Here is a 48344-nt window from a genome sequence, read left to right on the forward strand (position 1 = left end):
AGTTAGTTTGTCTAGCATCTAAAATAAAAATTGACGTTTCACGTTGTTTGTTTCGTTCAGTTTTCAAAGAACTACTTTGTCGCTCAGAAGCGACTTTATCAATATAACATTTCGTTATATTTTCGTCAACAACTTTTTTTAATAAGTTGTTTTTCGTTTGTTTTGTTTGTTACCTTTCGTGGCAACGAATATAAATATACCAGTTTGATTATTAAAATGCAATAGTTTTTCTAATAAAATTTTTAACTTAGTAAAAAAGTATAAAAACAGCACATTTCTTCTATATAAATATAATTTCTCGCACTATCAAGATTTACTATACCCACGCAACTCATGCTCAAATAAAAAAAGCTTTGGAGAAATCTCCAAAGCTTAGTCTTGTTTATGGCGCATAGCAGGGAATAATAATACATCACGAATAGATGGTGCATTTGTTAATAACATAACTAGACGATCAATACCGATTCCTAATCCACCCGTAGGAGGCATACCGTACTCAAGAGCTTCAATATAATCGTCATCCATCATGTGAGCTTCGTCATTACCTTGTTCGCGCTCTTTTAATTGCGCTTCAAAACGTTCTTTTTGATCGATTGGATCATTTAACTCAGTGAATGCATTTGCATGTTCACGCGCAACGATAAATAATTCGAAACGATCTGTAAATCTTGGATCTTCATCATTCTTTTTCGCAAGCGGCGAGATTTCTACCGGATGACCGTAAATAAATGTTGGTTGGATTAATTTATCTTCTACTTTTTGTTCGAAGAATTCATTTATAATATGACCAACTTCCATTGTATCTTTAATTTCTACATTATGTTCTTTTGCAAGTTCACGCGCTTCTTCTATACTCATCGGATTCCAGAAATCAGCTCCAGAGTATTGCTTAATCGCATCTACCATATGAAGACGTGTCCATTCTGGTTCTAGATTAATTTCATAATCACCATACTGGATTGTTGTTGTACCCAGTACTTTTTTCGCGATATGAGCAACCATATCTTCTGTTAACTTCATAATATCTTTATAATCAGCGTATGCTTCATATAATTCAATCATCGTAAACTCAGGGTTATGACGAGTTGATACACCCTCATTACGGAATACACGGCCGATCTCATATACTTTTTCTAAACCACCCACAATAAGACGCTTTAAATGTAGCTCAATTGCGATACGCATATATAATTCCATATCTAACGCATTATGGTGTGTAGTGAAAGGACGCGCAGAAGCTCCACCTGCAATTGCATGCATCATAGGTGTTTCCACTTCAAGATAACCGTTGTCATCTAGGTATCTTCTCATCTCACGAATAATTTTACTACGAGTAACGAACGTTTCACGACTTTCCATACTTGTAATTAAGTCTAAGTAACGTTGACGGTAGCGTTGTTCAACATCTTTTAATCCATGGTATTTATCTGGTAATGGACGAAGAGATTTCGTTAATAGCGTAAAGCCTGTTGCTTTTACTGAAAGTTCTCCAACGTTTGTTTTGAACACTTTACCTTCAATACCTACTAAATCACCTAAATCTGCTGTTTTAAATAATTCGTACTCGTCATCTCCAACAGCATCTTTACGAACATAAATTTGAACTTGTCCATGTAAATCTTGAACATGTGCAAATCCAGCTTTCCCTTTTCCGCGTTTTGTCATAATACGACCAGCGATAGAAACAGCGATTTCCTTCTCCTCTAATTCCTCTTTAGAGAACTCTCCATATAGACTCACTAAGTCAGTTGTTGAATTTGTGCGTTCAAATCTTTTACCGAACGGGTCAATTCCTTGTTCACGTAAATTATGTAGCTTTTCACGACGAACAATCAATTGGTCGTTTAATTCTTCGTGGTTCATGTTATCCATGATATTGATATCACTCCAGCTCTATTTAATTTTACAATATATACAGTATAGCATTTTCTACTCAACTAGAAAAACTGCCAGCAACTAACTGGCAGCTCTTCTTTCTTTCACGTAATTATAGGAAGTGTATAGAAGAATGTCAATCTCCTATGTCCATTATTAACCAACGTAAATTGTTTGTTGTTTCGCTTCCACTTCTTCTACAAATGTACCTAACACATTCGCAAGGTCTTCCCGTGTGTTACAAGCATTAATACCATTACGTACACTCGCATTACCACGAACACCTTTTAAATACCAAGCTGCATGTTTTCTCATCTCTCTTACAGCGACACTTTCATTCTTTAAGTCGATAAGACGATCTAGATGCAACATACATACATCAATTTTCTCGCGCACTGTTGGTTCCGGCATTAATTCACCTGTCTCCAAATACTTTACCGTACGATAAATCATCCACGGATCTCCAAGAGCAGCACGACCAATCATAACACCATCTACACCAATTTCATCAAGCATACGCTTTGCATCTTGCGGCGTTGCGACATCACCATTTCCGATAACCGGGATATTTACAGATTGTTTTACTCGTTTAATAATATCCCAATCCGCTTTTCCTTCATACATTTGCACTCGTGTACGTCCGTGAACCGCCACAGCTTGGCCACCAGCACGCTCAACAGCCCTAGCATTTTCTATTGCGAAAATATGTTCTTCATCCCAACCGATACGCATTTTAACTGTAACCGGCTTTTCAACAGCATCCACAACCGCTGCTACCATTTCATATATTTTATTCGGGTCTAAAAGCCACCTTGCTCCAGCATCACATTTAACGATTTTCGGCACTGGACAACCCATATTAATATCAATTATGTCTGCTGTCGTATATTTATCTACATATTTCGCAGCATCTACAAGAGTTTCTTTCTCTCCACCAAAAATTTGTAAACTTAATGGCTTTTCTCTCTCGTCGATATATAACATATCTAATGTTCTTTTATTATTAAGTAATATTGCCTTATCACTTACCATTTCAGCACAAACTAATCCGGCACCAAATTCTTTTACTGTTAAACGGAATGCAGAGTTACACACTCCCGCCATCGGTGCTAGTACAACCGGATTTTTCATCTCGATATTTGCAATCTTTAACAATCAATCTACTCCTTCCCGTACAATCACTTTGGCATTAATTCCTCTATCGAAACATTTAATGCCTTAGCAACTTCTACTACAAAATCTTGAGAAGGCGATCTATTCCCTCTCTCAACCTCACCTAAAACAGATACAGATACCCCTAGTGCTTTAGCAAAACCTTCTTGTGTGTAACCTTTTAGCTTTCGAAAAGCACGAATGCGTCTTCCCCATTTTTCTGCTTCCATACCGTTACTCCCTCTCGCCTTTTCATTTCTTCTACTTGTGAACATGAAATGTTTTGTTTTATGTCTTGATTAATTTCTAACAACGGAACGATAACAAAAGCTCTTTCAAACATCCGCGGATGCGGAACAATAAGATTCTCTGCTTCAATATTCTCTTGATTATAAAGTAAAATGTCAAGGTCGATAGTCCTCGGCCCCCACCTAATTTCCCTTTTTCTTCCTAGGTCATTTTCTACTTTTTGTGTTACTTTCAATAATTCTTGTGGTGATAAATTGGTAGAAATTTTTATAACTAAATTTAAAAAGCAACTTTGGTCAGTATAGCCAACTGGCTCAGTTTCATATACAGATGAAATATCATCAACCTGAATATAAGGATTTTTATTTAAAAACTGAATCGCTTCGGTTAGATACGTATAACGCTCTCCAATATTTGACCCTAATGCAATGTAAGCTATATTGTTCATGGACGTTCTCTCGTAATTTCTACTGCTACAGCACGATAATGACCCGGTATCGGTGGATCTGGCTTAATTACCTTAATTGTACAGCGCGAAATACTTTCATATTGTTTTAATATATCTGCAGCAATATTTTCAGCGATACTCTCCACAAGCTTATACTTTCTATCCTCAACAACTTTTCTACATAATTCGAAAAGCTCGCCATAATTGACCGAATGCTCTAAGTCATCACTTTCCCCTGCACGCTTTAAATCCAACTCCACCGTTAAGTCAACTTTAAATCTCTGACCTAATTTATTCTCCTCTGGGAACACGCCATGATAACCATAAAACTCCATATCATGGATATAAATTTTATCCAATTACCTTACCCCCTTACCAATCATCGCATCCATCATTTTAGCCATACGCGCCATTTCTTTCACATCATGGACACGAACAAACTCACAGCCCTTTTCAATACCAAGACAAACAGTAGCTCCCGTTCCCTCAAGGCGTTCCTCTACTGGCAAATCTAATACGTGCCCAATAAAGGACTTTCTCGAAGTACCTAAGAGAACCGGATAACCTAGCACATTTAACTGTTCTAAATTACGCATCGCCTCTAAGTTCTGCTCAGGTGTTTTAGCAAAACCGATACCTGGATCTAAAATAATATTCTCATCTCGCACACCAGCATTTTTAGCAATTTTAATACTGTCATACAAATCAGCAATCATATCCGCCATTAAATTACGATAATTCATGTTATCGCGGTTATGCATTAAAATGATGGGTACATCGTAATGAGCTGCGACTTCAGCAATTTTCGGCTCCGCCTTCGCTCCCCAAATATCATTAATAATATGAGCACCAGCCTCAATTGCTTGCTTTGCAACTTCAGCTTTATATGTATCGATAGATATAGGCAATTTTACTTCTTTTGAAACTGCTTGAATCATCGGGACAACTCGCTTTATTTCTTCTTCTACTGATACTTTAGCAAAACCCGGGCGAGTAGATTCGCCACCAATATCAATAATATGAGCACCTTCACCTTGCATTTCTTTTGCGTGACGTACCGCAGCATCTACCTCGTTGTAACTCCCACCATCAGAAAACGAATCTGGTGTTACATTTAAAATCCCCATAATTAATGTCTTTTCATTTAAATTCAATGTATATTCGCCGCAGCGTAAATCATAATCCCACTTCAAACTACACATCTCCTCTTCGTAATTCATTTCTGCTCCATAATTTCTCTCTTTGCATTCCATAAAGGTACATTAAACTTTTTGTAACCACTCCTACTTTACCCGGGAAATCCTGCGCTTCTATACGATAAAGCGGAACAATTTCTTGAATGGAGTTTGTTACGAAGACTTCATCCGCTGAAAGTAGCTCATCTTTTGTAAAGAAACCTTCCTTTACTTCTATATTTAATTCTTCAGCACTCTTTATAATAAACGCACGAGTGATACCATTTAAAATCCCTGTCTCTAACGAAGGTGTATATAAAACATCACCTTTCACAAAAAATAGATTGGAAACAATACCCTCTGCAACATAACCTGCTTCAGTAAGAAAAATACCTTCCTTACTCACAACATTTCCAATTTCACGCTTCCCTAAAATATTATTTAAATAATGATGAGACTTCAGACGAAATGTTCCTTCCGGTGTATTTCGCACTTGTTTTAGAATAACACCTTCTTTTTCCACTACATCTCCTGGAGCTGTTAAAGGTTTTATAAAAACAATAACCGAAGGCTCTTCATACATTTCCGTTTGTAATCCTATTTCATCTATACCCGCTGATACATTAAAACGTACATATGCATGCTTCAATTCATTCTTAGCGAGTAAATCTTTCAAAATAAGCATCACGTCATTTTTTGTCATTGTCCATTTAATTTGCAATGTATCCAGCGCTTCTATTAAACGGTCATAATGATCATCCAATAAGAAAGGATGACCATTATAAATACGAAACGTTTCAAAAACTCCAAGACCATATAAATAACCATGATCATAAGGAGAAATTTTCGCTTCACTTGCTTCTACATACTGGCCATTTACGTAAATTAACATAACGTTGCACTTGGACTGTATTTACAAATGAAATTCTGTAACAACTCTTTCCCATGAGAAGTCATAATAGATTCCGGATGGAATTGCACACCCTCTATCGGCAATGTCTTATGACGAAGTGCCATAATTTCTCCTTCCTCTGTCCAAGATGTTACCTCTAAGCAATCGGGTAACGTCTCTTTCTTAACAATAAGGGAATGATAGCGCGTCGCAGTAAACGGATTAGGAATATCCGAAAAAATCGTCTTTCCATCATGATGCATAAGCGACGTTTTCCCATGCATTAATCGTTCTGCACGGACAACCTCTCCACCAAACACTTGTGCAATGGATTGATGCCCTAGACAAACTCCAAAAATCGGAATCTTTCCAGCAAAGTATTTAATAACTTCCATACTAATCCCCGCTTCATTAGGACTACATGGACCTGGAGAAATCATTAGAAAATCTGGTTTCATATTCTCAATATCTGAAATGGTCACTTCATCGTTACGTTTAACAACGAGCTCTTGTCCAAGTTCTCCAAGAAACTGCACTAAATTAAATGTAAAAGAATCATAATTATCAATCATTAATATCATTTCTCTCACCTAACCGTTTCTTCGCTACGTTCTTTTGCACGCCATAAAGCAATCGCCTTTTTTAACGACTCTTTATATTCATTTTCTGGATTTGAATCAATTACAATTCCCGCCCCTGCTTGTACATGAGCTTTTCCATCTTTAGCAAGAAGCGTTCTAATTACAATATTCAATTCTGTATCTCCAGAATAACCAATCCAACCGATTGAACCTGTATAAATCCCTCTTCGAACAGGTTCTAATTCCTCAATAATTTCCATCGTACGTATTTTCGGGGCACCAGTAATTGTTCCCCCAGGGAATACAGCCTTCACTAAATCAAAAGCATCTTTATCTTCTTCCACCTCACCACGCACATTAGAAACAATATGCATAACATGTGAGTATTTCTCAATTACCATAAATTCATCTACTTCTACAGTGCCATATTTACAAACACGTCCTAAATCATTTCTTTCTAAATCCACAAGCATTACATGCTCTGCTCTTTCTTTTTCGTTCTCAATTAATTCTCTTGCTAATTCTTCATCCTCTTGCTCATCCGCGCCTCTAGATCTCGTTCCAGCAATTGGTCTTGTACTTACTTCAGTTCCTTGTTTCTTAATTAACAACTCTGGCGATCCACTAACAATTTGAAAATCCCCAAGCTCCAGGTAACCCATATATGGAGATGGATTAATTTCACGAAGACTTGTATAAATTTCTAGTGGGTGTGTCTGTAACGTTCTTTCTTGTCTCGTCGACAAGTTTACTTGGAACACATCACCCGCCCCAATATATTCTTGAATACATTCAACTGCCTTCATAAAGCCGGCTTCAGTAAAAGCAACTGCTTCACTTTTCTTTTCAGGACTTTCAAAGGACACAGTCACTTCAGGCGCTTCTGTCATCCAAAGACTCTTCCACTCATTTAGCCGTTCTTTTGCCTCTTCATATTTATCTACATAATGCGTAATAACCCATAACACTTGTTCTTTTTGATCATAGACAAATACGTCATCAAATAATAAAAAGAAGATGTCAGGTATATTAATATCATCTTCCGCAAGAGAAGGCAGCTTTTCAATATAACGGATACAGTCATAACTGAAATAGCCAATTGCACCACCTTGAAAAGGCGGATACTCTGGGTTATAGTCCGTCTTCCATTGTTCCATATATTCTTGCATTAAATCTAACGGATTCCCTCGTTTTATTGTTTCCTTACCACTTTCACTTATATGTAACGTTTCATCCTTCCCTCGGATTACCGCTACTGGGTTCAGCCCTACAATGTTATAACGACCGCCACGGCCGCTTTCTAACAAAATATGTTGCGATTTACCCTGAGAAAGAAATTTATATTGCTTAAAGAAATCTAACTGATATGGAATAGAAAGCGCTAAAGATTTTCTTCGTTGCATATCAACACCCCGTCTTCTTTTATCCCACCCTCTTAGATTAACCAGCTCAAACTACATAAGTTATTTATATAGAGATTGATTATACTCGAAGGCTAGTGAAAATAATTTAATTATACTACCTCTTATTTTACATGAAGTTTTCTAGTCATTCACTCTTTTCCTATTTCCAATCCCAAAAGAAAAAGCACCCTTTTTCAAGGATGCTTTTTCAATCGCGTTTAATTATGATTCAAATTGATAAAGTGGTGTACTTAAATAACGTTCACCGTTACTTGGGATAATAACAAGTACCTTTTTCCCTTTACCTAACTTTTTCGCAACTTCTGTTGCTGCATAAATAACTGCGCCTGAAGAGATACCAACTAAAATACCTTCCTCTTTAGCCACTCTTCTCGCATATTCAAATGCTTGCTCTGTTTTCACTTGAATAATTTCATCATATACTTCTACATCCAACGTCTCCGGAACAAATCCCGCCCCAATTCCTTGGATTTTATGTGGACCTGGTTTCCCACCAGATAATACTGGTGAATCTGCAGGTTCTACTGCATAAATTTTAATATCTTTATACGCTTCCTTCAGTACTTCACCAGCACCAGTAATCGTTCCACCTGTACCAATACCTGCAATAAACGCATCTAATTGGTCACCCATTTGTTCAATAATTTCTGGACCTGTTGTTAAACGGTGAATTTCTGGATTCGATTGGTTTTTGAACTGTTGTGGTATAAAGTAGCCATGCTCTTTTGCTAATTCAGTCGCTTTACGAATTGCTCCACCCATTCCTTCAGGCCCTGGAGTCAATACTAATTCCGCACCGTAAGCACGTAATAAATTACGACGCTCAATACTCATTGTTTCTGGCATTACTAAGATTGCATTATATCCTTTAGCAGCCGCTACCATCGCTAAACCAATTCCTGTGTTACCACTTGTCGGCTCAATGATTGTATCGCCCTCTTTTAATAATCCATTTTTTTCAGCATCTTCAATCATAGCTAATGCGATACGATCTTTAACGCTACTCCCCGGATTCATAAATTCTAATTTTAAGTATATATCTGCGCTGTCTGATTCTACGATGCGGTTCAACTTAACGATCGGCGTTTTCCCGATTAATTCTGAAACTGATTGTGCCACTCGCATTCCTGTCACTCCTAACACCGAGTATTTTTATTGGTTTTATCTATATTTAGATTTTGTCAGAAAATTCCCTGTTTGTCAATTCATTTGGAGGATTGCTCCTCTTAATTCCCTTATTACAAATTCTCGATTAAATTTGTAATATCTTCTTTAGAGAACTTGTATCGTTCATTACAGAAATGACAGTGAACTTCTGTCTCTTCCTCTTCTTCACGAACTTGCTCTAACTCTGTTTTACCTAAACTAATTAATACACTCTCAATACGCTCGCGTGAGCATGTGCAATTAAATTGAACATCCATTGTTTCTAATACTTTTACTTTATCTTCTCCAAGAACTGCATATAGTAGCTCTTCCGGAGAAAGTCCTTGTTCAATCAACGTTGATACAGGTGGAATCTTTTGTAAACGGTCTTCAATAAATGAAATCGTTTCATCTTGCGCACCCGGCATAATTTGAAGGATGAATCCACCTGCCGCTAATATGCTATCATCTCCATTTACAAGAACACCAACACCTACAGAAGAAGGCGTTTGTTCAGAAACTGCAAAATAATACGTAAAGTCTTCTCCTAATTCTCCTGAAACGATTGGAGATTGACCAATAAACGGCTCACGCATTCCAATATCTTTAATTACAGTTACAAACCCCTCTGTACCTACCGCTTGATATACACGTAACTTCCCTTGTTCTGTTCCTTCAAAATCAACATGCGGATTCGTTACATAACCACGTACATCTCCATTTGCATGAGCATCTACTAAGATAGGACCAATCGGACCGTTACCTTCTACCTTAATCGTTAACTTTTGCTCACCTTTTAACATTGCGCCCATCATTGTACCCGCAGTTAAAGAACGCCCTAGTGCCGCTGAAGCTGTTCTCCATGTATCATGACGTCTTTGCGCCTCACTTACTGTATTTGTTGTACGTACACTATACGCACGCACTTCTCCATCAAACGCTAACGCTTTTACTAAATAATCTTTCATACGTATTTATTCACCTTTCTCATGCTGTAAATTTGCATTACGTTCATATAACATGTATAAACCTTTTAACGTTAAAAATGGATCTACAATATCAATTACATTCGATTCTTCGGAAATTAATTTTGCTAATCCACCTGTTGCAATAACTTTAGGTTCTTGTCTAGCTTCTTCTTTCATACGCTTAACAATACCTTCCACTTGTCCAACATAACCATAAAGAATACCCGATTGCATCGCACTTACTGTATTTTTCCCAACTACACTGCTTGGTTTTGTAATTTCGATACGAGGAAGTTTTGCTGCTCTGCTATATAAAGCCTCTGCTGAAATCATAATTCCTGGCGTAATAACTCCACCCATATAATGCTTTTCTTCGTTAATATAACAATATGTAGTAGCCGTACCAAAATCAACAATAATAAGCGGACTTCCATATAAGTGGATTCCTGCTACTGCATTTACAATTCGGTCTGCGCCTACTTCACGCGGATTTTCATATTTAATATTTAGCCCTGTTTTTATCCCAGGCCCTACTACAAGCGGTTTAATTTTAAAATATTTTTCACACATGCGCTCTAAAGCAAACATAATTGGTGGTACGACTGAAGACACAATAATACCTTTCACATCTTCAAACGAAAGACCTTCATGCTCAAGCAATTGCTTTACAAGCATTCCATATTCATCTTCTGTCTTATGACGATCTGTTTCCATGCGCCAATGCTGACGAAGTTCCCCCTCTTCAAACACACCTAGTACAGCATTTGTGTTCCCTACATCCAATACAAAAATCATATTCTCACCACTTATCTTATTTAATCTATATTTGTGCAGTATGTATAAAACTTATAAAAACATCATATCACACATACTTATATAATCAGCTTTCCTATCCTCATCATTTTACAAAAAGATTGCTCTCTATTTCAATTTTTAATACTAGTTTTACTTAAATTACTTTATCCACTAAGTTCTCAATAGTAATTAACAAAGGTTTTAACAAACAAAAAAGGAGTGACGATAGTCACTCCTTCGTTTCTTACTTATCTTCTTTATCTTCATCGTCTTTCTTCATGTTGATGTTTACTTTCACATCATCTGAAGATGTTGGACGTTCTGGCAATCTGCCGTAATCACATAAATGATTGATTTGCTCAGCATCTAACGTTTCTACTTCAAGTAACGTTTTTGCAATAAGATCTAGCTTATCACGATTTTCAGTAAGAATGTCTTTTGCACGAGCATAACATTCTTTCATAATCGTTTGCATTTCTACATCGATATCGTGTGCAATTGCATCACTGTAGTTTTGCTCTGAATGGAAGTCTCTTCCTAAGAACACTTGACCACCTTGCGAACTACCAAATTGCATTGGTCCAAGCTTATCACTCATACCGAATTCTGTAACCATGCGTCTTGCAATGCCCGTCGCACGTTGGAAGTCGTTGTGAGCACCTGTACTCACTTCACCAAATACAATCTCCTCAGCTACTCGACCACCAAGTAAACCAGTGATTTTATCAAGTAACTCTGGCTTTGTCATGAAGTAACGATCTTCTTTCGGAAGCATTACTGCATATCCACCAGCTTGACCACGAGGGACAATTGTTACTTTATGAACGACATCAGCTTCATCAAGAACAACACCAATTACAGTATGACCCGCTTCATGGAAAGCAACGATATTACGTTCTTTTTCAGAGATAACACGACTTTTCTTAGCCGGACCTGCAATAACGCGATCCGTTGCTTCATCAATGTCACTCATATCAATTTTCTTCTTATCTTGACGCGCAGCTACTAAAGCAGCTTCGTTTAATAAGTTTTCAAGATCAGCACCAGAGAATCCTGGCGTACGAGTTGCAATTGCTCTTAAGTTGATATTCTCATCAAGCGGTTTATTACGAGCATGCACCTTCAGTACAGCTTCACGGCCATTTACATCTGGACGATCTACTGTAATTTGACGGTCAAAACGACCTGGACGTAATAATGCTGGATCAAGAATATCAGGACGGTTTGTCGCAGCGATGATAATAATACCTTCGTTTGCACCGAATCCATCCATTTCAACAAGTAATTGGTTCAACGTTTGCTCACGCTCATCATGGCCACCACCAAGACCTGCGCCACGTTGACGCCCTACTGCATCAATTTCATCAATGAAAATGATACAAGGAGCATTTTTCTTTGCATTTTCAAATAAATCACGTACACGTGATGCACCGACACCCACAAACATCTCTACGAAGTCAGAACCACTGATAGAGAAGAATGGAACGCCAGCCTCACCTGCAACAGCACGTGCTAATAAAGTTTTACCTGTACCTGGAGGTCCAACTAATAGGACACCCTTTGGAATACGAGCACCAACTTCAGAGAACTTACGAGGGTCTTTCAAGAATTCAACTACCTCAACAAGTTCTTGTTTCTCTTCATCCGCACCAGCAACATCTCTGAAACGAACTTTTTTCTTTTCATCATTATATAACTTCGCCTTACTTTTCCCGAAGTTCATAACACGGCTACCGCCGCCTTGAGCTTGGTTTAATAAGAAGAAGAATAAAATGAAGATGATGACAAATGGAATGATTGAAGTAAAGAATGTTACCCAGGCACTTGTTTCTTCTGCTGGTTGATACTTAACTTCGGCACCTTTCGCTTTATCATTAATTTTCTTTTGTAATTCCTCAGTATTTGGTGCATAAGTAACAAATTGTTCTCCTTGGCTAGAGTTATTAAATTGTCCTTTTACCTCAAATACACCATTTTTCGGTTGAAGTTGCACATTACGCACTTCACCGCTTTCTAGTTTAGTAATGAATTTGTCGTAGCTAACTGATGTCGTTTTTTGTGTCGAACCATTAAAATAGCTCACGATTCCAATTACTACTAAGAATATCAGTAAATAAAAGATGGTATTACGGAAGATACGATTCATTCCTAACCTCCTCTCACGGCATAAACACTATAGTAAATCGTAACATAGAAAAACTTTCCTATACAATTGTGAAGCCTATATTTAATTAATTTGAGTAAACGCTTGGTTTTAATACGCCTACATAAGGAAGATTACGGTACTGCTCTTTATAATCTAATCCATATCCTACTACAAATTCATGTGGAACAGTAAATCCAACATAATCCGCTTTCAGATCAACCTTACGGCCTGTTGGCTTATCTAATAATGTAACAATTTTTACAGACTTCGCTTTACGATATTTGAATAAGTCTACTAAGTAGCTTAGTGTAAGACCACTATCAATAATATCTTCGACGATTAAAATATCGCGACCTTCTACAGAAGTATCAAGATCTTTTAAAATTTTCACTTCGCCTGTTGAAACTGTAGAGTGACCGTAACTAGATACAGCCATAAAATCCATTTCAAGATATGTATCTGTTCTCTTTAATAAATCTGCCATGAATGGCATTGCGCCTTTTAATACACCAATTGCAAGAGGTACTGTGTTTTTATAATCCTCTGCAACAATTGCACCTAGTTCGCGCACCTTTTCTTGTATTTGCTCTTCAGAAATTAATACTTTTTCGATATCTTGATTCATCATTTCATTATCCTCCCGGAAGACTCCTTGCTTTTGTAGTGAATAATCATATATTTATCCTTCTTTGCCATCTCTTTCGAAATTGCAAATGCAGATCGCTTCAACAAGGGTACCCAAATAATGGTCCCACTTGCATCACAAACGACCGGCCATTCTTCTCTTTTTTCTTTCGGTACTTTTGCTTCGATAAAAATAGCTTTTATCTTTTTCGTGCCATTCATACCTTGTATTGACATGCGATCTCCATTTTCCCTAGAACGAATACGAAGTGGATATGATATATCATTATACTTAGCAACAAATACTGTTTCATTCATGTTACTTGGTATATCTTCGCTCACCTCTGTTACAAATTCATCCCCGTTCAATAGCGTAATGGTCCCGGGTACTGATAAATCTTGTAAAAAAGGAGAAACAATTTCTTGTTTAAATCTAAAGCTACACTCCTCGTATGTACGAACAATTTTCAAATCACCTGGAAAATCAAGTGAACCTGAAGGTTGTGTCCGCTTAAAAAACTCAATCACCTTGTCAATATGTATGGAAGAAAGAGAAGATGGAATCTTATATTCATAAAGATAGTTTAATATTAGTTGAATCCCTCTTCTTTGTAAAGGCATAGACATGGATTCAAAGGCAGGAATTGATAAGCTAATTTGTTTATCACTTTTTTTTGTAATTACTTTATTCATTTTCTCAAAAGCTAATTCCTGCAAATAAGCCTCATCCTCTTGCATCTGCACGCTAAATTTTTGGAATTTCTCATGCACTTGTGGATTTTCTTCTTTCAAATGAGGAAGGACATATTTACGTAATCGATTCCTTGTATATACTTCCTTTTTATTACTCGGATCTATACGTGGCATTAAATTTAGCTTATTACAGTAATCAACAATTTCTTCCTTCGTTACCCCAAGTAACGGCCTAATTAAATACCCATTATGAAAAGGACGCTTCACTGGAATTCCTGCATATCCTTTCGGAGTACTCCCTCTTACAAGACGCATTAAAATTGTCTCGACTTGATCATCTCCATGATGTCCAAGAGCAACATATCTTGCATCATATTTCTTCATTATTCTTTCCAAAAATGCATATCTGCATTCTCTAGCAGCAACCTGTGCATTCATTCCGTATTGCTGTTGATATTGTGATACATTAATCCTTATCGTTTCACAAATAATTCCCAGTTCTTCACAAAGGCCCTGCACAAACCGTAAATCCTCATGAGATTCATCACCTCTAAACATATGATCCACATGAGCTACTACAATTTTCAACTGTTTTTCCGCTCTTTTTTCTAATAAATAATATAAAAGCGCTAACGAGTCAGGACCACCAGAAACTCCCACAACAATTGTTGAATCATTTTTTAATACATCATGCTGCTTTACAAAGTCATCTACTTTTTCAACAAATGTATCTTTCAACTTCGTAATCACCTTTCATTAAACAAGAACAGCAACGTTAGTTGCCTTGTCTACAATGGTACAACTTTTACAAACATTGTGCAAAAAAAAGATATACAAAAATTACATTTTTATCTTACATCCTCCGTGTATATTCACAAAATTAATAACATTACCTTTTTCCACAAAAAAACCTAGGTATTCACCTAGGTTTTTAAAATCAAATTATAGATAAACATTCCACTTACATTTTACTGCGCCTGCATTCCTACAATCGGAATCGTAGCCCACTTCGGCATATTTTTCTTCACTTTTGCCACTACAATAGTCATATCATCATTTATATAACCATCACAAGAGCGAATCACTTCTTCCATAATGATATCAGCAATTTCTTGCGGGTCTTCGGTTTGCAATTCTTTAATTTTTCGTTTCATCCACAATTCATGATTCTCCACATGCTGTGCTCCCTCAAAAATCCCATCGCTCATCATAATAAGAATATCGCCCGTTTTTAATTGTTCACCCACCACATCAACTTCAACATCTTCAATGATTCCCATCGGCAAATTACTTGCTTCAATTTTCAAAATATTATTTGCGCGTTTAACAAAACTCGGCGTCGATCCAATCTTTAAAAACCTTGCACTCGCATCCCGCAAATCTACCATAGCTAAATCTAACGTCGTAAACATCTCTTCTGTCGTTCTCAAAGAAAGAATTGAATTGATAGACTTAATTGCTATTTCTTCATCAATGCCCGATTGGAGTATTTTTTGTAATAATTTCACCGTTTCCTTACTTTCCATATGAGCCCTTTGCCCATTCCCCATACCATCACTAATTGCAAGTGCATATTTACCAACACTTAAATCCATCATCGCATAAGAGTCACCCGAAACAAATCCACCGCCTTTTGCAGCTGTAGCCAATCCTGTATCAAGAGAATACGTCTTCGCCGAACCAAATGATATTAAACTATGGCCATTTGGATAAGAAGACTTTTCTTCATGTTTAACGACAATATTTTCTTTAAGGATATCCGAAAGCATCGGTGCAACTAACTTTTCACATTCACCATGTTCATTAGATGCAACTGGAATTAACATTTCAATATCAATACTTCCTCTATCTAAACAATAAATATCAACATGCTCTACTTCGACACCAAAATCACGGAATGCTTGCATAATCTGTTCTTCCTGCACTTGATGATTTTCACGCTCTCGTTGTATCTCCTTAGCAAAATCCTCCATAACCTTTGATACACCTAATAGTTGCTCCGCTACTATTCTACGATTTTCCTTCATTTGTTTTCGTAATTTTTGTCCCTCATAGAAGTGATCCAATTCACCCGCTACTAAATCCGTCACTTTTTTCCCTCTCACACAATGCTTGTCCCACTCACGAACTAATTTACGATTATGTTGCAGGGTTCCTTCTTCCGTTTCATTCATTATTTGTTTCATATAATCGTACGTTTTATCAAAATTCACTACCCAGCATTGATCCTTTTTAAAGCATGTTTGACATGTTTTCGCAGTAATTGTACTCAAAAACAAATCTGCTTCTGTCTCTTTATCTTCTTCCTCTACATACCCATATACAGAAAAGCTATTAGATAAAGCAGCAAATACATTTGCAAATTGGTTGATTTTATTTGCTGTAACATCACGCATCCTTCTTAAATATTGTTGTTGGTCTTGCGAATGCTCTTGTGTACCTGGCATAAATTTAGCAATACGATCCAAAACAAGCTTCGGTGTTAATAAGAAGATAACAATCGCTACACCTGACTCAATTAAAGTTGTTACAATATTTGTCTGTTTGTCCACATATAATGTAATTAAGCTTGTCCCAATTAATAAACCTAAACTAACACCTAAACGCTTCCCTTCTTTTAACAATCCACCAAGCAATCCAGAGAAAGCAAGAAGGCTAAGCTGAGACAAGCTAGACACATTTGCTAAACTTAATATTAGTCCTGTTACAACCCCTACTGTGGATCCTGTGGCAGCACCTGCAATAAATGCAAATACTAGCACTAAATACCTTGTAAAAATATGTTGAATAGAAGCATCATATACAAACCAATCTGTTGTACCCGTTAAAACAGATGCTAGTAATATAATCAAACAAACAATTTCTTCCGTCTCTAATGCCTGTTGTTTTCCTTTCCTTTCCACTAAAAGCGGGACGCTTTGTAAAAATATCATAGTTAATACGAAACTAAGCCCAGCCTCAATGGTACTAACGAGTAAATCGTACATGGTGACAGTTTGTTGCGCAAAATATACAACAACTAAGTGTGCGGTTAATGCGGAGATAAATACTTGAAATGGAACAAGTCCAACAGTTTTACGTGTAAATCGACTAAAGAAGATATTATAAATGAAGAAGGTAAAGATAGATGCAAAGGTAAAAAACAAATTATCTATCGATACCGAAAGAGCTCCTCCCATTAGAGCTAAAAATGCTAGCGGCATCTTATCCCGCTTCATAACATAAACAGCAGCAAAAAATGGCAGTGCAAACGGTAAAATATTTGTTAATATATATGCTCGTCCCAAAAGAAAACCAATAACAACAATAATAAATCCCCATCTAAAGAAAACTTGCTCAAATTTCATTCGCAACTTACTCGTCCACTTTATTCCTCCAAGCTGACTCTCATTCATTGCCAATGCACTTGTATTCATAGTATTCCTTCCTGCTTTAGGCATATTTTTAACACCACCTGCATAGTTTAATTACTGTCATTATAAAAGATGATTGTTGGTTTTTTTGTCAAAACAACAGTTTTCACTTTTATAATCGTTCGACTTTTTATTCGAAATAACTCTACAGATATACACGGTATGTAAGTTATTTTTGATATTTTAATTAAATATTCAGAAAATATAGGGTGATTTTGTAGAAGTGTTGTATATCTTAATTTATTTAACAAAAAAAGATCATGCAAATTTGCATGATCTTTTTAGATGACCCGTACGGGATTCGAACCCGTGTTACCGCCGTGAAAGGGCGGTGTCTTAACCACTTGACCAACGGGCCGTTAAATTAAATATAGCGGCGGAGGGGATCGAACCCCCGACCTCACGGGTATGAACCGTACGCTCTAGCCAGCTGAGCTACACCGCCATGTCGTCTTATTTAACGGACAATTAGTATCTTACATCAGATACTAATTAAAGTCAACACATCTCAAAAACTTTTTTAAAAATATTTTTAACATATAAAAAAGCACCCTGAGCCATCACTCTGGGTACCTCTCTATATGTTAAAAACTAAACGTCCTTATTATCCGCGACGCGCGCCACGGCCACCACGTTTAGACTCTGTGTTACGCTTTAAAGAAGTTAAACGATCTTCGCTATCTTTTAAGAAGCGTGCCATCTTTTGCTCAAATGTTTCTTTCGGAGCTCGGTCGTTACCGCCACCGCGATTATCTCTGTTGAAAGAGCGATTATTACGTTGTGGACGTCCAGAACGTTGTTGATCACCACCGCGTTGGTATTCACCGCGTGGACGATCTCCTTCTGTTTTTTCACGTTCTTTCGCTTTTTTGATAGATAAACCAATCTTTCCATCTTTTTCAACATTAATAACTTTTACTTCTACTTGGTCGCCCACTTTTAAGTGATCGTTAATATCTTTTACATAGTTATCAGCAACTTCACTAATATGAACAAGACCCGTTAAGCCCTCTGGCAGCTCCACAAAAGCCCCAAAATTTGTAATACCTGTTACTTTACCCTGTAACTTGCTGCCTACCTCGATTGACATAAAAAAAATGCTCCTCCTTAGTGGTTAAAAAGTCAAATTTTACTTTATTATATATAATCCTAAAATATAGTGTCAATAAGACATACTCTACTTAGAAACAGGAAAAATTATCTCCCCTTTACCAGAGAAGAAATAATCCCTTCTAGCAATCTTTAATACGTACTCTTCATCATTTAACTTTTGAACTTCGTCTTTTAGACTTTTTTCTTTATTCGTTAATGAATCCAGTTCTTTTTTCATGTCCTTAACTTTTGCTTCTTTTGCTTTAATGGAACTGTTTTGTTGATAAAACGTTACACTAATACTCGCAATAATTGTAAAAGTAAAGACAAGAAAAACCGCTAAACGGCGATAAAGTCGCTTCCTGTTCTCATCCGTTTGTATTATATGCTCTTTAACAGGATTTGGACTCTGTTTTTCGATTGTTCTTTGTCTCAGTTCCCTCATTTCCGAGGTCCCCCTAACTTCTTTTTTATATGCTCCCATAGTTGGAAGATATGTCCCTTCAATTTTGCTATATATTGCAGGAACCCTATATGTTTCACTATAAAAAGTTTAACACGATTAGGGAGAAGTTTCCATATGAGCGAAGCAATAAATCGAACAGGCCAGAAAAAAACTTTCCATATGAAAAGTAATATCCAAATCACCATTTTCCATAACACATGTCCAATTGAAAGCAGTATACGAAATAAGAATAATATAAATGCAATAAATAGCTGCGCTATAATAATAACAGGTTTTATCATGAGTAGCTGTATAATTCGAACAAAAAAATATGTTGTTTGCATAAAAATATAGATGAGAAAATTTAACAGCTTCATGTATAGTGCCTTCAGTAAGCTTTGATATGCCGCAAAACCACATAATAATGCCAAAAACACATATATACGTAGCTCAGCTTCATTTACGAGAAGCAATACATAAAAGACGGATAATGCTTGGACAATCCAAAATAATATATCATGTATAAATACAAGCCAACGTTTACGTTCTTGGCGCTTTAAAAAACGTTGATATGTATCTAAAGACGCTCCAATCCAAGCACCCATTCCAATCATTGAAAGCATTGTATACAACTGAATTGTTAAGCTCATTTAAACAACTTACTAAAGAAACCTTTAGTTTTTTCCCCTTGATTTTCATCAATATACAGCATCTCATTAACTTTCCCTTTAATCGACACAATACCTTTTTCCACATCTAAATTTTTCATTTGTAAATTTTGACCACGAATTGTTAAAAAACCCATTACGGTCTCTAGTAAAAACTCTTCGCTATCAAAACTCTCTACCTGCTTCACACCGGTAATATCAATTATACGCCTGCCACGCATAATAATGTCATGCTCTACAGAAACATTTTGTTGATTAGAAGACGTAGGTGAGTAACCATTATTCACGTAAATCCCCCCATAGGTTTTTACTAGCTAATAGTAATGTATGAGGGGATAAATGATTTTAGAACAAGCCTTCTTCCGCTTTTACTTTTTCTTCACGAACTAAGCTATACATATTTGCTGCATCTTCTTTTTTAGTTGTTTCTTTTAATTCATTTATTTTCACAGTCACTATTTTTTGACCAAAACGAATTGTTAATTCGTCAGCTACTTTCACATCAGAACTTGCTTTTGCCACTTGACCATTAATAGATATTCTTCCTTGATCAGCTACTTCTTTCGCTAATGTTCTTCTTTTAATTAAACGTGATACTTTTAAAAACTTATCTAGACGCATATCAAATCCCCCTATTAACGCTCTGTCTGTTTCGCTTCTTCCCATAAAACATCTAACTGTTCTAATGATAAATCTTTCATCTCTTTATTCATTTCAGCTACTTTTGCCTCCATGTATAAAAAACGACCAGTAAATTTCTCATTAGTTGAACGTAACGCCTCTTCTGGATCTATTTTGTAATGACGAGCTATATTAACAAATGCAAATAGTAAATCACCAAACTCACCCAGCATCTTTTTCTCATCCATATTTGTAACCTCTTGTTGGAACTCTTGCCATTCTTCCAAAGCTTTCTCTATCATCGGTTGCACATCAACCCAATCAAATCCAACCTTACCAGCTTTCTTCTGAATTTCATAGGCGCGTAGTAACTGCGGCAAACTTTTGGGAACGCCATTTAAAACAGATTCTTTCACGAATCCTTTTTCTTGTTTTTTAATTTCTTCCCAATTTGCAATCACTTCATCAGCGCTGTTTACATCCGTATTTCCAAACACATGCGGATGGCGACGAACCATTTTCTCAGATAGAGTGCGAATGATATCATCTATAGAGAACCAACCTTCATCTTCTCCGATTTGAGCATGAAGCATAACTTGTAATAATATATCACCTAATTCTTCTACTAAGTGATCATCATCCTCTTCATCGATTGCTTCCAACACTTCATAAGCTTCCTCAATTAAATATTTCTTTAATGATTGATGTGTTTGCTTTTTATCCCACGGACAACCATTTGGACCACGAAGTTCCGCAATAATTTCTCTAAGAACATCAAACTGTTGATACAAGGACGCACGCTCCTGAACTGGCGGCACGTACACACTCGTTAAATTATTCAATTCCGTTTCATGATCTAACATGTACAACGGTACCTTCTTTACTTGTTCAAATGAAGTTCCTGCAGCTGTTACGATATACACTTCATAATCATCTGGTAACATCTCCATTAATGTTAATTTTACATCAGATGCAACGAATGCATCATATACTTGGCAAAAGATTAAATGTTGACGCAGTTCTAATTGCCCTCTTTCAAATGATGTAGCATCAAGTAATTGGAATCCTTCAATCGGATCAATCTTTAGACTTGCAAACATAGGATCAAGGAAACTTTGTCCCCCCTCAATTCGCACTTCAACATTTGAAACTTCTCCTTTTTCCAACAGTAGCTGAACTGTTCTTTCTGCTACAAGTGGATGCCCGGGAACAGCATAGATAATTTCTGTACCTTCAGCTTGTTCTAGCAATTTATTCGCAATTGTTTCATATACAATTTCAAACGTATCATGTGCTTCATATATAGCATCAAAAGACGTATATTGTACGCCTTCTTTCTCCAATTCTTCTATAACTGGATGTTCTTTCGTTCTAACAAACAGATGGTCTGCTTCTTTTATTTTTCGATATACACCCATCGTTAGCTGATCTAATTCACCAGCTCCTAAACCTAAAATAGTAATGATTCCACTCACAACCAGTCACCTCTATCCACTCTTCTTCAATGAACCTTCTTTTTTCTCTTGTTTCATAACGGTTCCTAATTCTTTTTTTGTAAATACACGTAATTTCAAAATAAAAAACATATATGTCAATCCGCCAATGGCTACACCTAACAACGCTTCAAGTGTCGCGCTTCCTCTATGTTCCGTATCAATTACTAATCCAGACATCTGTAACACACGTGTGAATATCATTAATACAAATCCCATACAGATACCACTAATTACTATCCCTAACATATTTCGCTTATTGATAAGTGACCCTGATACAGCTCTCGTAAGCAACAAAGTATTTAGTCCAGAGATTATAATTAACGCACATAAAGTCGCAAAGGCTGCACCTTTCACACCAAAATAAGGCATGAATATATAATTTAACGCTAACTTTAAGCAACCTCCAAATACAACAAATAATGCTGGCTTAAACGTTTGCCCCAATCCTTGTAAAATAGAAGCTGTCGTAATTGACAATGAACTAAATAAAATAGATAACGATAAAATAGATAAAACATCTGATCCATCACTGTTTTCAAACAACATAATATTCGTAGGTTGAATAATACAAGTTAGACCAATAGCTGCTGCAAGTCCAATAACACATGTTATTTTCACTGCTAACTTTACCTTTTCTTGAATAAAGGAAAGATCTCCTCTTTCCTTCGCCGCTGTAATAATCGGAATAAGTGACAACGAGAAAGAAGTCGTCACAACAGTACCTAATTGCATTAGCGGAATACTTCTATCATAAACACCCTTTAATACCTTTGCATTTTCAGCCTGTTCTCCCACACCAATAAGTAAGCTGTAAAAGGACACTGAATCAGCCATCTGTATAAAAATAAGCACTAAATTACTAACACAAATCGCTAACCCCTGCCAAAAAAGGATTTTAACTATCTTCCTTTTACCCTTAATTCTCGCTGCACTTTTGAAGAATATAGAACGAAAATCTTGACGCATATACAATATAAGTACAATAATCCCAATAAGACCACCCGCAATTGAGCCTAACATAGCCCCTGCACCAACTGTATATAAATCAAATCCGTGAGCAATTAGGAATAGCGATAAAAATACAATAATAGAAACTCGAATTGTTTGTTCTATTACTTGCGAAACAGCCGTTGGCATCATATTATTAAATCCTTGAAAATACCCTCTTGCTACAGACAAAAATGGCATCAATAAGAATGAAAATGAAATAACACGTAGTAACTTATCTAAGTGTATATCGCCCATAGCTACCGCAATTGTTTCGGCCCCAAAAAACAATGTAAAGAAGCCTATAAAACCAATTCCTAATAAGAACCAAAAAGATACACAAATAATTTCTTCTGCTTCTTTTTGTTTTCCCCGCTCTAATCGTTCTGCAACCATTTTCGAAATGATAACAGGAAATCCATAAGTAGCTAAAATTAAACAAAATCCATAAAACGGGTAAATTTGTTGGTAAATATAAAATCCAATATCCCCCGCTATATTTTGATATGGAATACGGTAAAAAGCGCTTAATACTTTTGTAACGAAACTTGCAATCGTTAATATAATAGCCCCACGCCAAAAGGCTTGATACTTCTTCGCTTCCATACAAGAAAACTCCTTTTTCTATTCTCACCTCTCGTATTATATCATAAAGAAAAGAACAAACTCCCTTCCCAACACGGGTAATAATGAGTTCCTACACGTTAAAAATATTCAACGAAAAAAGGTAGCAAAGTGCTACCTTCATTCAATATACATATATCTCCAAATAATTGATTTCTCAAAAAGAAAGATCATAATTAGGAAAGATTGCTACTTCTAAAATCAATATACCCTTACTGTTCCATTTGTTTCGCTAAGAAACTGGCAGCGGTATTAACCGCTTTATGCTCAATCTCGCTTATAATAGCTTCTTTTGAAAAAATAATGACGGCTCCAATCGGATCTCCGTTTGCAACAATTGGTCCAACTGTATAAGAATGAACCTTTTCTGTTACACCATCAATAATGGAAATATCACTTTCATCCGTCATAATAACAGACTTTCGTTCTTCCATCGTTTTTTCAATTAAATCGCCAACACTTTTATTTAAGTATTCTTTTTTCGATACGCCTGATACTGCGATGATAGAATCTCGATCACACACAAGCACATTATGTCCTAAGCTGTCATATAAAGCATCAGCATATTCTTTTGCAAAATCACCTAGCTCACTAATTGGAGAATACTTCTTTAAAATTACCTCTCCATCGCGATCAACAAATATTTCTAGTGGGTCTCCTTCTCGAATACGTAAAGTTCTACGAATTTCCTTCGGGATTACGACCCTGCCTAAATCATCAATTCGACGTACGATTCCAGTTGCTTTCATTCTAATGCTGCCTCACTTTCTACTGATGATCAAAGTGGTGAATTTACCTGTTCATGTAAAAATCACCAACTGTTAGATATAGTATTTTACACATTAGTTCTTCTATGCACGTCGAATTGTATTTTTTTATCTTATTTTAGGCATTTATTACTTCTTTTTTTACATCTGGTAAGCCTTTTAATAAATTTTCAGCAATCGTTAACCACTTCGATGTCTCTAAGCCATTTGTTTTCATAACAATTTTCAATTGTGATCCTTCCATTCCTAAACCAATCATACGTCCAAAACTATTTCCGAGCATGAATAATTTTCCACCATCAATATTTTGACTTGCTTGTTCAGAAAACAGGAATGTTACTTCAAATTTATTCTGCTTAATTAATTCAATTTGTTCTTTCATTGCCAACACTTTAATATTTGCAATTTGTAATAAATAACCAACTTCTTGTGGATAATCGCCAAATCTATCGATCATTTCTTCCTGCAATTCTTCAATATCCTCAATTGCAGAAACACCTCTAAATTGTTTATACATCATAATTTTTTGCTTACTATCTGAAATATAAGCATCTGGTAAGTATGCATCTACCTCTAAGTCAATTTCAACATTAACTATATTTTCAGCCCCATCTGTTCCTCTACGCTGTTCAATTGCATCTTTTAACATTTGAGAATATAGATCAAATCCGACAGAATCAATAAATCCATGCTGTTCTGCCCCTAACAAATTACCTGCTCCACGAATAGATAAATCTCTCATCGCAATTTTGAAACCAGATCCAAGTTCCGTGAACTCTTTAATTGCTTGTAGACGCTTCTCTGCAACCTCTGACAGCACTTTGTCACGTTTATATGCAAAGTATGCATATGCAACACGATTAGAACGTCCAACACGCCCACGAAGCTGATACAACTGTGATAATCCCATACGATCTGCATCAAATACAATTAACGTATTTACATTCGGAATATCTACACCCGTCTCAATAATTGTTGTACTTACAAGAACATCATGCTGTCCTTCTAAAAATGATAGCATAACAGACTCTAATTCGCTTTCGTTCATTTTCCCATGTGCGTACGTTACGCGGGCATCTGGAACTAACATCGAAATTTCATCTGCTTTTCTTTCAATATCCTCTACACGGTTATATAGGAAGTAAACTTGACCACCTCTTGCAAGCTCTCGCTCTATCGCCTCTCGCATTAACGCTGGATTATACTCGACTACATACGTTTGGACTGGGAAACGATTTTCTGGTGGTGTCTCAATAACAGATAAGTCACGCACACCAAGCATAGACATATGAAGCGTCCGCGGAATCGGAGTTGCCGTTAATGTTAATACGTCAACATTCGCCTTCAATTGTTTAATTTTTTCTTTATGTGTCACACCAAATCTTTGTTCTTCATCAATAATAAGAAGCCCTAAATCTTTATAAGTAACATCTTTAGATAAAATACGATGTGTTCCGATTACAATATCTACTGTTCCATCCTTTAAGCCCTTAATTGTTTCATTTTGTTGTTTCCTCGTACGGAATCTACTTAATAAGCCTATATTGATTGGATAATCTTGAAAACGCTCTCGAATTGTTTCATAGTGTTGCTGCGCAAGAATCGTTGTCGGTACTAAAATTGCAACTTGTTTTTCATCCATAATCGCTTTAAATGCCGCACGAATAGCCACTTCAGTCTTCCCATACCCTACATCACCACAAAGGAGCCTATCCATCGGGCGTCCGCGTTCCATATCTTTTTTAATCTCGTCAATAGAACGTAACTGATCCTCTGTCTCTTGGTATGGGAAAGATGATTCGAACTCTTGTTGTTCTGCCGTATCTGGCGTATATGCATAGCCTTTTGAAGCTTCGCGCTCAGCATATAGTTTAATTAGGTCATCCGCAATGTCTTGTACAGATTTTTCAACTTTCGTTTTAACCTTTTTCCAATCATTCCCACCTAATTTGTAAACTTTCGGATCCTTACCTTCAGATCCTACATATTTTTGAACTTGATCAATTTGTTCAATTGGAACGTATAGCTTATCATTACCTTGATATTTAATATTTAAATAATCTTTATGAACACCATTAATCTCTAATGTCTCAATACCTAAAAATTTACCTATACCATGATTTACATGAACTACATAATCTCCAACTTTTAATTCCGAATAACTTTTAATACGTTCAGCATTCGATAGCTTTTGTTTACGTTGTGATTTTTTAACTTTCTTATGAAAAAGCTCCTTTTCAGTAATGACAACAAGCTTTTGCATCGGCATTTCAAATCCTGCATGTAAATCACCTACAGCAATTTGTAACCTTCCAGGCAATAAAATATCTGTACCTTCTACAATATCTGCCTCAATATCATAATCACTTAAAATATGTTGTAATTTTTTCACACGTTCATCATCTGTTCCGAGTACAACAGTCGTAAAATGCCCTTCATTCCATCTATCAATTTCTGTTTTTAACAAATTCATCTGTCCATGGAAATCTTGCATTGTTTTACATGTTACATTAACAATATTTTGCGGATGTGTGTGTGCGATATGACGCAAGAATAACGTTAAATATACAAAACTTCTTTTTTTATGATGAAGAAACCCCTCGAATGGGTGAGAGAAAGATAAATCTTGAATAATTGTTCCTTCACCAAGAAGTGATATATACCATTCCGCCTCTTCTGTTTCAAGATGTGATGCTGTTTCTTGAATACGGGAAATCTCATCTAAAATTACAACACCATCTTCTGGTAAATAATCTATCAGACTAGCAGGTTCTTTATAGAAAATAGATAAGTATTTAAACATCTGTTCTATACTTTGCCCGTTTTTCAACATCTCAATTTCATGACTTACCGTCTCAAGCACTTTAGTCTTTAGTTTATCATCAGAAAGTTTTTGCATCGTCTTAGTCAAGCCTTCTTCAAGATGCTGAATTCCTGATTTTAATTCTTCCTGTGAAAATAAAAACTCTGTTGCCGGACCAAACCTAACGTTTTCTTTTTTACCTTGAGAACGCTGTTCATCCACATCAAATAATCGAATAGAATCGACTTCTGTATCAAAGAATTCAATACGAAATGGTAGTTCTTCAGTTAAAGGATAAATATCTAATATTCCCCCACGCAAACTGAACTCCCCTGGAGCTTCTACCATCGACTTACGTTCATAGCCAATATGATGTAAAGTATGCAAGAGCGCATCTAAATCAATCTCTTGCCCTAGATTGATTTCAACTTGCTTTTGCTTCCACAATTCTTTTATTGGTAAAAATCTACGCAATCCTGCCACTGGCGCTACAATGATTCCATTCTCTCCCGCAGCCAAGCGATTTAACACTTCTATACGTTGCGCCTTCAATTCTGGACTTGCAACTCCAATTTCCGATGCTATCAGTTCATTCACTGGATATAACCACACATCTTTTTCACCAAGTAACGCCACTAAATCTTCATGTACTTTTTGTGCTTGGTATAAGTTATGTGTCACGATTAATTGTGATTTTTTTGTTTTTTTATATAAAGCCGCCATTAATAATGAACGAGAAGACGTTGCCATCCCTGATATAAGTTGTTCTTTTAACCCATCTTCTAAACCATTAATAACCGATTGTATCTCTTCATTTTTATAAAATTGCTCTAATAAACCTATCATTTTTAAAACTCCTCTCAACATAAAGAGCAAGTCATTCTATTTTATGCAAATATTTTGGAAAAGGAAAACAGAAAAATGCTTTGGACATGCCAAAGCGACAACATTTTATTGCAGAAATTTTTCATACTCATAATACTCAGGATAAGATGCGAGCGTTTCTTGACACGATTCACAAATCGTTTTTATATATATATTTCCATTCTCATGAAAATGAATCATTTCTACTACTTCTTGCTCCGTTAGTTGAAATAAAACGTCGCTATATACTTTTTCTGCGTTAATGGAGCCTACATTACCTCCGCAGTGTCTGCAATAATAATACCCTTCCATACTAGCCTCCTAAAAATTCAATTACTACTAGTATGGGTAAAAGAAAAGAGAAATATTCCCAATCTCATTTTTAACTATTGAAAGTATTCATGATTTGAAGAAAAGGCTTATTTAGCCACTCTTCACATGCATCCGCTGCTTTTTCAATAGAATGGTTAACATCCGGAATCTCTTCAGATGTAAAGCGTCCTAATACATAATCGACTACCTTCATTCCATTTTTCGGGCGATCAATTCCCATACGGATACGTTGAAATTCTTGTGTTCCTAAGTGCGAAATCGTTGACTTTACACCATTATGTCCACCAGCACTACCTTTCATGCGAAGACGCAATTTACCTACAGGAATGTCTAAATCGTCGTACATAACAACGAAGTCCTCAACATCAATTTTATAATAATCCATGAGTGGACGAATACTTTCCCCAGATAAATTCATGTATGTTAGCGGCTTTAATAAGATTACCTTTTCTCCATTAACAAACCCTGCACCAAATACACCTTTAAATTTTTGTTCATTCAAAGAAATGTTCCAACGCTTCGCAAGTTCATCAATGGCCATAAATCCAATATTATGCCTTGTTAATTCATATTCTCTACCTGGGTTCCCAAGTCCTACTATCAATTTCATTCTTGTACCACTACTTTCTTTTTTCGATACGAAAAGACGTAACCAATTTTGGTTACGTCTCATTCTATCCAATTAATTGAATAATACACTCACAGATTCTTCTTCGTATACACGAATGATTGCTTCTCCGATTAATGGAGCAACTGAAAGTTCATGTACTTTGTCGATTTTCTTCTCTTCTGGTAATACGATAGAGTTCGTTACAACTAACTCTTTAATGTTTGAATTTTGAATACGCTCAATTGCTGGACCAGATAATACTGGGTGTGTACAGCAAGCATATACTTCAGAAGCACCGTTCTCAACAAGAGCGTTTGCTGCTAATGTAATTGTACCAGCTGTATCAATGATGTCATCAATTAAAATCGCTGTTTTGCCTTCAATATTACCGATAATGTTCATTACCTCTGAAACGTTCGGGCGAGGACGACGCTTATCAATAATAGCGATTGGCGCTTTTAGACGATCTGCCATTTTTCTCGCACGAGTTACACCACCATGATCAGGAGACACGATTACGATATCTTTAAGACCTTTTGTTTCAAAGTAATCAGAAAGAATCGGTACACCCATTAAGTGGTCGATTGGGATATCAAAGAACCCTTGAATTTGTGGAGCATGTAAATCTAGAGTGATTACACGAGTTGCACCTGCTGTTTCAAGCAAGTTTGCTACAAGTTTCGATGTAATTGGTTCACGAGAACGCGCTTTACGGTCTTGACGCGCATAACCATAGTAAGGAATAACAATATTAATTGTTTTCGCAGATGCACGTTTTAATGCATCGATCATAATAAGTAATTCCATGATATGTTCGTTTACTGGGAAGCTTGTAGATTGAATAATGAATACATCGCAACCACGGATACTTTCTTCAATGTTAATTTGAACTTCTCCATCACTAAAACGATCAACAGAACATTTTCCTAGTCCTACTCCAATATGCTTTGCAATCTGCTCAGCAAGTTCCTTATTAGAGTTTAAAGAGAATACTTTCAAATTAGAATTTAGATATTGAGTCGACATCTAGATTAACCCTCCACATTATTATGATTTTTTCTTATTCAGCAATTGATCAACATAGTCTTCTTTGTTAACTTGACGTGCACGTGCTACCGATAATGCTTTTGATGGAACATTCTCTGTAATTGTAGAGCCTGCCGCCACGTAAGCACCATCTTCAACTGTTACTGGAGCAACAAGGTTTGAATTACATCCAATAAATACCCCATTACCAATCACAGTTTTGAATTTATTCTTACCGTCATAGTTCACCGTAATTGAACCACAACCAAGATTCACGTCTTCTCCAACTTGTGCATCCCCGATATAACTCAAGTGTGAAGCTTTACTTCTATTACCAAAGACAGTTTTTTTGATTTCCACGAAGTTTCCAACGCGTACTTCGTCTCCAATAACTGAATCTGGGCGAATATGTGCAAATGGACCAACCGATACTTCTGTACCAAGCTTACTATCATGTACAGTAGATTGTCGAATTGTCGTACGATCTCCAATTTCACTATCGCGAATTACTGTATGCGGTCCAATTTCACAATCAGAACCAATTACAGTGTTCCCCTCAATAATTGTTCCTGGATGAAGAACTGTATCGCTACCGATAATTGCATCAGCAGAAATATAAGTGTTACTTGGATCAATAATTGTAACACCATTTACCATGTTCTTTCGGTTGATACGGTTTTTCATAATAATTTCCGCTTGCGATAGAGCGACTCTGTCGTTAACACCTAACGTTTCATCGAACTGCTCTGTTTGATAAGCTGATACGATATGACCTTCATTTTTTAAAATCTCAATAACATCTGGAAGGTAATATTCACCTTGCACGTTATCATTTGAAACTTTAGAAAGTGAAGCAAATAAAGCCTTATTATCAAAACAATACGTACCTGTATTGATTTCTTTAATAGCTAATTCTTTCTCATTTGCATCTTTATGCTCAACAATCTTTTCAACATGACCATTCTCATTACGAACAATACGGCCATATCCAGCAGGCTCTTCTATGTATGCTGTTAGCACCGTCGCCATTGCTCCTGCTTCTTTATGTTGCTGAAGTAATGCTTCCATTGTTTCAGCAGTTATTAGAGGCGTATCACCACAAATAACTAAAGTTGTTCCTTCTTCATTTGCAAGTACACTTGCAGCTTGATCTACAGCATGTGCTGTACCAAGTTGTTCTGCTTGTAATGCAAATTCACTTACGTTCCCTAGCTGTTCTTGTACCATTTCAGCACCATGTCCAACAACCGTTACAAGTTTCTGCAATCCTAATTGAGATACTTGATCGACTACGTGTTGTACCATAGGTTTTCCACATACAGGATGCAGCACTTTGTATAGCTTAGACTTCATACGTGTGCCTTTACCTGCAGCTAGAATCACTGCAAATCTGTTTGACATATAGACCCTCCATCGCAACCTATTTATCCATTAAAGATATTATCCTAAATCATCATATATTTCAAGAAACACATTTTAACTATTAAATTTTACCATAATTCTTATAAGATGTTTTACTCTTTAGTATCTTTTTTAAGAAATAAGCTATACTATTTAAAATGATTTTGAAAAAATTAGTAGTTTCTTCTTTTTATGTTAATAAATTATACAGTTTCCAAATATAAAGCAAAAAAACAAACCCCTGTAAATGCTTACAGGAGTTTGCTACAAAATTATAAGGCTTTTTGTCAAAAGCCCTTTTCATTCGAATTTTACGAAGCACCTGCTTCTTCAAACTCAACCTCTTCTAACTCGCCTAAACGATGATACTCTGTTAAAACCGCATCTTGAATTTTAGAGCGTGTACCAGAATTAATTGGATGTGCAATGTCACGGAACTCTCCATCTGGAGTACGTTTACTTGGCATTGCTACAAATAATCCATTATTACCATCAATTACACGAATATCATGAACAACAAATTCATGGTCTAGAGTAATAGAGGCAATTGCTCTCATGCGGCCTTCTGTGTTTACGCGGCGTAATCTTACGTCAGTCACTTCCATCTTGTGTTCACCACCCTTTTCTAAATAAGCGATATATTTGTATAAATTCCACAAATTTTCTATTTTCCCTTTAATTTTTTAAAAATTTTTAAGATAAAAATTTTTAAAGTAGTTGAATATAGAGATTAGTGGAGGTTATCGCTTACAAAAGGTTACTTAACTAGGGCGATTACTTCAATTTCAACGGAAACATCTTTCGGTAATTTTGCTACTTGCACACAAGATCGAGCTGGTTTATGAGTAGAGAAATAAGAGCTATACACTTCATTCACAGCATTAAAATCATCCATGTCCTTTAAAAATACTGTTGTTTTTACGACTGTATCAAATGAAGCACCTGCTTCCTCTAATACCGCTTGTAAATTTTGAAATACTTGTTCTGTTTGTACTGTTACATCTCCTGTTACAAGCTCCCCATTTGCCATCAATGGAATTTGTCCTGAGCTATAGAACATGTTATTTACAATAATCCCCTGTGAATAAGGTCCAATTGCTTGTGGTGCCTTGCTTGTTTGAACAACTTTCATACTTTTCACCCTTTTATTATTTATTTTACTCTTTAAAAATAGTGTACGAAAGGCAGTTTGTCCATCTATTTTATAATCTATAAATAAAATAAAAAAGATAGAGCTATCTGCTCTATCTTTTATTCCGCCTCTACAAGCCCTTCATCAAATGGTGCAAGAGAATAATTCCCTTTTTCCACTTGAATCGTTTTTTCTTTCACATCAACTTCCGATAGACGAATTAATGATACAAAATTATTAATTAGTCGTTCTTCAATATCTGTGGATTCTACTAATACACCAATACCAACAACATTAGCCTTGAATTCTTCTAGCATACTCATCATACCTTGAATTGTTCCGCCAGCTTTCATGAAGTCATCAATAATTAAAACATTCGACCCTTCTGGAAGACTGCGTTTTGCTAACGTCATTGTTTGAATTCGTTTAGAAGAACCCGACACATAGTTAATACTAACAGTCGGACCTTCTGTTACCTTATTATCTTTCCTTGCAATTACAACTGGTACATCTAAGTAATTTGCCACTGCATAAGCAAGTGGAATCCCCTTCGTTGCCACCGTCATAACTGCATCAATTGGTTGCCTAGCAAAAACAGAAGCAAACAAACGACCTGCGCCATTAATATGGCGAGGATTACTCAATAAATCTGTCATGTATAAGTAACCGCCAGGCAAAATACGATCTGGGTTTTCAAATAAGCCACAAAGCTCATCAATAATTAGATCTGCCTCTTCTTCACTTATATACGGTATATATTTCACTCCTCCTGCTGCTCCTGGTATCGTTTGCAATGTGCCGACCCCTTGTTGTTCAAACGTTTGCTTAATAATAACTAAATCTTCACTAATGGAAGACTTAGCCGATTGATACCTTTCAGCAAAAAAAGTGAGAGATACTAGCTGACGAGGGTTTTGTAGCAAGTAATAAGTCATATCGACTAATCTTGTACTTCTTCTAATTTTCATACTCTCACCTCAAATCACGAATATTCTAAACAAATCATAACGTATTATACGTCTTTATTCAAGCGTTTCTCGCTCTCCTAATAAACGTACCGCATAGACTTGTTCACAAAATCCTTTTAATCCGTTATAAATGCGATGCATTCGTGAATCATGGTGTACAAGTCCAAATACAGTTGGACCACTTCCACTCATTAATACAGCATCCGCTCCAAATCGCTTCATCTGTGATTTAATACGGGCAACTTCAGGATGCATTCCAAATGTTACATCTTCTAAAACGTTACCAACAGTATCACAAATTCCTTTATAATCACCAGAATTTATGACATCAACCATTTTATCTACATTTGGATGTGTAACTCGATTTAACTTTAAATTTCCATACACATCAGCAGTAGATACACCTATATGTGGTTTCGCTAAAATAACCCAACAAGAAGGCGGAGTCTTTATATGCTCAATTTTCTCTCCTCTTCCAGTGGCAATTGCTGTGCCTCCGTATACACAGAACGATACATCTGATCCAATTTCTGCACCAAGCTTTGCTAACTCATCAATTGTAAGCCCTAAATTCCATAATTTATTAAGACCACGTAATGTCGCTGCTGCATCACTACTTCCACCTGCTAATCCAGCTGCTACTGGAATCGTTTTTTCAATAGTAATAGATACACCTTTTTTTACATTAAACTTCTCTTTTAATAATTTCGCTGCCTGATAAGCTAAATTTCGTTGGTCGTCTGGGACATACCGATTATGGGATAAAATTTCAATACGGTCTTCTGCTAATTCCGTTAGTTCTAGACGATCTGCTAAATCAATGGTTGTCATAATCATTTTCACTTCATGATATCCGTCTTGTCTTTTTCCCAGTACATCTAACGACAGATTAATCTTTGCTGGTGCTTTCACTAGTAGCTTCAATCTATTCACCCACTCTATGTACTCAATCTTTTATCGTTTATTTTACCATAAATTTATAGTAAGACGATGACACTTCCCTAATTATAACGAAAAGCATTCAGAATGAAACTACTTATGTAAAATGATGGCACCTTTTAGAGTACAAAAAGCCGAGGAATGTCTCCTCGGCTACCGTAGCACAGAAAGTATCTTACAACTACTGGTTTCGTTTCATTAATTGCTGTTCTGCAATTTCTATAGCACGTTTCACCATGTTACCAGCATCTTTCGCACGAATTCCGCCCCATCCTTCTTTCTGAACAACATCATAAAAGCCAAGCTCTTTTGCTAGCTCTTCTTTAAATTGGTTTGACATGACACCTCTTCGTCTACTCAATGCAGAGTCCCTCCTTATTTTGCTACGGTATAGTTAGTATGCAAAATAATATAGCTTTTCATTTATGGGAATATATGTAATGATATATGGATTATAAAATGACCTCATTATGAGGGTCTCCATAAAATGTTAACTCTACTGTCTCTGTTAAAACATCTGCATAACTATAAGATACACGTTGCAACGCATCTTCTTGTTGATCCAATTGTACAACAAAAACGGAACGGTATGTTTCTGCTAGTACACCTGATTGCTCCACAGTTTTTCTTCTTCCACTATTTGCTTTTAACATAAGTCGCTGTCCAAGATGGTGATCTAATTCGCTTTTAATTTCATCTAAACGTTTTGACATATACTTCGCTACACCTCGCTGTAATTTAGATTGAACACTTAAAGCACGATATATCTATCCTAATTATTAACCGCGATTCACAGCTAATATCATCCTGCGTTTGAATAGATAGAAGAAATACTATATTGTAAAAGTATCATTACGTAGTCTTTACGTTCTTACCTCTTTTTATCCAAATTCATTTAAATCCTTCCATACAAAAAGCAAGATACATATGTATCCTGCTTACTCTTCGTAATGTTGAAAAGGTAATCCCGTTCGTAAAATCCCTCTCGTTTCAATTCCACCTAGTCCCTTTTCACCAGTAATTGTATTACGTACGACATCCCATACATTGACTCTCTCCATAAATGAAGTAAAACTAATTTTACCAACTACATATACAGGATCTAGTGCATGAATATTAATTCTAGATGGTGAACTAGCGAAATTGGCCCCTGCACGAATTAGTGCCTCAAAATGTGATTGACATGCCCCAGCAAAAATAACAAGTTGATCCAATGATGGATATTTTTTTCGCACTTCACGAACAGCCTGTACAAAATGCCTTGAATGCCTATATGCCGCTAAATCTCCCTTCACTCCTTTTGATTTTGTATATGCATCATGCCCTGTAATAACGAGAATGTCTGGGCGAAAGTGATCTATTAAGTCTACTACTTTTTCATGCATCTCCGTTTCTTTACAATGAATACCTTGAACAGGAACGCCAATTTTATTATATAAATCTAAGCACTTGCGCAAATATAAAGGGTCTCCATCTATATGCAATACACGTCCCGGCATTTGAAAATAATTTACCTCACTTGTGTATCCACCAGTTGAAGTATGTTCATGCCTTTGTTTCATCAGTACATAATCTTGTTGAAACAAACGATACGTGCGCTCCATTGTTTCTTTCTCACGCTTCACCCTTTTTTTATGTTCTCTTTGATCTATACTAATTAAATCTTCAAGTGGCGCATCCGCCACCAGTCTAATTTCCTCTCCAAACAATATAGCTATCTCGCCTTTTATTTCTATAATACGAAAAAGAATATCCCTCTTATGAGAATATCGTTCCACTAATTCTCCAACATGTAAAACCATTCTCCTACCTCCAAACTCATTAGGCCATCTTACCTGTTTTTAAAGTATGAATTTAGAGAGAGAAAGGTGACAAAAGGGACAGTTCAACTTGAACTGTCCCTTTCATATTCTTATGATAATTTATGAAGAACTAATGCATTACTTAATGTTGCAAACTCTTCAATAGATAGCGTTTCGCCTCTTCGCTTTGGATCAATTCCTACTTCTGTTAAAATTCGATCCAATAACTCCTTATCTTTCGGGAAACCATTTAAATTATTTGATAAATTATTCATTAAAGTTTTACGGCGCTGTGCGAAACTTGCTCGTACTACTTCAAAGAAGAACGTTTCATCTGTCACCTCTACAACCGGTTTAGGACGCTTTAGAAGGCGGATAATTGCAGAATCAACGTTTGGCTGTGGTACAAACACTGTACGCGGTACAGTCATAACTGTTTCAACCTCTGTATAGTACTGAATGGCAATCGATAAAGAACCATACTCTTTTGTTCCAGGTTTAGCAGCTAAACGATCTCCAACTTCTTTTTGCATCATAACAACAAATCCGCGAACTGGTAACTTTTCTTCAAGCAATTTAAATAAAATTGGCGTTGTAATATAGTATGGTAAGTTAGCTACTACCATTACATCTTGCCCTTCTTCAAATTGCTCATTAAATACTTCATGTACATCTGCTTTTAGTACGTCTTTATTAATAACTGTAACATTACCATATGGCGCTAACGTCTCATCTAAAATTGGTAATAGTCTTTGATCAATTTCAAAAGCCACTACTTTTTTAGCACGCTTCGCTAATTGCTCTGTTAATGCACCAATACCTGGTCCAATTTCAATTGCACCACTTTCTGAACCAATTTCTGCATGATCGACAATACGATTTAATACATTTGTATCAATTAAAAAGTTTTGTCCTAAACTTTTTTTGAATGAAAATCCATACTTTTCAACAATGTCTTTTGTACGATTTGGCGTTGCGATATCCTTCATTTTTTTTCCTCCTGTATTACTTGCTTATAAGCTTCTGCAAATGATTCCTTTGAAACTTGAAACATCTGTAATCGTTTATGTAACTGTTTTGCATTTGTATAACCAATCTTTAATAGCTTACCCATTCTTTCTCTGCGGCTCTTTGCCATTTCTCCGCCCACTAAGCCTGCATCGACTAAATCACTCCAACTAATTTCACTTGTGTAAGCTTCCATTTCTTCATGTATATTCTCTAGAGCACGGCGAATCGACTCATTAGAAGCATGTTCAATCCCAACACCCTTTTTCCTTTTAGCAAGCGCTTCTTCCTTCGGTAAAAAAGCATGCTTACAGCCAGGAACCTTGTCAGAAATAATTTTTCGAATACGCTCTCCAGGATAATCCGGATCTGTGAAAATAATAACGCCCCTTTTTTGCTGCGCTAATTTAACTTGCTCAATAACATGATCACCGATTGCTGAACCGTTCGTTTCAATTGTATCCGCATCAACAGCACGCTTAATCGCAACTGTATCATCTTTACCTTCTACAACGATAATCTCTTTTATTTTCATGCTTGCCTCCACACTCATTTCGTCTCTACTTAGTAAAACAAAAAAATGACGACTTTTCCATTATTATTTTCCCCATTCTTATATTTTAAAAAATAGAATAGAAAAATCTTTGTCCTCTGTCCTTATTGTAACACTTCATCATTCACATTTATTTTCTTGATTACTTCTACTAGTTTTTCTCAAAATAAAAAAGAACAGGTTTCACCCGTTCTTTTTATTCAACTCCAAATAAAACTTTTGCATTTTTAGTTGTCATTTCTGCTACTTCCTCATAAGAAATTCCTTTTAAATTCGCAATTTCTTCTGCTACGAGTTTTACATAACTCGGTTCATTTCGTTTCCCGCGAAATGGATGCGGCGTTAAATAGGGACAATCCGTCTCTATTAACAATTTCTCTAATGGAATCTCCGTAGCAACTTCTTTCGGTTTCTTAGCGTTTTTAAATGTAACTGGTCCACCTAACGAAATTAAAAAGTTCATATCAACACATCGCTCTGCTACTTCTACGCTACCGCTAAAGCAATGCATAATGCCTCCTACTTCAGCTGCATTCTCTTCTTCTAGAATATCGACAATATCTTGAGTTGCATCGCGGTTATGTATAATAATCGGCAAATTTACTTTTTTCGCTAATGCAATTTGTTTACGAAATACTTCTTTCTGTATTTCTTTTGGAGACTTATCCCAGTGATAATCTAAGCCCATTTCTCCAAGTGCAACGACTTTAGGATGAGAAGCAAGTTCTTCTAACCAAGCTAAATGTTCTTCTGTCATGTCGATTGCATCAACTGGATGCCAGCCAACCGCAGCGTAAATAAAATCATAGGCTTCAGCTAATTCCATCGCCTTTTTTATCGTTACTTCATCAAAACCAACAACAACTGTATAAGTAACTCCCGCTTCTTTCATTCGGGCAATAACCTCTTGCAAATCTTCTTCGAATTGCTCTGCATTCAAATGTGAATGTGTATCAAACAACATAATACATAACTCCTTTTATATTGAAATCAAGTTTATTCTACAAAAATAAGTTCTTTAATAACTTAACGATAACAATACTACAATCTTAATGCAAAAATAGAGAGTGTAAAAAGAAAAAAGACGCTTCACACATGTTACACGTGAAACATCTCTTTTCTTGTCTTAATTACTTGATTTTTGTACCATTTGGTAGATTTTGGTCAATTGATGCTAATGACAATACGCCATTCTCTTCACCCGCTAAAATCATACCTTGCGATAATTCACCGCGTAATTTTACAGGTTTTAAGTTTGTTACACAAATAACCTTTTTACCTTTTAAGTCTTCCGGCGAATAGAATTTTGCAATTCCAGAAACAACTTGACGCTTTTCTGTGCCTAAGTCTAGTTGAATTTTTAACAACTTGTCTGCTTTTTTCACAGGTTCAGCAGATAGTACTTCAGCTACGCGTAATTCTACTTTAAAGAAATCATCAATTGTAATTTCTTCTGCCTTCGGTTCTTCTTGTTTTTTCTCTTCTACTTTAGGAGCAGAGCTTTTCATTTGTTCTTTAATGTACTCTACTTCCACTTCCATTTCTAAACGAGGGAAAATTGGGTTTCCTTTTTCTACTTTTGTTCCAGCTGGAATGCAGCCAATTGTAGATAGACTTTCCCAAGATTTATGAGCTTCATCAGTAAGGCCAAGCTGAGCAAACATCTTGCTTGGTGCTACTGTTAAGAATGGCATAAGCATAATACCTGTTTGACGAAGTACTTCTGCTAAATGAGCCATTACAGAAGCTAACTTTTCACGATCATTCTCATCTTTTGCTAATACCCATGGTTGTGTTTCATCAATATATTTATTCGTACGACTAACTAGTTGCCAAATAGATCCTAACGCTACAGAGAACTCCATATTCTCCATTGCTTCTTCTACTTTTTTCAAAGTATCTTGTGCAAACGCTACTAACGTTTCATCAAATTCCGTCACATTTTCTTTAAATGCAGGGATTTCTCCGTTAAAATACTTATCAATCATAGCTACTGTACGATTTAATAAATTACCTAAGTCATTTGCTAAGTCGAAATTAATACGCTCCACAAATCCTTCTGGTGTGAATACACCATCAGATCCAAATGGAACTTCACGAAGTAGGTAATAACGTAATGCATCTAATCCGTAACGATCGATTAATGTAACTGGATCTACTACGTTTCCTTTTGACTTACTCATCTTTCCATCCTTCATTAAAATCCAGCCATGAGCAAAGACTTTCTTCGGAAGAGGTAAATCTAATGCCATTAAAATTATCGGCCAATAAATTGTATGGAAACGAACAATTTCTTTCCCAACTAAATGCACATCTGCAGGCCAGAATTTTTTATATTTCTCTTCATTTGCTGTTCCATAACCTAACGCCGTAATATAATTAGATAATGCGTCAACCCATACGTAAATAACATGTTTTGGGTTACCAGGAACACGAACTCCCCAGTCAAATGAAGTACGAGAAACCGCTAAATCTTCTAATCCTGGTTTAATAAAATTATTAATCATTTCATTTTTACGAGACTCCGGCTGAATGAAATGTGGATTATCTTCATAGAACTTTAATAGTCTGTCGACATATTTACCCATTCTAAAGAAATAAGATTCTTCACGAACAAGTTCTACATCATGACCACTATCTGGGCTTTTTCCTCCAACTACTTTGTCGCCTTCCATAATTGGATCTACTAATTGATGCTCTGTATAGAACGTCTCATCTTGTACAGAATACCAACCTTCATATTCATCAAGATAAATGTCACCTTGATCTACTAATTGCTTAAAGATTTTTTCGACAACATCTTTATGACGATCTTCAGTTGTACGAATAAAATCATCATAAGAAATATCCATCTTCTCCCAAAGCTCTTTAATTCCTGCAACAATGTTATCAACATATGCCTGTGGCGTAATATTTAACTCTTCTGCTTTCTTTTGGATCTTCTGTCCATGCTCATCAGTTCCTGTTAAATAATGCACATTATAACCTTGCATACGCTTATATCGTGCCATCGCATCTCCTGCTACTGTCGTATAAGCATGTCCAATGTGTAATTTTCCACTTGGATAATAAATTGGGGTAGTAATATAAAAGGACTTATTTTCCTCTGTCATTGTTTTGGACCTCCCGAATAACCTCATATGTATTTATAAACAGTATATCAAAAACTCATATATAAAGTGAAACTTTAATCAGTAGGGTTTTTGTTCCTCCCCACTAATTATTAGCCCACATTAATTGGGCTTTTACGAGCAGCCCAAATCTAACTTATCTTCTTTACGCCAACCTAATTTTAAATTTAGGTCTTAATGCTCGATATCTTTATCATCTATTGCTCATATTTCACAAAAATATACAATCTCCACTTTTAATTTATTATTTTTTCAGAAAATAATGTAAATAATTGTGGAATTTCCTCTCAATCTATTATATATAAGAAATAAGCAATCTATAAATCTTTTTAAAAAATATAGAATTTAAGAATTGACGGAAATGTAAATGATTGGTATCATATGTCCATAGGGTATTTTGTCGAAAAATGACGAATCTAAAAATAGACTCGAAACTTATAAACTATTTATTTAGGAGGAAAAAAATTATGAAATCTACTGGTATTGTTCGTAAAGTTGATGAATTAGGTCGTGTAGTAATTCCAATCGAATTACGCCGTACTTTAGGTATTGCAGAAAAGGACGCTCTTGAAATCTATGTTGATGACGAAAAAATCATCTTAAAGAAATATAAACCAAACATGACTTGCCAAGTAACTGGTGAAGTATCTGACGGTAACCTTTCTTTAGCTGAAGGTAAAATCATCTTAAGCAAAGAAGGCGCTGAGCAAATCTTAAACGAACTTCAAGATTATATCGAAACAGCAAAATAAGCTTCTCAATTATGAGAAGCTTATTTTTTATCGACATGATAGATTTGATATACATCTCTTTTCGACAAATCTCGATCTTTAGCGACTGTTTTAATCGCTTCTTTTGAATTCATACTTTTTTCATTTATATAATATTCAATATGATCATATACCGAAAGAGATTCCCACCATTGTTCTTCTGGAGCAGGTTCTTCTGTTGAACCAGCTACTAAAATACAAAACTCACCACGCACTTCATTTTGCTTCGTCCACTCAATTGCTTCTTCGATTGTCCCTCGAATAAATTCCTCAAATTTTTTAGTTAACTCTCGACATAATACAATCTCTCTATTTCCCAACACTTCCTGCATCGAAATTAAAGTATCGTCTAAACGATGAGGCGCTTCATAAAACATCATTGTAGTTTGTACATAACGAAGCTTTTCTAACTCCATCTTTCGTTCCTTTTTGTTTCTCTGCAAGAAACCATAGAAATAAAACTGCTTTGTTTCAAGACCGGATGCAATTAATGCTGTAAGGGCTGCATTTGCTCCAGGAAGCGGAATTACATGATATTGCTCAGCTACTGCCTCAACGACAATATCGTAACCTGGATCAGAAATACACGGCATACCAGCGTCGCTAACAAGTGCTACATTCTTTCCATCCTCTAATTTCTCTAATAGTTTCTTCCCACTTACTTCTTTATTGTGCTCATGATAACTCGTAACAGGTGTTTCAATTTCAAAATAATTACAAAGTTTTTTCGTTTGTCTCGTATCTTCAGCAGCAATTAAATCAACTTCTTTTAAAATTCGGATTGCACGAAATGTCATATCTTCTAGATTTCCAATAGGAGTTGGTACTAAATATAAAACTCCCTTTTCATTTTGTTGAAAGCTTTTTTGTTGCCACATAGCGTTCTCCTTTTTGCATATATGCCTCTTTTTGTTTTCTCGTTAATTGCTTAAAGTAATACTCCGCTTGCATAGCTGTACGCTTATCATCGTGGGTCTCTACATATTTTAAAACAACAGGAAGCCTGACGCGTGTATACTTAGCCCCTTTGCCGCTATTATGAGTCTGAATTCTCTTTTCTATATGGTTTGTATATCCAGCATAATAACTTCCATCAGAGCACTCTACCACATAAAAAAAGTGCTTATTCTTCTCCATATAAAATCGAACGTAGCTCCTTTGTATATTCGTTATTGTTCTCATATACAACGAGAGGCGGTAAAATTTTCAAATCTGCATTTCCATCCTTAATTCCTTCAATTAACAATGTATTTGCTTCTTTTCCAACCTTAGGATAAACAAATTGCACACGCTTTGGTTCAATTTTATATTTACGCATTAATGTGACAATGTCTAGTAATCGCCCTGGACGATGTACAAACGCTACTTTCCCACCTTGTTTTACTAACTGACTACTTACAGATACAACATCTTCTAATGTACACATAATTTCATGACGAGCTATCGCTAAATGTTCATTCATATTTTTCTCTGAAGTTTGAGGTGTTTGAAAATATGGTGGATTACATGTAACAACATCATATTGATGACGCCCAAGTTTCTCTGGCATATCTTTCAAATCTCCATGTATGAGGTGAATTCTTTCCTCCAACCCATTGTATTGAACACTTCTTACTCCCATATCATATAAGCGTTCTTGAATTTCCACCCCAGTAATATTTCCTTTTGTTCTTGTACTTAATAGAAGGGGAACAACCGCGTTACCTGTACACAAATCAAGTAAATTCCCCTTTTGAATTGGTACCCATGCAAAATCTGCAAGTAAAACGGCATCTAAAGAAAAATTAAATACTGATGGGCTTTGTATAATCTTCATGTCTTGTGCTAATAAGTAATCTAAACGTTCATCTTCATATAAATTCATATACTGCTCCTTTTCTTACCCTTAACCTACCCTATTTCATGTATAAAAAATTACCTTTCCAATTATAATTGGAAAGGTAATTTCACTTTTTATTTAAGAATGACAGACAGAATAAACAATCTCCCTCTTTACGTACACTTCCATAATGTAGATTGCAAATATGAAAACCTTCTTGATACAGTCTCGCTAAATTGTCATAGCCTTCACCAATATCTGTTTTCGGCTTCACTTCTTTACGTTTTTGAGTTTTTTGTTTTTCTTTATTCTGCACTTCTTCAAAACGGTGTCGCAAATTGTTATTTTCCATTTTTATATGCTGGTTTTCTTCCAACAACTCTGCAAGATGCTGTTTTAACTCTCCCAACTGTTTATATAAATGTCCAATTTGCTCTTCCATACTAGAAACCGATTCAAAAATATCTTTTTTCTCCACAAGCACCCACCTCATTAATCTGTGGTTTGACTCGAAACGACCCCTTTATTCACTAACTCATCTAACGTATATTCTACTATCCGTTCCTTGTCTACTAGTTCCACTTGAATTAATCTTTCTAAAATATTTAATCCGATAACACGGCCAGTACCATGCGGGGTTTGTATACGTTGATCTAAATCAGGAAGTTGTTCCTTTGCTGCCTCATATTCATCATTCTCATATTTTAAGCAACACATTAAGCGACCACATAAACCAGAGATTTTTGCAGGATTTAATGATAAATTTTGATCCTTTGCCATTTTAATGGATACAGGTTCAAAATCCCCTAAAAAAGTAGAACAACAAAGCATACGACCACATGGACCAATACCACCTAGCATCTTCGCTTCATCACGAACACCAATTTGTCTTAGTTCAATTCTTGTTCTAAAAATTGCGGCTAAGTCCTTCACTAGTTCGCGGAAATCGATCCGACCATCCGCAGTAAAATAGAAAATAATCTTATTACGATCGAATGTATACTCTACATCTACAAGTTTCATATCAAGATTATGCTCTACTACCTTTTGTTGACAGACTTGATATGCTTCTTTGGCAGCATGTTTGTTCTCTTCAACAATGGTACGATCATTTTCATTTGCAATACGAATAACCTTTTTTAGCGGTAATACAACGTCGTTTTCATCAACTTGTTTTTTGGTAATAACTACTTTTCCGTATTCAATACCTCTTACCGTTTCTACAATGACAAACTCATTTTCAGAGATATCGAACTGGTTTGGATCAAAGTAATATACCTTTCCGGCCTTCTTAAAGCGAACACCTACTACATCATACAAAACGGTCATCCCTCCTGCAACCGCAACACTAACTGTTCGAACACAAGCTGCGCATTTACATTAGCGTTGATTCTATTTTTTGCCTCTAATATATTAAAGAGAGCTGATACAATGCGCTTCTGAGCATAGGAAAACGATTCAAACATCTCTTTCTGATCATGAAAAACAAGACGATCTTCTTCTCCAAGTTGAACATATAATAAATCCTTATAAATAAGGAGTAACATATCTAAACCTTGCTGTAATTGTTCTTTCTCTCCAAAGTGTTTTCCCCATTTTTCTTGTACAAAAAAAATAGAGGTTTTATCTTTTTCGAGCGCTTCACATAATTTTATCACTAAAGCTCGTGCTTGTGCAAACCATTCATCACTACATAAAGCTAAAGCTTCATCAAAACTATTTGTAAGTTGAGCAGCAAGTGTCGATAAAGATGCTGTAATCCCTTCATCCTGTAATCTTCTAATTAAAGATTCCGTAGGTAACGGTCTAAACGTAACAACTTGGCAACGAGATAAAATCGTATTTAAAATTTGATGACTTTGTTCAGTAAGTAAAATAGCAGTTGTATCACTACTTGGTTCTTCTAAAAATTTCAAAAGTGTATTTGCCGCATTTGCTGTCATACGATCTGCGTGCTCAATAATATATAATTTTTTATTTGCCTCTAATCCTGTTTTTGAAAACTCTTCTTGTAAATCATGAATTTGCTGCTTTTTAATAGATAATCCGTCTGGTTTTACAATATGTAAGTTAGGGTGGTTACCTGAATCAATTCGCTTACAGTTTGTACATACATGGCAGGGCTCTACCCCATTCCGCTCAGAACAGAGGAAACTCTTTGCCATTTGAATTGCTGTCGCAAACTTTCCTGTCCCTTTCCCTCCCTCTAACAAGTAAGCGTGGGATATACGCTCTTTTGCAATGCTATTCATCAACATTTTTACACCGATGGGTTGTATAGCAGAAAGCTGCTCCCACGTCTTCGTCATAATGCATACCTCACTTATTTCATTCTTTCCTTCTATTATAACAATTTATCTTCTATAATCTGAACAACTTCTTCTATAAGTTTTTCCATCGGCTGATCAGCATTTACCAATACAATACGATCCGAGAAACGTTCTACAACTTGTAAATACCCTTCGCGCACACGTTTATGGAAAGAGATATCTTCCATATCTAGTCGATTTACTTCACGTCCTGCATCTTTTTCAATCCGAGCCAAACCAACCTCAGGCTCAATGTCTAGATAAATTGTTAAACTAGGCATACAGTCCTCTGTTGCGAAACGATTTATTTCAAATACCTTATCCATACCCAATCCTCTTGCATAGCCTTGGTATGCTAAAGAGCTATCTATAAAACGATCACATAACACGAGGTAGTTCTCATTAAGTGCTGGCATAACTTTTTCTACTAAATGTTGTCTGCGCGCAGCAGCATAAAGAAGCGCTTCTGTACGTGCTTCCATCATCGTATATTCTTGTTTATGTAAAATCGTCCTAATGTCCTCAGAAATTGCAATACCGCCTGGTTCCCTTGTCGCCATTACCTTTTGTGCTTTTTTTTCAAAATATGGCAATAAGCTTTTAATTAACGTTGTTTTACCTGAACCTTCTGGGCCCTCAATTGTTACAAATAATCCCTTCATCCTAAAACCTACTTTCTATATCATACACTTTCATATATTTCGTATTACCTTGAAAACGAGCTCCTGCTCTCTCTAAATACATAATTTGCTCTTTATGCTCTGAAGTAATTCTCTCTCCATACATAATCAATGGAATTCCAGGTGGATACGGAATCACCATTTCCGCCGCTATCATTCCAACAGCCTCTTTTATAGATACTATCTTTGTTTCATATCCGTCTAGTTGTTTATACGTATACGGTAAAAGAGAGAATTCACCTTTATAAGTATAACGAATAGATTCCCTCTTGTCTTTCACCTCATAATGTTGCAATGCTACTCGGATCATCTCTATAACCTTCATATATCCCTCATTTACTTGTAAGGGTAAAATAAATAGGACATTGTACGGATCAGCCATCTCTGTATATATACCGACCTTTTCAAATACAGACTGTAATTCGTACCCTGATAACTGACAACGAGTTTGTACGGTGACCTTTAACTCATCTTGCAACGGATATTCTAAAATGGCGATTTGGGGAATAGAACGTAATTGTTCCTTAAATCTTCGTAAAAACTCAACAATTTCACTGTGACCTTCTTCTTTTATACGCGCCATTGTAAAGCGTGCTATATCCAAGGAAGCCATAATTGGATACGATGGACTACTAGATTGTAGCATACTTAAATAAGTAGTAACCTTCTCTTCGTCTACTAAGTGACTATTTATATGTAAATAGGAACCCATTGTCATTGCGGGTAATGTTTTATGTGCAGAATGAACTACAATATCTGCACCATATGTTAATGCTGACTTTGGGAATGGTTCTCCCAAGCACAGATGTGCCCCATGTGCCTCATCTACCAAAACAGGGATTTTATGTGCATGTGCAAAAGCGATGCTTGTCTCTAGATCCATACCCATACCATAATAATTAGGATGCGTTAAAATGAGTGCTTTCGCATTTGGATACTTTTCAATTGCTTTCTTAATAATTTCGTTACGAACTCCCACCGGTACGTTATAAGCTTCATCAATCCATGGATCTAAAAAAATGGGATTTGCTCCCGCAAGTTTTAAAGCATTAATAATTGATTTATGGCAATTTCTTTGTACAAGAACAATATCATGTTCCCCACAACAAGACAAAATCATTGCTAAGTTCCCGACTGTTGAACCATTAATTAAAAAATAGCTCCTCTTTGTATTATAAACTTCAGCCAATAATTGTTGTGCCTCATCTATACATTCAAACGGACTATGCAAATCATCTAGTCCTGCTAACTCAGTTACATCAATAGATAGAATATCTTTAAACTCTCTTATTGCCTCCTGAGGGAAGTTTAAACCATTCTTATGACCTGGAACATGAAAGGATAACGGCCCTCTTTCTTTAAACTCTATTAACGCCTCATATAAAGGCATACGATTTTGATTCATCTACATCTCTTCCTTATTATTCATTCTCTATCTATTATACAGAACAAAAAAAATAATAGGCATATGCCTATTTAAAAATATGATACTTCTAATTTTCGAAGCTGCTTTAAATAATGTATATATTTCGGATCATCTGTCTCTGTATTCACCATATCCTTTTCACATTCATAGCATATTAAATTATTATAAACATATATACCTTCTTTTCTTTTTGTCTCACAAACAATACAAACTTCACTTTGTAATTTCATAGCCTTCCCTCCCTATTTTAGTGAACCTATTTTATACTTCTAATCCTTAACAATTTACAGAAAAATATACACCCATCTCTTATATAATATGATTAACTCTTGGGCAACGTGTTTGTATCACCCTTACTTCTTTCCCGTTCTTTTTAACAATACAAAAAAACACAAGTCAAATGACTTGTGTTTTTAGTTGCTTGGCGACGTCCTACTCTCACAGGGACAAGGTCCCAACTACCATCGGCGCTAGAGAGCTTAACTTCCG

Annotated in this window: 50 protein-coding genes and 2 tRNA genes; 1 reads left to right on the forward strand and 51 read right to left on the reverse strand. The window is 36.0% G+C overall.

Going from position 1 to position 48344, the window contains the following annotated elements:
* Positions 1–372: 372 nt before the first annotated feature.
* From lysS to metG, 42 genes are all read right to left on the reverse strand, one after another.
* Positions 373–1872, reverse strand: coding sequence for a lysine--tRNA ligase (gene lysS / locus HFD78_RS27415; RefSeq protein WP_000369667.1), 1500 nt, complete (start codon positions 1870–1872; stop codon positions 373–375).
* Between the two features lie 159 nt (positions 1873–2031).
* Positions 2032–3030 (reverse strand): tRNA dihydrouridine synthase DusB, encoded by a 999-nt coding sequence (gene dusB / locus HFD78_RS27420; RefSeq protein WP_000912254.1) that lies wholly within the window; start codon positions 3028–3030, stop codon positions 2032–2034.
* A 23-nt stretch (positions 3031–3053) separates the two neighbouring features.
* The gene (locus HFD78_RS27425; RefSeq protein ID WP_000387024.1) at positions 3054–3257 is read right to left on the reverse strand and encodes a helix-turn-helix domain-containing protein; all 204 of its coding nucleotides are present in this window, start codon (positions 3255–3257) and stop codon (positions 3054–3056) included.
* A complete protein-coding gene (gene folK, locus HFD78_RS27430) occupies positions 3209–3724 on the reverse strand; it encodes a 2-amino-4-hydroxy-6-hydroxymethyldihydropteridine diphosphokinase (protein WP_001059447.1) in 516 nt (171 codons plus the stop codon). The genes HFD78_RS27425 and folK overlap by 49 nt, the downstream gene beginning before the upstream one ends.
* A complete protein-coding gene (gene folB / locus HFD78_RS27435) occupies positions 3721–4083 on the reverse strand; it encodes a dihydroneopterin aldolase (RefSeq protein WP_000358062.1) in 363 nt (120 codons plus the stop codon). The genes folK and folB overlap by 4 nt, the downstream gene beginning before the upstream one ends.
* Complete coding sequence (gene folP / locus HFD78_RS27440; RefSeq protein WP_002103948.1) at positions 4084–4944, reverse strand: dihydropteroate synthase; 861 nt, start codon at positions 4942–4944, stop codon at positions 4084–4086.
* Positions 4919–5791, reverse strand: a complete 873-nt coding sequence (gene pabC, locus HFD78_RS27445) for an aminodeoxychorismate lyase (RefSeq protein ID WP_000909873.1) — start codon at positions 5789–5791, stop codon at positions 4919–4921. Before pabC ends, folP begins: the two co-directional genes overlap by 26 nt.
* A complete protein-coding gene (gene pabA, locus HFD78_RS27450; protein WP_000602296.1) occupies positions 5785–6372 on the reverse strand; it encodes an aminodeoxychorismate/anthranilate synthase component II in 588 nt (195 codons plus the stop codon). The genes pabC and pabA overlap by 7 nt, the downstream gene beginning before the upstream one ends.
* 5 nt (positions 6373–6377) lie before the next feature.
* Complete coding sequence (pabB, locus tag HFD78_RS27455; protein ID WP_001189721.1) at positions 6378–7775, reverse strand: aminodeoxychorismate synthase component I; 1398 nt, start codon at positions 7773–7775, stop codon at positions 6378–6380.
* A 222-nt stretch (positions 7776–7997) separates the two neighbouring features.
* Positions 7998–8921 (reverse strand): cysteine synthase A, encoded by a 924-nt coding sequence (cysK, locus tag HFD78_RS27460; RefSeq protein WP_001261719.1) that lies wholly within the window; start codon positions 8919–8921, stop codon positions 7998–8000.
* A 113-nt stretch (positions 8922–9034) separates the two neighbouring features.
* Positions 9035–9910: a redox-regulated molecular chaperone HslO gene (hslO, locus tag HFD78_RS27465; RefSeq protein ID WP_000656372.1), complete on the reverse strand. Its 876-nt coding sequence runs from the start codon at positions 9908–9910 to the stop codon at positions 9035–9037.
* A 6-nt stretch (positions 9911–9916) separates the two neighbouring features.
* Entirely contained in the window at positions 9917–10705 is a 789-nt protein-coding gene (locus tag HFD78_RS27470; protein WP_000578368.1) for a type III pantothenate kinase, read from the reverse strand.
* A 244-nt stretch (positions 10706–10949) separates the two neighbouring features.
* The gene (gene ftsH / locus HFD78_RS27475; protein ID WP_001079672.1) at positions 10950–12851 is read right to left on the reverse strand and encodes an ATP-dependent zinc metalloprotease FtsH; all 1902 of its coding nucleotides are present in this window, start codon (positions 12849–12851) and stop codon (positions 10950–10952) included.
* An 85-nt stretch (positions 12852–12936) separates the two neighbouring features.
* The gene (gene hpt, locus HFD78_RS27480) at positions 12937–13479 is read right to left on the reverse strand and encodes a hypoxanthine phosphoribosyltransferase (RefSeq protein ID WP_000981844.1); all 543 of its coding nucleotides are present in this window, start codon (positions 13477–13479) and stop codon (positions 12937–12939) included.
* Positions 13476–14906 carry a tRNA lysidine(34) synthetase TilS gene (gene tilS / locus HFD78_RS27485; RefSeq protein WP_191968134.1) on the reverse strand — a complete coding sequence of 477 codons (1431 nt, stop codon included), beginning with the start codon at positions 14904–14906 and terminating at the stop codon, positions 13476–13478. Before tilS ends, hpt begins: the two co-directional genes overlap by 4 nt.
* Positions 14907–15136: 230 nt before the next feature.
* Positions 15137–17608 (reverse strand): stage II sporulation protein E, encoded by a 2472-nt coding sequence (spoIIE, locus tag HFD78_RS27490; protein WP_001123552.1) that lies wholly within the window; start codon positions 17606–17608, stop codon positions 15137–15139.
* A gap of 259 nt (positions 17609–17867) precedes the next feature.
* Positions 17868–17939, reverse strand: a tRNA-Glu gene (locus tag HFD78_RS27495).
* Positions 17940–17952: 13 nt separating this feature from the next.
* A tRNA-Met gene (locus HFD78_RS27500) sits at positions 17953–18026 on the reverse strand.
* 159 nt (positions 18027–18185) lie between these two features.
* On the reverse strand, positions 18186–18671 hold the full coding sequence (locus tag HFD78_RS27505; RefSeq protein WP_000021451.1) for a S1 domain-containing RNA-binding protein: 486 nt from the start codon (positions 18669–18671) through the stop codon (positions 18186–18188).
* An 87-nt stretch (positions 18672–18758) separates the two neighbouring features.
* Positions 18759–19118 (reverse strand): cell division protein DivIC, encoded by a 360-nt coding sequence (divIC, locus tag HFD78_RS27510; protein ID WP_001208739.1) that lies wholly within the window; start codon positions 19116–19118, stop codon positions 18759–18761.
* Positions 19115–19768, reverse strand: coding sequence for a spore cortex biosynthesis protein YabQ (gene yabQ / locus HFD78_RS27515; protein ID WP_000059777.1), 654 nt, complete (start codon positions 19766–19768; stop codon positions 19115–19117). Before yabQ ends, divIC begins: the two co-directional genes overlap by 4 nt.
* Entirely contained in the window at positions 19765–20073 is a 309-nt protein-coding gene (yabP, locus tag HFD78_RS27520; protein ID WP_001059104.1) for a sporulation protein YabP, read from the reverse strand. The genes yabQ and yabP overlap by 4 nt, the downstream gene beginning before the upstream one ends.
* A 58-nt stretch (positions 20074–20131) precedes the next feature.
* Complete coding sequence (locus tag HFD78_RS27525; RefSeq protein WP_001234876.1) at positions 20132–20407, reverse strand: RNA-binding S4 domain-containing protein; 276 nt, start codon at positions 20405–20407, stop codon at positions 20132–20134.
* A gap of 14 nt (positions 20408–20421) precedes the next feature.
* The gene (gene yabN / locus HFD78_RS27530) at positions 20422–21882 is read right to left on the reverse strand and encodes a bifunctional methyltransferase/pyrophosphohydrolase YabN (RefSeq protein WP_048568260.1); all 1461 of its coding nucleotides are present in this window, start codon (positions 21880–21882) and stop codon (positions 20422–20424) included.
* Between the two features lie 12 nt (positions 21883–21894).
* Positions 21895–23496: a putative polysaccharide biosynthesis protein gene (locus HFD78_RS27535; protein WP_048568261.1), complete on the reverse strand. Its 1602-nt coding sequence runs from the start codon at positions 23494–23496 to the stop codon at positions 21895–21897.
* Positions 23497–23726: 230 nt separating this feature from the next.
* Positions 23727–24263 (reverse strand): stage V sporulation protein T, encoded by a 537-nt coding sequence (spoVT, locus tag HFD78_RS27540; RefSeq protein WP_000648302.1) that lies wholly within the window; start codon positions 24261–24263, stop codon positions 23727–23729.
* Between the two features lie 136 nt (positions 24264–24399).
* On the reverse strand, positions 24400–27930 hold the full coding sequence (mfd, locus tag HFD78_RS27545) for a transcription-repair coupling factor (protein ID WP_000579678.1): 3531 nt from the start codon (positions 27928–27930) through the stop codon (positions 24400–24402).
* Between the two features lie 105 nt (positions 27931–28035).
* On the reverse strand, positions 28036–28260 hold the full coding sequence (locus HFD78_RS27550; RefSeq protein ID WP_000399438.1) for an anti-sigma-F factor Fin family protein: 225 nt from the start codon (positions 28258–28260) through the stop codon (positions 28036–28038).
* Positions 28261–28330: 70 nt separating this feature from the next.
* Entirely contained in the window at positions 28331–28891 is a 561-nt protein-coding gene (pth, locus tag HFD78_RS27555) for an aminoacyl-tRNA hydrolase (RefSeq protein ID WP_000767702.1), read from the reverse strand.
* Between the two features lie 72 nt (positions 28892–28963).
* Complete coding sequence (locus tag HFD78_RS27560; RefSeq protein WP_000107420.1) at positions 28964–29917, reverse strand: ribose-phosphate diphosphokinase; 954 nt, start codon at positions 29915–29917, stop codon at positions 28964–28966.
* 21 nt (positions 29918–29938) lie between these two features.
* Positions 29939–31318 (reverse strand): bifunctional UDP-N-acetylglucosamine diphosphorylase/glucosamine-1-phosphate N-acetyltransferase GlmU, encoded by a 1380-nt coding sequence (gene glmU / locus HFD78_RS27565; protein WP_000071039.1) that lies wholly within the window; start codon positions 31316–31318, stop codon positions 29939–29941.
* A 311-nt stretch (positions 31319–31629) separates the two neighbouring features.
* Entirely contained in the window at positions 31630–31923 is a 294-nt protein-coding gene (spoVG, locus tag HFD78_RS27570) for a septation regulator SpoVG (RefSeq protein ID WP_000454041.1), read from the reverse strand.
* 152 nt (positions 31924–32075) lie between these two features.
* Positions 32076–32450, reverse strand: a complete 375-nt coding sequence (locus HFD78_RS27575) for a RidA family protein (RefSeq protein ID WP_000869811.1) — start codon at positions 32448–32450, stop codon at positions 32076–32078.
* Between the two features lie 119 nt (positions 32451–32569).
* The gene (gene purR / locus HFD78_RS27580; RefSeq protein WP_000702466.1) at positions 32570–33418 is read right to left on the reverse strand and encodes a pur operon repressor; all 849 of its coding nucleotides are present in this window, start codon (positions 33416–33418) and stop codon (positions 32570–32572) included.
* 54 nt (positions 33419–33472) lie between these two features.
* The gene (gene ispE, locus HFD78_RS27585; protein WP_000772105.1) at positions 33473–34342 is read right to left on the reverse strand and encodes a 4-(cytidine 5'-diphospho)-2-C-methyl-D-erythritol kinase; all 870 of its coding nucleotides are present in this window, start codon (positions 34340–34342) and stop codon (positions 33473–33475) included.
* A gap of 196 nt (positions 34343–34538) precedes the next feature.
* The gene (gene sspF / locus HFD78_RS27590) at positions 34539–34718 is read right to left on the reverse strand and encodes an acid-soluble spore protein SspF (protein WP_002094215.1); all 180 of its coding nucleotides are present in this window, start codon (positions 34716–34718) and stop codon (positions 34539–34541) included.
* Positions 34719–34809: 91 nt separating this feature from the next.
* A complete protein-coding gene (veg, locus tag HFD78_RS27595; protein WP_000044347.1) occupies positions 34810–35070 on the reverse strand; it encodes a biofilm formation stimulator Veg in 261 nt (86 codons plus the stop codon).
* Between the two features lie 225 nt (positions 35071–35295).
* Positions 35296–36159, reverse strand: coding sequence for a sporulation peptidase YabG (yabG, locus tag HFD78_RS27600; protein WP_000242868.1), 864 nt, complete (start codon positions 36157–36159; stop codon positions 35296–35298).
* 110 nt (positions 36160–36269) lie between these two features.
* On the reverse strand, positions 36270–37148 hold the full coding sequence (gene rsmA / locus HFD78_RS27605) for a 16S rRNA (adenine(1518)-N(6)/adenine(1519)-N(6))-dimethyltransferase RsmA (RefSeq protein ID WP_000651548.1): 879 nt from the start codon (positions 37146–37148) through the stop codon (positions 36270–36272).
* Complete coding sequence (gene rnmV / locus HFD78_RS27610; RefSeq protein ID WP_000692835.1) at positions 37145–37702, reverse strand: ribonuclease M5; 558 nt, start codon at positions 37700–37702, stop codon at positions 37145–37147. The genes rsmA and rnmV overlap by 4 nt, the downstream gene beginning before the upstream one ends.
* A 214-nt stretch (positions 37703–37916) precedes the next feature.
* Complete coding sequence (locus HFD78_RS27615; RefSeq protein WP_000895843.1) at positions 37917–38684, reverse strand: TatD family hydrolase; 768 nt, start codon at positions 38682–38684, stop codon at positions 37917–37919.
* A 166-nt stretch (positions 38685–38850) separates the two neighbouring features.
* On the reverse strand, positions 38851–40833 hold the full coding sequence (metG, locus tag HFD78_RS27620) for a methionine--tRNA ligase (protein ID WP_238797744.1): 1983 nt from the start codon (positions 40831–40833) through the stop codon (positions 38851–38853).
* A gap of 485 nt (positions 40834–41318) precedes the next feature.
* Between metG and HFD78_RS27625 the strand changes: the two genes are divergently transcribed.
* Entirely contained in the window at positions 41319–41603 is a 285-nt protein-coding gene (locus HFD78_RS27625) for an AbrB/MazE/SpoVT family DNA-binding domain-containing protein (RefSeq protein ID WP_000843036.1), read from the forward strand.
* A gap of 20 nt (positions 41604–41623) precedes the next feature.
* Here the strand turns inward: HFD78_RS27625 and rsmI are convergent, their stop codons facing one another.
* The 9 genes from rsmI to HFD78_RS27670 all read right to left on the reverse strand — a co-directional run bounded on the left by rsmI (position 41624) and on the right by HFD78_RS27670 (position 48085).
* Positions 41624–42499 (reverse strand): 16S rRNA (cytidine(1402)-2'-O)-methyltransferase, encoded by an 876-nt coding sequence (gene rsmI, locus HFD78_RS27630; protein WP_000267821.1) that lies wholly within the window; start codon positions 42497–42499, stop codon positions 41624–41626.
* Positions 42468–42758: a GIY-YIG nuclease family protein gene (locus tag HFD78_RS27635; RefSeq protein WP_000414350.1), complete on the reverse strand. Its 291-nt coding sequence runs from the start codon at positions 42756–42758 to the stop codon at positions 42468–42470. The genes rsmI and HFD78_RS27635 overlap by 32 nt, the downstream gene beginning before the upstream one ends.
* Positions 42745–43485, reverse strand: coding sequence for a tRNA1(Val) (adenine(37)-N6)-methyltransferase (locus HFD78_RS27640; RefSeq protein WP_001055367.1), 741 nt, complete (start codon positions 43483–43485; stop codon positions 42745–42747). Before HFD78_RS27640 ends, HFD78_RS27635 begins: the two co-directional genes overlap by 14 nt.
* 82 nt (positions 43486–43567) lie before the next feature.
* Positions 43568–43918, reverse strand: a complete 351-nt coding sequence (yabA, locus tag HFD78_RS27645; RefSeq protein ID WP_000412063.1) for a DNA replication initiation control protein YabA — start codon at positions 43916–43918, stop codon at positions 43568–43570.
* 14 nt (positions 43919–43932) lie between these two features.
* The gene (locus tag HFD78_RS27650; protein WP_000272429.1) at positions 43933–44760 is read right to left on the reverse strand and encodes a PSP1 domain-containing protein; all 828 of its coding nucleotides are present in this window, start codon (positions 44758–44760) and stop codon (positions 43933–43935) included.
* 5 nt (positions 44761–44765) lie between these two features.
* Positions 44766–45749: a DNA polymerase III subunit delta' gene (gene holB, locus HFD78_RS27655; protein ID WP_000169563.1), complete on the reverse strand. Its 984-nt coding sequence runs from the start codon at positions 45747–45749 to the stop codon at positions 44766–44768.
* 35 nt (positions 45750–45784) lie between these two features.
* Entirely contained in the window at positions 45785–46411 is a 627-nt protein-coding gene (gene tmk / locus HFD78_RS27660) for a dTMP kinase (RefSeq protein ID WP_000677214.1), read from the reverse strand.
* A 1-nt stretch (position 46412) separates the two neighbouring features.
* A complete protein-coding gene (locus tag HFD78_RS27665) occupies positions 46413–47834 on the reverse strand; it encodes an aminotransferase class I/II-fold pyridoxal phosphate-dependent enzyme (RefSeq protein WP_097863193.1) in 1422 nt (473 codons plus the stop codon).
* A gap of 71 nt (positions 47835–47905) precedes the next feature.
* Positions 47906–48085 (reverse strand): sigma factor G inhibitor Gin, encoded by a 180-nt coding sequence (locus HFD78_RS27670; protein ID WP_000776279.1) that lies wholly within the window; start codon positions 48083–48085, stop codon positions 47906–47908.
* Between the last annotated feature and the right edge of the window lie 259 nt (positions 48086–48344).

Origin of the sequence: Bacillus sp. EKM501B, from assembly GCF_011800505.1 — a bacterium.
Taxonomy (GTDB): domain Bacteria; phylum Bacillota; class Bacilli; order Bacillales; family Bacillaceae_G; genus Bacillus_A; species Bacillus_A cereus.

What these genes read in the sequence shown, in the direction of transcription:
- pabC (WP_000909873.1), bottom strand. Translation starts at nt 5,791, where the DNA reads ATGTTAATTTACGTAAATGGCCAGTATGTAGAAGCAAGTGAAGCGAAA.
- ftsH (WP_001079672.1), bottom strand. Translation starts at nt 12,851, where the DNA reads ATGAATCGTATCTTCCGTAATACCATCTTTTATTTACTGATATTCTTA.
- HFD78_RS27425 (WP_000387024.1), bottom strand. Translation starts at nt 3,257, where the DNA reads ATGGAAGCAGAAAAATGGGGAAGACGCATTCGTGCTTTTCGAAAGCTA.
- pabA (WP_000602296.1), bottom strand. Translation starts at nt 6,372, where the DNA reads ATGATATTAATGATTGATAATTATGATTCTTTTACATTTAATTTAGTG.
- HFD78_RS27505 (WP_000021451.1), bottom strand. Translation starts at nt 18,671, where the DNA reads ATGTCAATCGAGGTAGGCAGCAAGTTACAGGGTAAAGTAACAGGTATT.
- rnmV (WP_000692835.1), bottom strand. Translation starts at nt 37,702, where the DNA reads ATGAAAATAAAAGAGATTATCGTTGTAGAAGGTAAAGATGATACAGTT.
- veg (WP_000044347.1), bottom strand. Translation starts at nt 35,070, where the DNA reads ATGTCAAAACGTTTAGATGAAATTAAAAGCGAATTAGATCACCATCTT.
- HFD78_RS27535 (WP_048568261.1), bottom strand. Translation starts at nt 23,496, where the DNA reads ATGGAAGCGAAGAAGTATCAAGCCTTTTGGCGTGGGGCTATTATATTA.
- HFD78_RS27625 (WP_000843036.1), top strand. Translation starts at nt 41,319, where the DNA reads ATGAAATCTACTGGTATTGTTCGTAAAGTTGATGAATTAGGTCGTGTA.
- HFD78_RS27470 (WP_000578368.1), bottom strand. Translation starts at nt 10,705, where the DNA reads ATGATTTTTGTATTGGATGTAGGGAACACAAATGCTGTACTAGGTGTG.
- cysK (WP_001261719.1), bottom strand. Translation starts at nt 8,921, where the DNA reads ATGCGAGTGGCACAATCAGTTTCAGAATTAATCGGGAAAACGCCGATC.
- HFD78_RS27670 (WP_000776279.1), bottom strand. Translation starts at nt 48,085, where the DNA reads ATGAAATTACAAAGTGAAGTTTGTATTGTTTGTGAGACAAAAAGAAAA.
- spoIIE (WP_001123552.1), bottom strand. Translation starts at nt 17,608, where the DNA reads ATGCCTAAAGCAGGAAGGAATACTATGAATACAAGTGCATTGGCAATG.
- hpt (WP_000981844.1), bottom strand. Translation starts at nt 13,479, where the DNA reads ATGATGAATCAAGATATCGAAAAAGTATTAATTTCTGAAGAGCAAATA.
- spoVT (WP_000648302.1), bottom strand. Translation starts at nt 24,263, where the DNA reads ATGAAAGCAACTGGAATCGTACGTCGAATTGATGATTTAGGCAGGGTC.
- mfd (WP_000579678.1), bottom strand. Translation starts at nt 27,930, where the DNA reads ATGATAGGTTTATTAGAGCAATTTTATAAAAATGAAGAGATACAATCG.
- HFD78_RS27640 (WP_001055367.1), bottom strand. Translation starts at nt 43,485, where the DNA reads ATGAATTTATATGAAGATGAACGTTTAGATTACTTATTAGCACAAGAC.
- glmU (WP_000071039.1), bottom strand. Translation starts at nt 31,318, where the DNA reads ATGTCAAACAGATTTGCAGTGATTCTAGCTGCAGGTAAAGGCACACGT.
- rsmI (WP_000267821.1), bottom strand. Translation starts at nt 42,499, where the DNA reads ATGTGGCAACAAAAAAGCTTTCAACAAAATGAAAAGGGAGTTTTATAT.
- metG (WP_238797744.1), bottom strand. Translation starts at nt 40,833, where the DNA reads ATGACAGAGGAAAATAAGTCCTTTTATATTACTACCCCAATTTATTAT.
- folK (WP_001059447.1), bottom strand. Translation starts at nt 3,724, where the DNA reads ATGAACAATATAGCTTACATTGCATTAGGGTCAAATATTGGAGAGCGT.
- HFD78_RS27575 (WP_000869811.1), bottom strand. Translation starts at nt 32,450, where the DNA reads ATGAAAGTTGTTCAAACAAGCAAGGCACCACAAGCAATTGGACCTTAT.
- HFD78_RS27525 (WP_001234876.1), bottom strand. Translation starts at nt 20,407, where the DNA reads ATGCGTCTAGATAAGTTTTTAAAAGTATCACGTTTAATTAAAAGAAGA.
- rsmA (WP_000651548.1), bottom strand. Translation starts at nt 37,148, where the DNA reads ATGAAGGATATCGCAACGCCAAATCGTACAAAAGACATTGTTGAAAAG.
- pth (WP_000767702.1), bottom strand. Translation starts at nt 28,891, where the DNA reads ATGAAATTGATAGTAGGACTTGGGAACCCAGGTAGAGAATATGAATTA.
- HFD78_RS27665 (WP_097863193.1), bottom strand. Translation starts at nt 47,834, where the DNA reads ATGAATCAAAATCGTATGCCTTTATATGAGGCGTTAATAGAGTTTAAA.
- tmk (WP_000677214.1), bottom strand. Translation starts at nt 46,411, where the DNA reads ATGAAGGGATTATTTGTAACAATTGAGGGCCCAGAAGGTTCAGGTAAA.
- yabG (WP_000242868.1), bottom strand. Translation starts at nt 36,159, where the DNA reads ATGGTTTTACATGTTGGAGAATTAGTGGAACGATATTCTCATAAGAGG.
- lysS (WP_000369667.1), bottom strand. Translation starts at nt 1,872, where the DNA reads ATGGATAACATGAACCACGAAGAATTAAACGACCAATTGATTGTTCGT.
- divIC (WP_001208739.1), bottom strand. Translation starts at nt 19,118, where the DNA reads ATGAGGGAACTGAGACAAAGAACAATCGAAAAACAGAGTCCAAATCCT.
- HFD78_RS27560 (WP_000107420.1), bottom strand. Translation starts at nt 29,917, where the DNA reads ATGTCGACTCAATATCTAAATTCTAATTTGAAAGTATTCTCTTTAAAC.
- yabQ (WP_000059777.1), bottom strand. Translation starts at nt 19,768, where the DNA reads ATGAGCTTAACAATTCAGTTGTATACAATGCTTTCAATGATTGGAATG.
- purR (WP_000702466.1), bottom strand. Translation starts at nt 33,418, where the DNA reads ATGAAAATTAGAAGAAGTACAAGATTAGTCGATATGACTTATTACTTG.
- HFD78_RS27635 (WP_000414350.1), bottom strand. Translation starts at nt 42,758, where the DNA reads ATGGAGAAGAATAAGCACTTTTTTTATGTGGTAGAGTGCTCTGATGGA.
- pabB (WP_001189721.1), bottom strand. Translation starts at nt 7,775, where the DNA reads ATGCAACGAAGAAAATCTTTAGCGCTTTCTATTCCATATCAGTTAGAT.
- hslO (WP_000656372.1), bottom strand. Translation starts at nt 9,910, where the DNA reads ATGAAAGATTATTTAGTAAAAGCGTTAGCGTTTGATGGAGAAGTGCGT.
- folP (WP_002103948.1), bottom strand. Translation starts at nt 4,944, where the DNA reads ATGAATTACGAAGAGGAGATGTGTAGTTTGAAGTGGGATTATGATTTA.
- HFD78_RS27615 (WP_000895843.1), bottom strand. Translation starts at nt 38,684, where the DNA reads ATGTTGTTTGATACACATTCACATTTGAATGCAGAGCAATTCGAAGAA.
- HFD78_RS27550 (WP_000399438.1), bottom strand. Translation starts at nt 28,260, where the DNA reads ATGGAAGGGTATTATTATTGCAGACACTGCGGAGGTAATGTAGGCTCC.
- holB (WP_000169563.1), bottom strand. Translation starts at nt 45,749, where the DNA reads ATGACGAAGACGTGGGAGCAGCTTTCTGCTATACAACCCATCGGTGTA.
- spoVG (WP_000454041.1), bottom strand. Translation starts at nt 31,923, where the DNA reads ATGGAAGTGACTGACGTAAGATTACGCCGCGTAAACACAGAAGGCCGC.